The sequence below is a fragment of the Flintibacter faecis genome (assembly GCF_014287875.1).
Lineage (GTDB): Bacteria > Bacillota > Clostridia > Oscillospirales > Oscillospiraceae > Lawsonibacter > Lawsonibacter faecis_A.
On sequence record NZ_JACOPN010000006.1, the window covers coordinates 169403 to 221992 of the forward strand.

Genomic DNA, 52590 nt, shown 5'->3' on the forward strand with positions numbered 1-52590 from the left:
TACAGCAGCGGTACGGACAGCCGCAGCGTCTGCGCCAGACAGATGATCCCTCCCAGCAGCGCCAGCCCCAGCGATAAAACAGCAGCCATCATGTTCCATGCCTCCTTCTTCGATTTGCGGTATGTTACCATCGGCAGACAGACTTTACAAGAGCCTGTCTGCCGATTTTTTCGCCTTGGGTGTCAATAAGACACCCAAGGTTGGACGGCGAGGGTGTCTATTGCACACCCTTGACCTTAAATCTTTTGCAGGAACTTTTGATTCCGGGGTATTCACCACGCTATTTTTTCGGGAGGAGTAGTGAGGGGGTATCTGAAAAAACAGAAAACCGCTTTCGGCAACATTGTCGAAAGCGGTTTAAAAGTTCAAAGCCGTTGGTAAATACCCGCCCGTTCGCCCCGTGCCGCACCGTGCGGCGTTCTTCCGCACCGGGCAGCGTCCCTGCCCATCCCCTCTGGCAGAGGCCCCCACAGGCGGCGTGTGGGCAAAACCAGTAAACAATAGTAAAAGGAGAGCCTATGGAGCAAAAAGCCAATATCACCATCGATAAGGAGCATATCACCGTGGAGCGGACGCAGACAGCCTGCGGGCGGGAGATTCGAGTCATCTCCGTGTTTCCACGGCACGGCAGTGAAACTGTGGAGGATAAGCTGAAAGCCCTGGCGGAACTGGATTTCCGGCAGGGAAAGCTGTGCGCGTAAAGTGCTGGACAATTCAGACCGTTCGGGGTATTGTGGTGTCGCAATGCTCGGAACGGTTTGACAAAGAAAAGGAGGGCTGTATGAATCAGTCAAACCAAATCAGGAAAACCGCCCTGTACTGCCGTCTCAGCCAGGATGATGGGATAGAGGGCGATTCCAACAGCATCCAGAATCAAAAAGCTATTTTGCAGAAGTTCGCGGAAGATCACCATTTCCCCAGCCCCTGCTTCTATGTGGATGACGGTTTTTCGGGAGGAACCTTCCAAAGACCGGCGTTCCAGCAGATGATCTCAGACATGGAAAACGGCGAGATCGGGATCATTGTGACCAAGGATCTCAGTCGCCTCGGTAGAAATCAACTTCACACGGGACTCTACATCGAGGAACGCTTCCCCATGTTCGGCGTCCGCTACATTGCCATCAATGACAATGTGGACACCGACAGCAGCGAGAGCAATGACCTCATGCCGTTCAAGAATTTGTTTAACGAGTGGTTTATTCGGGACACCATCCGGAAGATCCGTGCGGTGCTGAAGGCCAAAGCGGAACGGGGAGAATGGCTGGGGACCAGAGCGCCCTACGGTTATATCAGGAACCCGGACACAAAGAAACTGGAGGTGGATGAGGAAGCGGCGACCATCGTCCGCAGGATCTTCGCCATGTGCGCCAGCGGCAACGGCCCCAGCCAGATCGCCAGAATCCTGAAAAAAGAACAGGTGCTGACACCCACCATGTACGCCTATACCAAGTACGGCATGACTCATACGGGATTGGATACCCAGCGCCCGTATCACTGGTCTGGGGATACAGTAGCGGATATGTTGGAAAACGAGATCTATCTAGGCAATACCGTCAACATGAAGCACAGCAGCAGATCCTACAAGGACAAACGGAGGGTCGAGCATCCAAGAGAGGAATGCATGGTCTTTGAGAATACCCATCCCGCCCTCATTACGCGGGAGGTCTGGGACATGGTACAGAGAGTCCGTAAGAACAAGCGCCGTCTGACAAAGATGGAAGAACAGAGCAAGTATTCTGGCCTTGTGTTCTGCGCCGACTGCGGCTCCAACATGGTGCTGCACCGGGCGCATACCATGTCCGCCAGCTACAATCACTTTACCTGTCGCACCTACAAGAAGGATGGCGAAGCCTGTACGGGCCACTACATCCGGGAGTGTGTTCTGGACGAGATCGTACTGGAGGACCTGCGCCGGGTGACGAGCGCGGCGCGGGAACATCCGGAAAAGTTCGCCGCCTACATTGGCAGCAAGCAGTCCACCGAGCTTCAGCGGGAGATCCGCAGGCAGGAGAAAGAACTGGCAGCCATGCGGAAGCGGAAAGCAGAACTGGATGCGATCTTCAAAAAGCTGTATGAGGACAGTGTGCTGGGCCGCATCACAACAGAGCAGTTCCAGATGCTCTCCGGCAGCTACACGGAAGAACAGAACCGTATCACCGCCGGTATTCCACAGAAAGAGAGTGAGATTCAGCGTCTGCGTGAAACCGTGAACGGGACGGACAGCTTCCTCGACAAAGCGAAGCGGTATACGGATATCACGGAGCTGACGCCGGAACTGCTGCGGCTGTTTATCGAGAAGATCGTGGTTCACGAAAAAGAAGTAAAGTGGTCTAAGCACGCACCCCAGACCGTGGAGATCTGCTACAACGGCATTGGCTATGTCGGCAGTGGACAGCAGGATGTGGAAGAAGCACTGGAAGCACCGGAACCCCAAGACGCAGATGAACCCCGGTAGGCGTCGTAAATACGATGACCTGCCGGGGTATCCCAGGAATCACTTGTTACCCCTGTGAGGGGGGAACAAATGGTTTCCGGGGTTTTTCTTTTTCTTTGGCCAACTTTTGACCACAGATTTTCTTCTGCTCTCCCTCTATTTTGCCCCTTATTTTTAATCATTCCACTTATCAAGTTTTAAAACAAGGGGTAAACTATAAAAAACAGTTCAACATATGAGGTTCATGTGATGCGTGCTGACACAAAAAAGGCGATCTGCGACTTATTCTTGACCTTCGATATTTCATCCTCAAATGCATTACCGTACCTGGAGCTACACTTGGTTTGTCGTGTCAGGATGAAGAAGTATCGTTCTTACAAGGGTGAAGTTGGCAAAATTGCGCCAAATCTCTTAAACCGGGACTTCCGCGCCGAAAAGCCAAACCAGAAGTGGGTCACCGATGTGACAGAGTTCAGTTTGTTTGGCCAGAAACTGTATCTGTCTCCAATTCTCGATCTGCACAGCAGCGATCTGGTCAGCTATACCATATCGGATCGCCCTGTGCTCAGCATGGTGACGACCATGCTGAACGAGGCATTTGCAAAAATTCCAGACGGAACAAACCTCATTCTCCATTCTGATCAAGGCTGGCAGTACCAACATAAACAGTATCAACGGATGCTCCGAGAGAAAGGCATCCGGCAGAGCATGAGCCGAAAAGGAAACTGTCTAGACAATGCTGTGATAGAAAATTTCTTTGGGCTGCTCAAGAGCGAACTGCTGTACTTGCAGGAATTTCAGTCCATGGAACACTTCAAGCAGGAACTCGTTGCATATCTGGATTACTACAACAACCGCAGGATCAAGGCAAAACTGAAGGGCTTGCCGCCTGCAATTCACAGACAACAAGCCCTTTCGGCTGCTTGAACAATTTTTACTTCAAAATATTGTCTAACTTTTCGGGGTCACTTCATCCATGCCAGTGCTGACTTTTTCATCATAACCGATTCGCCTGTCATGGCTCACCGCTGTTCTTCCCAGTTGGAGGGTTCTTCAGGGGCGTAGATTTGCCGCTGATTGATGAACTCCCCTTCCATCCTGCCATAGCAATTGCGACATTTCGCAGCGGGGTATTTCGCCCCACTGCATCGGTTTTTACAATCAGGCGGACAGTAGTCCTCCCAATTCGCCGCCAGTAATATCCACTTTGGCACAAAAGTCTTCATTGTGCCGTTGTCCATTTCTTTTCTGCGGTACAATTTAGTCCGAACGCCGTCAAATGCCTCATCTTCACGGAAGTGCAGTACCAGCAGTTTCTTATCCCACCCATGCTCTGAATGGTATAGGCACTTCAGAAACAGCTTTTTTCCTTCGGCATATATCCCATCCACTCTGCACTGTATCACCCTCGTTCCGGTGACCTTCCCTCTACGCCATATATTGGCGGACTTGTTCGAAATCAAAGTGTCTTGAAGCCGTCCCGAACCCAAATGGGTCAGGCCGCCCATGTAGATGTACCCCTCTTGCCACATCTGCTCCAGTGTACTCACGGGCTTTTCGTCTTCGTTCTGTTCTCCCGGCACCGGTTCCTTCCCGGGGACACCTCCTTTTTTCGTTCCTCCTGCGGGTCCATGTCCTCCCGTTCTCTTCTGCTGTTCTCTCAAAATATGAGAAAAAAACGCATCTTTATCAAACTTTTCCATGCTGTGAGGCCGCTTATCTTGGCTCGATAGCTTACGACAATACGGATCTCCATGTTCCGTATCAGGGTAACACACAAAAAAAGATACTCCATTCCGGGTCATCAATTGCAGCCCCACTCCGCACATCGCGCAGAAATATCGCTTTCCGGGTTCTGCATTTTCAGCATAGATAACATCTCCCGCCGCACCATTTCTTTGTTTGTGTGCTTTGCGTATCACAGCGTTCACCTCCGTCAATTTTAGTTATATTATACCATTTTTCAGCATAATGGTCAATTTTCATGCTTACCGCGCACCCATTCCCGTACTACAATCTTCTTTAGCTCAATCAGCATTTCCAGCAGTACAGCCTCCTGCTCCACGGTACACCCTTCGAGAATTTTCCGTTCTTTCGATCGGTTAACCTGTTCTCGCTTCAGTCCAAGCAGCTCGTCCAAACCAATATTCAATGCGTCCGCAACACGGAGCAACGTCGAAAGACTTGGCTCCTTCTCACCTCGCTCTACTCGGCTGACGTAAGGAACGGAAAGGTCGGCTCGTTCCGCCAAGGTCTGCTGGGTCATGCCCTGTGCGATCCGTGCTGACCAGATGTTTACACCTAACCTGCTGTCCTTATATCTATCTTTCGACACGACACCCTCACTCCTCGCTGTTTTTCTTCAGCATAACAGGTCGCTTTCAAATTTCCATGGCCTCCCGGCAGGGAATCTTGCTCGCAGGCTATGACGCAAAACGCCGGAGAAGAACCGTGTCAGGTTCTCTCCGGCATTTTCTTACTGTCGATTTACACGTTTTTTGTCAAGCTTCGCTGCGCCGTTTGGAGCAAGTCCGCAATCACACTAAGTTCTCCCGGCGTAAACCCATTCAGCAGGGATCGAGCTGTCAGCAGTGCAGCATCCTCGGCCGGTTCTGGCGTTCCAACCAGTTCGCCCAGAGACACCTCCAGCACACGACACAGTGCATACACCGTCGTCAGCTTGCTGTTGGCATAGCCATGTTTCAGTTTACTCACCTGTGTGGCCTCTATTCCAATTGCCTCCGCCAGCTTCTCCTGGCTCATATTCCGCATCCGCCGCAGTTTTGCGATTCGCAAACCGACCTGCTTCAAATCTACTTTCGGCGGCATCTCAATTTCACGCATGTTCTGTCTCCTGTTCTCCAAATTTCATCAAGTCATGGTACAATCGTGCAGCATACTTCACCGCTTCCCAAAATTCCGGGGACTCCTCGGAACAACCGTTCAGCTCCAGCAGCCGTTTGCTGATACGGCACATATCTTCCCGCAGTGCCCGAAATACTCTGGGATTTCCGACAACTACTACATCCTGTTCCAGACTCCGTCGGCACAGATAGTCCTGCTTTGTCAGTCCAGACAGCCGCACCCGCTCATTGATCGCTGCATTCTCCTCCGGCGATACCCGGAATGCAATCGTCACCCTTCGAAGCCGTCCGTGGCAGTCTAAATTCTTCTGTGACATCATATTTCCCCCTGTTCCGCCAGCTCCAACTGTCTCGCCATCTCCTGCTGTACCGTGGGAAAGAGATGGGCATAACGATACGTGATGTCAATGCTCTCATGGCCCATCCGTTCTGCAATAGCCGCAGCGCTGAACCCCAAATGGATCAGTAACGACACATGAGAATGCCTCAAATCGTGAACCCGGATGCGCGGCAAGCTCTGTCTGTCTCCGAATTTGTGAAGATGATTTGCCAAAAAGTGCTTCGTCACAGGAAACAGCCGATCCGTCCGTTGCAGATCATAACACATCTTTTGATAGTCCCGCAGTTCGTCGCAGAGGAATTTCGGCATGGTGATTACCCGCGTACTTTTGGGTGTCTTCGGCAAAGTAACGATGTCCCGCCCATGAATATGCTGGAATGTCTTAGAAATCGAGAGCTTCCGCTTCTCCAAATCCACATCCTCCGGCGTTAGGGCCAGCAATTCGCCCTCCCGGATGCCACACCAATAGAGAACCTGGAAACAGTAATAGGCAAGAGGAATTTCCATCGCCGCCTGCGAAAACTTCTGATACATCTCCTGCGTCCAGAACCGCATTGGCTCTGCCGGCTTTTCTTTTCCCATATTCCCTGCTCTCTGCGCCGGGTTGCTCTGGAGATCATAAAATCGGACCGCATGGTTGAAAATGGCGCTGAGTTGATTGTGAACCGTCTTCAGATAAACCTGGGAGTAAGGCTTTCCCGTTACCGGGTCCCGATAGCGCAGCAGTTCATTCTGCCACTGAACCACATCTGTGGAACTAATATCGCAGACCGCCATATGACCGAAGTAGGGCAGAATCTTGTTGTTAATAATGTTTTTCTTTGTGCTGCAGGTGCTCTCTTTCAGTCTCGGAGTCCGGTCCTCACGATAGACGTCCACAAAAGCACGGAAGGACATGGACAAGTCCTTGCTTCTTCTCTGGTGAAAGTCCCGCTCCCACTGCGTCGCCTCCCGCTTGGTGGAAAAGCCGCGCTTGGTTGCCCAATGGACCTCCCCCTTCCAATCCCGGTAACGGAGTTTAGAGTACCACGTGCCGCGCTGGGGGCCTTATAAACAGACATATCGCTCCCCCCTCACGCAGACTGGCCGCTGTAGATTTTCTCTTCGAAGTAAACTCTGTTCACCCGGCCGGCCACAGTAAGATACCCCTTGGCCCGCAGCTCTGCGTTCAGTCCTCGGATGATTTTGTATGCCATCGTTTCCGACACCTCCATCATCGCCGCTACATCGCTGACCTTCAGAAATTTTTTGTTTTCCATGCTGCACACTCCTTATGCGCCCGTTCACAGTAGGCCGAGCAATGTTTTGGAAAACAAAGCACCGTGCAGGGCAGAAGCCTACACGGTGACCGTCAGTCATGGATCGTACTCTCAACTCCCACAGGATTTTTCTTGCCTACTGGCCGAAAAAAGTGTATACTAAATCTGCGGTGCGGAGATTTCCGTTGTGTAGGTGGTAAGGCACCTGCGTAGGTGTAAAAGAGTGCCAGTTCTTTTACACTGCCGCTGTTTCATTTTCTGATGCTATTATATAATATAGGGGCCCCTATTTCAATTGAAATTTCTCACAAATATAAGGACCCCTATATATCTATTTTGCTATTTACTTTGATTTCATTGTACACACATCCCCCATTTAGCTAGGAGGTCAAGCTTTATGCCACCATCAGAGGCCCAGAAAAAGGCAACCGCAAAATGGCAGAAGGAAAAGGTCGAAGAAATCAAATTCCGTGTTCCCAAAGGGAAAAAGGAGATTATCCAGGCCTTTGCACAGAAGCACGGGGAATCCGTCAATGGACTTCTGTATCGCCTTGTAGAGGAAGCTATGCAGGCAGAAGATTTTCGCTTGGATTGAATGACACAACGCCCAATAGAAACAGCCGTGTTGGCTGGGTCTGTTGGGCGTTGCTCATAGGGCATGGATAATGGGTGCCGTCAAGATTTGGACCTGTTGACAAAGTGGTGCGCAAATCCTTTCTGTGGAACAATAGTTATAGGAAGGATGCAGCATGATGGGACACCAAAGCAGACAAATGGCAATGATTTTCGTGGGTATAGAGTCACTGATTCCAGAAACCCACCTGCTGCGGAAGATCGAGCGGATGGTATCCTTTGATTTCATCTATGATCTTCTGGCGCCATATTATCCGGCAACAGGCCGTCCATCTGTGGACCCTGTCAGTATGTTCAAAATGCTCTTGATCGGATACCTGTATGGCATCAAATCAGAGCGGCGGTTGGTGGAGGAAGTTCAGCTCAACATCGCCTACCGATGGTTTTGCGGATTTGAACTGGATGACACGATCCCAAATCACTCCACATTCAGCAAGACCAGAACACGAAAATGGCAACAGAGCAGCCTTTTATGAAATAGTCAAGCAATGCATAGACAGCGGGCTGATCGACGGAGAAGCTATGGCTGCGGATGGAAGCTACATTCCGGCCAACGTATCAAGAGAAAGCTGGATCAATGTAGAAACAGAAGTTGAACAGAGTACCAGGTCGAGGGCGATGCCTGTATGCGCTGTCCAAAACGGCCGAGCTGTTTTGACAAGGCTGGAATTCGGCGCAGAGTGTTGGCCAGCAGCTGTTATCCGGCATTTTTCAGAGGGCATCAGCGCGTGGGAACTCCTGAATTCCTGTCCATGATGCGGCTTCGTAAAATCTGGGCCGAGGGCAGTTTCTCCGTCTTGAAACGGGAACACTGTATTTCAAAGATTCGAAAAAGGGGCATTCTTGCAGCTACGGAAGAATGCCTCCTTGCCGCCATGGCCCTAAATCTTAAGCGGATGGCAAAATGTCATCTTTCTGCCATCTTTCGCTATCTCCCAATTTATTATTCTGCTGGGGCCACGATGGGTTTCAGCTGAATTTTTATGTTTGTCAACAGGTCCAAATCTTGACGGCACCGGCTGGACTACCACAGTGGTCATATGGAGCCCTTAGATGTTTTCACAAACGTTGAGCGCCTGCTCCAACGCCTGGTCCATGTTATAGTACTTGAAATCCGCCAGACGTCCGCAGCAGATCAGGTTGGGAACGGCCTCGGCGGCGCGGCGGTACTGTTCATACTGCTGCTTGCTCTGCTCGGTCAGTACGGGGTAATAGGGCTCCTGCTGGGTGCCCTCCTGATAGGTCAGCGGGTACTCCAGGGCGTAGCTGGTCCCGGTGCCGGTCTGGACGGGCAGCTTTTTATACTCGGTGATTCGGGTATAGCCCGCTTCCTGAGGATACGCGACGACGGGCGCATCTTGCAAGCTCTCCTTGTCCTCATACTTCCACTCGAACCGCAGGGAACGATAGGGCAGGCGGCCATAGATGCCGCCAAACAACTCGTCCAGCGCGCCGGTATACACCACGGGAATCTCCAGTGGAACACCGTCCAGGAAGATACGGTCATTTCGAATTTGAATGTGGTCCAGGGCCTCAACACCCAGTTCAACGTGAATGTTGGGGTGATCCAGCAGGTTCTGGAAAAAGTGCGTGAACGACTGCTCCGGCATCACCTGGTAGGGGTCGTCGAAGTACCCCTCCTCATAGGAGAACCGCAGCGGCACCCGCTTCAGCACGCTGGGGTCGATCTCACTGGGAGACACTCCCCACTGCTTCGCGGTGTAGGGCGCGTAGTCGTTCTGGAACAGGAATTCCGCATAGCCCCGGATGTCCTCGTCGGGGTGCGCCAGGACCTCCACCACCGTGGCGGTATCCCGGCCAGAAAAGGCTTTTTTGAGCTTTTCTTTCAGCAGCTCCGCCTTTTCCGCCGGATAGAAGGTGTCGATGGTGGTGAAATTGAAGGGCGTCGGCGTGTACTTCCCGCCCCAGGCCGCGCCGCAGGTCAGCTTATAGTCCTGCCACCGGCCGAATCGGCACATATAGTCATACAGTTCCTTTTTCTTCGTGTGGAACGTGTGCGGGCCGTACTTCTGAACCAGAAAGCCGTGCTCGTCCACATAGTCATACATATTGCCGCCGATGTGGTCCCGGCGCTCCCAAATGGTGACCTGCTTTCCATGTTCCGCAAGGTGGCGGGCTACGACGGCCCCGGAAAGGCCGCAGCCAATTACAAGGTAGTCCATATTAAAATCCGCCATAGCTGTCCATGAACTGTGCAAACGTCTGCAAGTTCTGATCCTTATCCGCCAAAATCACCTTTTCCGGTCCGCCGACCTGCTCCAGCGGCCAGGCAACGCCAATATCCGGGTCGTTCCACAGGATGCCGTCGTCATACTCGCCGTAGAATTTCTCGCCGCACTTGTAGGAGACAATGGAATCCTCCAGCACCAGGTAGCCGTGCGCGCAGCCGGCAGGTACGAGGATCTCATTGTGCTTATCCCCAATCAGGTCAAATGCCAGCCACTTCTGAAAGGTCGGGCTGTCCTTGCGGAGATCGACGACCACGTCCCACACATGGCCCCAAATACAGCGCACCAGCTTCGGCTGCTGCTTGACGCGCTGGAAGTGCAGGGCGCGAATGACGCCCTTGTGGCTGGTCGTGTAAAACACCTCGGCCAGGTCGTGATGAATTCCGTTGGCCTCAAACACCTCTTTAGAATAATCCTTCGTAAAGCAGCCACGGATGTCGTCCGCATTAAAGGGTGTCACCTCGATCAGCCCTGCGATCTCCGTCTCGTGAAATTCAAATTTCTGAATCATCCTTCTTCCTCCTTCGCCAGTACTTTGTGCCACCAGTCACAGGTCCGCTTGCAGCCTTCCGCAAAGCTGACCTCTGCCCGGAATCCAGTATCCCGTTCTGTCTCCGTGCAATCAAAGCGGGAGAGCGGCAGGTCCACCCCGGTAAAGGGCACATCGCCAAAGGCGAAGGTCAGCTCCGGTGCGATGGCCTGCTGCATTTCCTCCAAAAACTGCCGCAGGGGCCGGGCGGAGGAGCTGCCGATCAGATACTCGTGGAAGGGCTTGCCCTTCTCGCCGATGAGCCGGAAGGCTCTGGCTACATCGTCGATGTATACAAAGTCATAGTTCTGCGTCCCTGCGGTAAACTGGGGGACTTCTCCTCGGATACACTTTTGGATCGTGGTGTTCACCAGGCGGGGACTGCGTTCCCCGATGCCATACGCGTTGGTGATTTCCGGCCAGACCAGTTCGATCCCGATGTTGGCCGCCACGGACATACACATGGTATGGGCCGCCAGCTTTCCGCTGCCATAAATATAGCCCATTCCGGGCCGGTTCCCCTGGGTATAGGCCGCCGCCATCGTTTCGTGCTCGACGATGCTGCCGGCGCACACAAAACGGCGGCAGCCTAGCTCCTTGGCGGCCCGGAGCGCATCCACGGTCCACTGCACATTGTTCAGCTGGAGCGCCGTGTCCGCTCTCGCCGGACCGGCAGAACCGGCCCAGGCAAAGTGATAAAACAGGTCGTATTCTCCGGTCGGTATCTTCTCCGGGAGTGTCTTCATCTCCGCCAAATCGCAGGAGACTTTATGCACGTTGGGGTCCTCCGGCACATTGGAGAAGTGGTCCTGATGGCCCACGGCCCACACCTCATAGCCATGGTGCAGCAGCTCCCGCAGGGTCGCGCCGCCGACGAAGCCGTTGGCGCCGGTCACGATTGCCTTTTTCATCTGACACCCTCCTCAAACTCCCGAATCTGCTTCCGCATCACCGCCGGCACATCCCCGCCGTCCATCCAGACCTTGGACCACTCCACCGTCTTCTGGATGGCCTCCTGCATATGCCAGCGGGGGGTCCAGCCGAAGGTCGTTTTGATTTTGGAGCAGTCCAGCTTCAGGAAGTTCGCCTCATGGGGGGCGTTGACCTCGGAGCGGTTCTCCCAGGTCATGCCGTCGCCCCAGGCCTGGCAGAACAGGGTGGTCAGCTCTCCGGTGGTCACGCAGTCGCAGTCGTCGGGACCCACGTTGTACCAACCGGCGAAGGACGGGTCCTCATACTGCTTCTGGGCGATCATCAGGTAGGCCATCACCGGCTCCAGCACGTGCTGATAGGGCCGGGTGGAGTAGGGATTGCGGACAATGATAGGCTGCTTGTCCGCCGCCGCACGGACGCAGTCCGGGATGATGCGATCCCGGGCGAAGTCGCCGCCGCCGATGACATTGCCCGCCCGGGCCGTGGAGATGGCGGTCCGCCCGTCCTGGAAAAAGCTGCTCTTGTAGCTGTGGGTCACCAGCTCCGAGCAGGACTTGGAGTTGGAGTAGGGGTCGTAGCCGTCCAGAGGCTCGTTCTCCCGATAACCCCAGGCCCACTCCTTATTCTCATACACTTTATCCGTGGTCACGTTCAGAAAGGACTTGACGCAGGGGTGGGTCCGCACGCACTCCAGAATGTTGACCGTGCCCATCACATTGGTCTCGTAGGTATAGACCGGCTGCTCATAGCTGGTCCGCACGATGGGCTGGGCGGCCAGGTGCAGCACCAGCTCCGGCTGGGTCTGGTCGAACACCTCCATCAGGTGGGCCAGGTCCCGCACGTCGCCGATGATGCTGGTCATGTTGTCCTCCACACCCGCCAGCGCAAACAGGTTGGGCTGGGTGGGGGCCTCCAGCGAGTAGCCCGTCAGAATCGCCCCGGCGTCCACCAGGACCCGGCACATCCACGCGCCCTTGAACCCGGTATGGCCGGTGACCAGCACCCGCTTGTCTTTATAGAAGCTCAAGTCCATCAGTCGGCCCACACTTTCCAGGGGGCCTGTCCGGTGGCCCACATTTTTTCCAGGGTCTCCTTCTCCCGCACGGTGTCCATGCACTGCCAGAAGCCGTTGTGCTTATAGGCCATCAGCTGGCCCAGCTTGGCCACCGTCTCCAGGGGGGCCTTCTCCAGGACCGTGTCGTCACCCTCAATGTAGTCGATGAACTCCGGCTGGCAGACCATAAAGCCGATGTTGATCATGTTGCCGTCGCCCTTGGTCTTCTCCCGGAACTCGCTGATCTGGCCGTCGGGGCCGATGTCCAGCACGCCGAAGCGCTGCCCGGCGTTATAGGCGGACATGGTCACCAGCTTGCCGTGGGACTGGTGGAACTTCACCAGCTCGGTGATGTTCACGTCGGACACACCGTCGCCATAGGTCAGCATAAACGGCTCGTTGCCCACAAACTCTCGGACCCGCTTCACCCGGCCCCCGGTCATGGTGTTCAGGCCGGTATCCACCACCGTGACCTTCCACCGCTCCGAGGCGTTGTGGTGGACGATCATTTCGTTGGTGCCCTTGGTAAAATCGTATGTAATGTCGGAGGTGTGCAGGAAGTAGTCTGCGAAATACTCCTTAATGACGTGCTGCTTATAGCCCGCGCAGATGATAAATTCGTTGAAGCCGTGGGCGGAGTACAGCTTCATAATGTGCCACAGAATGGGCATCCCGCCCAGCTCCACCATGGGCTTGGGCTTGAATTGGGATTCTTCCGAGATCCGGGTGCCGAAGCCACCGGCTAAAATAATGACTTTCATGTATGCTCTCCTTTATTCTTCCGTATCTTCGTCTGTTTTTACTTTGACGGGCCGATATTGCGGTTTGAAAATGTAATAAATCTGCTTGCAGAATTGCCAGCGAATAGAGCCTTTCGGGAGAATTTTCTTCGCAAACTCGCGGCGGCGTGTGCCTTTGGGGAGCAGCTTGTCGGCAAGCTTGCGGGCACCGGATCGGGTGTCGAAAATTCCTGCTCGACATTGTAAATCGTAAACTGCAGGATGGAGTTGCCCCAACTTTGTATCTACCATTCGTGAAATTATTGTTCCAAAAAAAGGAGTGTGTATTGCAACCTTCCACCACTCATACCCATAATCCATTTCTGGAAAAACCCATGGTTTTGGTTGTGCCGCCCAATGCAGCAAAAAAGGTCGTTCATGAGCATCATGATAGTCTCTTTTAGCAGCTATAGGCGCAAAGCTATCAATCGTATCTTTGATATTTGGAGCAACCATTGCATACATATTCCATGCTATATCTATAAACTTAATTTTTCCATCAAATACCAAATTCAGGACATCCTGTTCCTGCACGATAAACTTATGACTTTGAGCTATTTTTAGTAGTTCTTCTTTACAAATTGTTTTTCGACACTTTTCAAGATTAAAAAGAACCACACCAGTGTTTACATACTCATACGGATTTGAAAGTGTCAAAATTTTCTTGCAATACTTTTGAATTTCTTTGTCGCCGTTATACCAGCCTTGCCAAACGACATCTAATGCAGCAGCCATACAGTAGTCTTTAACATCGATTGCATACAATTTTGCAATATCAGTTTTTGCAACAATATCACAATCCATTACGATTGCCTTATCGTAGTGTTTCAGAATATATGGAGCAAGCAAACGGTAATAGGCAACTATTGATTGATTTGCCGAGTTTACAAAAAGGTCGACATTTTTTAAGAGTGGTTGCGCGTTATAGAAGCGAATTGATACATTTGTATATCCTTCTGCCATCTTCTTCATTAGCCGTTTGTTATCGTCTGTAATATCATGTTCAAATATAATAATGTCATAATTATTTATAGACGCAGAATTATTGATTACCGATTTTATGAAAACACTTGCATAGGGCACAAAATAATTACTGGAGCTTATTACAACAGGAACGTTATTTTCCTTGAACGCAGGCAACAAGTCTGTAATTGGTTCGCTTTTAGTATCGGAAAAATATACTAAATCTTTTTCACAGCATTTGTATCTCGAAGACCGGAGAAGATGCAGGTAGAAAATACCGAACAAATTCTCTGCCATAAACCCAGGCATTCGCATTTTCCATGTTCCATAATGCGTTGTATCTAGATGCTTTTCCAATTCGAAAAGAACATCAAAAAGCATTGAGCAAAATTCATCAAAGACCGTTTTTTTCATGACAAAACAGTTGTAATATTTTGCGAAATGCCCCTCAAAATATTGATCTACATCGCTTGAATAATCCGGATATTTTTCTTTTATTATTTTTATAAAAGAATCTACACCGTTCATATCAAAGTCTCGGATTCGAGATTTACACAGTTCATACATAGACGAATGTTTACCGTCCCAAGCGTAATAGACATTTTCACTCGGTGTGGTTATTAAATCATGTTGCAAAATCTCTTCCTTCATGACTTCGATGTTTTGTAACGAAAACTTTTTTAAATTGCTCTTTGATAGTTTATCAGTTACCAAAAAACCACTCTTATCATTTTTCGGACGAAAAGACTTTTTCGCAAAAGAAATATACCTTCTGTAATGACACAGTCCATAGTAATCTGCCTTCACATTTTTCCAGGCCCAGTATAAGACTGTCAATTCACAGAAACTATTCCGTTTCTCCGAAATATTATCCCCCGTATCATCCCCCAGCATATCCACGTTTTCCCGCTCGTCATACACCGCGCCGCAGCGAACCGGGATATACAGCGGATTATCAATGGTCTCACTGTCCAAATCAATTCGGTGGGACACAAAAATCTTGATATCCGGCTTTTCCGGGGTCCCATGATATTTCAGGCATTCCACATCAGGGACCGGTTTGTACGCTTTTTTCTCCACGTCTCTTTCTCCTCTGTCTATTTTGTATTGGTATTTTTTCGCTAAACTACGGACTTTATTGTGCGGACCATACTTTTCAGCCGCTCCCGCCGCAGACTCCCTTTGGGGAACAGCGGGTCCAGCAGCATCCGAAGCACACGGTCTCCACGGCGTTTCATCTTTCGGAGCCACAGGTCACATGTTCCCCGGACGGGCCGCGTATCCAGGAATTTGACCAGCTGCAGCTCTTTGATTTTCCAGTCCTCAAAGTGGATGATGTGGTAGAGGAATATCCCGAATAAAATCTCTCCCACATACCCCGGGACCCGCTGTAATCTTCCGCTGGGGTGCTGCTCCAATTCAAACAGGATGGGGAACTGAAACTGACACATCCGGTCAAACAATTCCCGCTTGAACACATAGCAGTTATAGCCCCGGTGCTCGGTGCTGTTCAGGTACTCCCGTGCCGCGCGGCTGTACTGCGGGGCCTTTTGGTCGATCAGTGCAAGCATCCGGTCTATGGTGTCCGATTCGATCAAGACCCCGGCGTTTGCCCGCCAGACATCCCCCACGTTGGACTGGGGCCCTTTTGGTGTCGTGATCAAATGTACTGGGGCGGGCTGGGGGATGACCGCGTCATATTCCGAAATGATCTGGCTCATGTGGTCTGGTGATAAGAGACCATATTTTTCCATAGTCTCCTGATTCAAAAAGTCCTCCTCCACCAGCCCCTGGGTGTCCACGGGGTAGGTGAGGTCAGAGAAGGACAGGTAGCGCCGATAGTGGCACAGCCCATAGTAGTCGGCGGTTTGGTTTTTCCACGCCCAATAGGCCACCGTGAACTCGCTCAGGTGAGACCGCTGTTCCGAAATATTCTCTCCCGTGTCGTCTCCTGCGATATTCATAGGATTCTCTTTATCAAACACTGCGCCGCAGCGAACGGGAATGTACAGCGGATTATTGACCAGTTCACTGGTTATATCGATCCTATGTGACACAAAAATCTTGATTTCCGGTTTCTCAGTCAAAATGAGCACACCCCCCTTCAAGCCGACGTTTTATGTTCTGAAGCAGCCCGGCAGGCAGCAGCCCCACCGCCAATGGCTTCAATACGAAGGGCCACGCCAACGGCAATCGTCCCAGGTCCCGGAATCTTTCGTACCGCGTAACGCTCTCGTTCCACCTATGCCGCATCCTTCGCCGCTCCTTTGCCGTGGATGGCAGAGAATATGTCAGTAAATTTTCTTGCAGATTCATGCCGCGAAATCCGTTCGCGTAAAGCCGCAGAAGTAAGTCGTAATCTTCGCATAAGACCTGGCTCTTGCGTTCGGAATATCCGCCGACAGTGTCTAATGCTTCTTTGCGGAACATCAGTGCGGGATGGATAAAAGGCTGCGTGATATAAAAATCCTTCACATCAGGGAATTTCGGAAGCCGCCGTTCCCCGCAGTCCTTCCCGTCCCGACATAGGGCAACATTACTGCCCACAAACGCGATATTCCGGTCATCCTCCAACGCCTGAATCTGCGTTTCAAATCGCTGCGGTTCAGACCAGTCATCATCATCCATCCGTGCAATATACGCGCCTCTTGCTCGACGGAAGCAGGCGTTCAATTTTGAGGCAAGGTCTGTGGCCGGAACGCCCCGGACCAATTGAATGCGGCCATCTTGCCTTGCGAATCGTGCAAGCGTTGTAAGGGCCTCTTGGCTCGATCCATCATCGCAGATCAAAAATTCCCAATTTTTATAGGTCTGCTGCAAAATCGACCGGACGCTTCGTTCCAAGGGTGTTGTATCTGCTTTCCGATAGAGAACACCCATGATCACGGAAATCTGCGGTTCCTTAACTCTGTTCATAAGCATCACAGAGTTCTTTTGTGGCCCCCACCATCTGCACCTCCCCATGCTCCAGCCACACCACCCGGTCACACATCTCCCGAATCTGCTGCAAGCTGTGGGACACAAACAGCACCGTCGTTCCGCCGCTCATCAATTCCAGCATCCGCTTGCGGCTTTTTTCCTGAAAGTCCGCATCGCCCACAGACAGAATCTCGTCCACGATCAGAATCTCGGGATTCACCACCGTGGCGATGGAGAAGGCCAGCCGGGCCAGCATACCGGAGGAGTAGTTGCGGATGGGCACCTCGATAAACTGCCCCAGCTCGGAGAAGGCCACGATCTCGTCATATTTGGACTGCAAAAATTCCTCGCTGTACCCCAAGATCGCGCCGTTGAGGAAAATGTTCTCATGTCCCGTCAGGTCCATATCAAAGCCGGAGCCCAGCTCCAGCATGGGGACAATGTTGCCGTGGCTGGTCACGCTGCCCTCGGTGGGCTTTAAAATGCCGGAGATCACCTTCAAAATGGTGCTCTTGCCGGCTCCGTTGTGGCCGATGATGCCCATGACCTCGCCCTTGTACACGTCGAAGCTGGCGCGCTTCAGCGCCCAGAACTCGTTGATTTTCAGCTTGCCGCTGAGCTTGCGGGTAACGAATTCCTTCAGGGACATGATCTTGTCGTCCGTCAGGCGGAAGCGCATGGACACGTCCCGGACCTCGATCATTTTCTTTCGCTGGCGCTCGGCATCCCGGGCCTGTCGCTCCCGCAGTTCTTTTTTCGTTTCTTTCCTCATGCTCGCCACCTGTTACAGATAGAGGACAAACTTGTCCTGAGATTTTTTGAAGACAACCGCGCCGATCACCAGCGTCACCAGCGCAATGACCGCACACTGGGCGTACATCACCGGCTCCGGGGAGATACCGTCGATGATGCAGCTGCGGACGAAGGTCACATAGAGGTACAGCGGGTTCATTTTCACCACCGCCTGTACGCCCTCCGGCAGGGCGCTCACGGGGTAGAAAATCGGGGTCAGGTACATCCAGATGGTGGTCAGCACGCCCCACAAGAACTGAATATCCCGGAAGAACACCATGGCCGCAGCCAGCAGCATCCCCAGCCCCAGGCAGAACAGCGCCAGCAGGAACAGGGGGATGGGCAGCAGCAGATACGCCTTGGTGGGGACCAGCCCGGAGAACAGCGCCACCGCAAACAGCGGGATCAAGGAAATCAGCAGATTTACCATGGAGGACATGATGCGCGTCAGCGGGTAGATATACTTGGGCACATAGACCTTAGTGATCAGCCCCGCATTGCCCACGATGGAGGTCAGCGCCATGCCGCAGGACTCGGAAAAATAGCTGAACACCACGTTGCCGCACAGCAGATACACCGGGAAATTCGGGATATCGAACTTGAACATATTGGAGAACACCACATACTGCACCAGCATATTCAGCAGCGGGTTCAGGAAACTCCAAAACACGCCCAGCACCGAGCGCTTATACTTGGCCTTAAAATCCCGGTCCACCAGCTGCTTGATGAGGAAGCGGTACTTCTGCACCGCCACCAGGGCGTTGGCCAGAACGCTGTGTTCGCCCCGCTTCCACTTCCGGTAAACCAGCAGCAGATACAGAGCGATGACCGCACCCAAAGCGGCAGTGAACTCCCAGTAGTGCAGGCCAGTCCAGATGTAGTCCTCGCCGGTGACAGAGAAGCAGAGAACCCCCTCGGCGGGCTGGCCGTTCATGGTCAGGGAGAAGGGGGTCTGGCCCTCTTTCAGGTCCTCGTTCAAGGCCGCTGCGCCGCTGACGGACATCAGGGGCGAGGCCGCCGTGCCGGGGGCGGAGTCGGCGTACACCCGCAGGAGCAGGGGCGTGTTGCACAGCCCCTCGATGGGTTCGTCCGCCGTCATGGTGGTCAGGCCGCCCTCCTGGATCTGGGACACGTCGAAGGTCTTGGACAGCACCAGGGACCCGTCATTCTGGTTGTACAGCTCCATGGTCGCCGTGCCGCTGTTGGGGCGGTAGTAGGTCCCCCACTGGACGCTGATTTCCTGCAAGCGCTGGACCTCCATGGAGAAGGTCTGTTCGAGCACCGCCCCCTGCACAAGCTCCACGGTGCCGGACTCAGCGACGGGCAAAGCAATATCCCCCCGGGACTCCCGGAAGTGCAACTGGTGGCCCATGAGAAAATAAAGGAGAATGACCAGCGCCACATACACTGCGATGCAGAGGGCGCAGATGCGTTTCAGGTTAAAACTTGGCTGTTGTTTGTTTGATTTCATAAAATGCGTTCCTGATTCCATAGATTTTTCTTGGAAGCCCGTCGGGCTTCCAGAGTGAGAGTTATTCCCACCCCACACTCAACTGCTCCGTCTCCAGCTGCCGCTCATACGCCTGCCGCACCAGCAAATCAAAGTTCGCCTCAATGCCCGAGATGGTGGTTTTGTAGAGCTGCCGCAGAGCGCGGATATTGCCCTTTTCGGCGGGCACCTTGGCCTCCAGCGCCAGCTTTTGGATGAACAGGCTGACCTGGGTTCGGGCGATGGCGGAGCCGTCCTTCTTGGTAAAAATCATGCCGGAGGGGTGGCCGTTTTCTTGGGCGTAGCGAAGTAAATCCGCGCTCAACCCCGTTCGTTTTGGACGTAATTGTTGTTTTGTACTTCAAAAAAGCTGCACCACGAAAAAGGTGCAAAAATTCACCGTTAGAATACCACTTCCGGCGGAAAAAGGCAAGCATTCTGTAAAATTTTACAGCCGAAAACAGAGCCGATTCCTAGGAATTTGAACCGGCTCAATCATTTTTTATCACTTTTCGCCCTGCAAATGACTTGCAGGGCGTTTTTTATGCTGTTTTCAGACAAGAATCGCCTGTTGCATTACAAAATAGAAATTATGTAAATCATTGGACCAATCCCAGCTTATCCAGTTGCCGGAGGTACTCTTTCCCCGTGGACATGAGGTAAATTCGGGTGGTCTCAATGCTGCTGTGCCCCAGCACGTCGGCCAGCCGGACCACGTCGTGACAGGAGCCGTAGAAGGACCGGGCGAACAGGCTGCGGAGGTTGTGAGGGAACACTTTGCTCCGCTCTACGCCCGCCGCTTCGCAGAGGGCCTTCATGCGGGTCCAGATAGATTGCCGGGAAACGGGGAGACCGTCTTGGGTGAGAAATAGCTTGCCCGAGGCGATTTTTTGCTGTTTGGCGTACTTTTGCAGCTTCCGGCAGAGCCGATGGGGGAGCAGGATGGTGCGGATTTTGCCCTCCCCCGCAACTATGAGGAGTGGGTGCTGTATTTCCGGCATTACAAGACCTACTGCGAGATGCTGGCCAAGCGGGGAAACGTGCAGAGGAAGGTGGAATTGCGTAGAATTGCCCTGCCGTATTTGGCGGAGGTGTGCGGCCATGCGGAGGAGCTGAGCAAGGAGGAGCAGCGGGCCATCGTCATTGCCCAGACGCTCTCCTGCATGGGTCCCAAAGAAATCGGGAATGCGCTGTTGCTGCTGAACACCTGCCAGGGCCAGCTGTTTGGCTTCGTGCCGGAGCAGCTGGGGGTTCGGAACGCAAAGGAGTTGCGGACGGTTTTCGGTATCCTCTGTGAGGTCGTCCGCCTCGCACCGGCAGAGTTTTACTTCCCCTTGACAGTGCGGATGGAGCGTGAAATTTACAAGGCAGTGTCCGCATGGACGGGCAATACACACCACGAAAGCACGACAGTTTTGCAGCGGATCTGGGAAGAAAAGCGCTGGATGAAGGAAAACGGAAAACAGGCTTCGCCGGAAATTACAGGATTATTGAAGCTGCATCACTACTACATGAAGACGCTGAACGGAGACGGCCAGCCGGAGTGGGACGAGTTGTAAGTCAATACTGCCAAATCCGCCGGTCACTGCTACAATGATGCAAATATCAGCATTGGAGGAAGAATCATGAAAAAGAAAATGCAGCTGACCCAGCGGGAATTCGACCAGTTCGAGGACTACCTGCGCCACGACGAGCGGGAGGAGAGCACTATCGAGGCCTACCTCCGTTCCCTGACCCGCTTTGCGGAGTGGGCGGATGGCCGGGCCGTGACCAAGGAGCTGGCCATGGAGTGGAAAACGGCGCTGTCCGAGGCCGGCTACCGCCCCATCTCTGTGAACGCCATGCTGGCGGCGGTGAACAAGTTTTTCACTTGCATGGGGCGGGAGGACTGCAAAGTCAAATATCTCAAGCTCCAGCGGCAGATGTTTCGCAAATCCGAAAAGGACCTGTCGAAAGAGGAGTACCAGCGTCTGGTCCAGGCGGCCCACGAGAAGGGCGATTTGCGGATGGAGCTGATTTTAGAAACCATCTGCGCCACCGGCATCCGGGTGGGCGAGCTGAAGTACATCACCGTGGAGGCGGTACGGGCTGGCGTGGCGGAAATCGCCTTGAAGGGGAAAATTCGCACGATTTTGCTGCCTCATCGACTGTGCCGCAAGCTGCAAAAGTACGCCAAAAAGCAAAAAATCGCCTCGGGCAAGCTGTTTCTCACCCAAGACGGTTTACCTGTTTCAAGACAATCTATCTGGACCCGCATGAAGGCCCTCTGCGAAGCGGCGGGCGTGGAGCGGAGCAAGGTGTTCCCCCACAACCTCCGCAGTCTGTTCGCCCGGTCCTTCTACGGCTCCTGCCACGACGTGGTGCGCCTGGCCGATGTGCTGGGGCACAGCAGCATTGAGACCACCCGAATTTACCTCATGTCTACGGGAAAAGAGTACCTCCGGCAGCTGGACAAGCTGGGTCTGGTCCGATGATTTGCATAATTGTTGTTTAGCAGTCTTACAGAGTCACACCCCGAAAAAGGTACAAAAATCCACCGTTAGGATACCACTTCCCACGCAAAAAGGCAAGCATTCTGTAAAATTTTACAGCCAAAAACAGAGCCGATTCCTAGGAATTTGAACCGGCTCAATCATTTTTTATCACTTTTCGCCCTGCAAATGTCTTGCAGGGCGTTTTTTTATGCTGTTTTCAGACAAGAACCGCCCATTGCATTACAAAACAACAATTACGTCCAGAACGAACGGGGTTGAGCAATGGGACGGCTACACGTTGAGACAATTCAAATCGACCCGGCGCTGCTCCGCCGGACGGCGGACGGCACGGTGCTGACACCGGAGATTCTGGCCGACTACGCCGCCAGGCTCCGTGCCCAGGGGCGGCGAGAGGACAGCGTCCGCAGCTGCGAACGAGTTTTAAGGCAGTTCTATGACTTTCTCTCGGCGGACAAACTGGTAGGAAAAAACACACTCTCCGACTGGCGGGACCAGCTATTGGCGGAGAATTACGCCGTCCGCAGCGTGAACAGCAAGGTCTCCACCGTCAACGCCCTGCTGGAGAGCATGGGCTGCCGGGAATTTCAGGTGACCAAGCAGCTCCCCGCCGAGGACTTCGACACCCCGGAGCTGACCCGGCAGGAGTACGTCCGAATGCTCCAGACCGCCAAGATTTTAGAGGATGAGCGGGCCTATGTCCTGACCAAGCTCTTCGCCACCACAGGAATCGCCGTGCTGGACTTACCGGCGGTGACGGTGGAAGCCGTCCAGACCGGCCACGCCGTTCTGAAATCTGGCAAGAAACTGGAAATCGTTCGTTTTCCGGCCAGTCTGCAAGCGGATTTGCTGCGCTACGCCCGAGAGAACGGCCACCCCTCCGGCATGATTTTTACCAAGAAGGACGGCTCCGCCGTCGCCAGGACTCAGGTCAGCCTGTTCATCCAAAAGCTGGCGCTGGAGGCCAAGATACCGGCCGAAAAGGGCAATATCCGAGCTCTGCGGCAGCTCTACAAGACGACCATTTCCGGCATCGAGGCCAACTTCGACCTTCTGGTGCGGCAGGCCTATGAGCGGCAGCTGGAGACGGAGCAGTTGAGTGTGGGGTGGGAGTGAGACAATGAAAATCAGTGTCATTGTCCCTGTTTATAACGTAGCACCATATCTGGCTATATGCTTGAACTCGCTGCTGCCCGCACTGGCCCCCGGGGATGAGTTGCTGTTGGTGCAGGGAGCATCTACGGATAAGAGTAAAGAAATTTCGCTTCACTATAAAGCAGAACATACCCAGGTGATGGTGCTGGAACAGAATGGAACAGGCCTGTCCAATGCTAGAAATTGTGGATTGCAGGCAGCCACAGGAGACTATGTTTTATTTATTGACAGTGACGATTTTGTTGAAACAGGTACACTATCTCAACTACTGTCCTCTATCCGCAAAAATGGAACTTCAGTGGACGTGTGGATGACGGACTATTACAAGCATTTTGAAGCAAATGAAACGGATCAGCTTGTGGAGCAGATTGGTTCGCAACATGTGAGTCAGGTGCAAGAGCTTGCAAAAATTCTCCCAAGTCATCAGTGCTTCTGGAATGTTTGGAAGAATGTATATCGTCGGAGTTTTTTGCTGGAGAACATGCTGCTTTTTACAGAAAATACCTACGCGGAAGATATTGATTTCATGACGAGGCTGTATTTAGCAGGACCAAAAATCCGAACCGCACCTTTGCCATTTTATTATTACCGAATTGGACGCAGTGGTTCATTGATGAATGAGGTCCCATTAAAACGTGTACAGGATACAGTTTCCGTGCTGGAAAATAGTATCCAACGCTTAAGGTACTCTGGTTTTGCGTGGATAGGACCTGTTGTTGCCGGATTCCAGTTCGAGTACCTCTTGAATTTGGCATTATTGTGTGAAGTAAGTACACCACATCAAAGGGAAGCACAAAAAGCATATCGAGATTACCGAAAAATTCTGAGACCCACGACGGATTTTGCTGTAATGGCATGTACTGCTGCCATGTATTTGATTGGTGTGAAAGGAATGTCAAGGCTACTGTGGTTTGCAAAGTATATGAAACGAAAAAAAGAGCACAGGACAATTTGAACGGGAGACCGCAATGCCAAGAGTAACTGTACTGTTGCCGACATATCAGTCTGAAAAATATCTTCACGAAACCATGAAGAGCATATTTTCTCAGAGCTTTCAGGATTTTGAAGTGTTGATCGTAGACGATCATTCAACGGACGATACGCTGAAAATAATCCAGAGCTTTCCTGACTCACGGGTCAGATTATTGAGTGGCCCGCAAAAAGGTCTGGCTGAAGCATTGAATTGCGGGATGTGTCAGGCTGCAGGAGAGTACATTGCCCGAATCGATGCAGACGATTTGATGGTCCCATCGCGGTTAGAAAAACAGGTGGCATATATGGACAGTCACCCGGAGGTGGCAGTCTGCGGAGGATGGCAGCAATACTTTGGCCTTAGCACATATCTTCACGCACCACCGGAGACTTCCGAACAATGCCGGGCAAATTTGCTATTTCGCTGTGATCTATGTCACTCCACACTTATGCTGCGGAGAGATGTGTTTTTAGGAAACAGCCTATTTTATGACGATTCCTTTGCTGCGGAGGATTTTGAACTGTGGACCAGGGTGCTGGACCATGGAGAAATCAGCAACCTTCCCGAGGTGTTGGGATACTACCGAGAGGATGGCAGGAGCATCACAACAGCAAAGAAGGAGCAGCTGATTGTACAGCAGAGTGAAATTGTAGCTGCAACCCTAAAACGAAACCTAAATATTGAATTGACACCGGCGCAGACCATGTATTTTCGTGGATGGATCAATCCTTTCTTTGATACACAATACGGGCTTCCAATTGAAGAACGGGAAAGTGCCTGGCGGGACCTCCGCAGGATATTAGCCCAAATTTATGAACGGAATCGGGAAGCCGGATATTACGACGAAAAAGCGTTGTTGAAAGCCTTGGCCTCCGAATGGGCCGTATTGCGCTATAATGCTCCGTTTGAGTTGCCCAGAGAGGAAATCCCTACCTTGGAGTCCGTGTTTGTAGGGCAAAAGCGAAGTCAAGTTTTGTTGCGAAAAGCACTGAGCTTTTGCAGAAATTACAGGGGGATAAGAAGAAAATACTGGAAGCTGAAATCTCTGCTAGACAGACGACAGAAGAACAGACACAGAGGAGAAAGATAACATGATCATTACGAAGACACCGTTTCGCATTAGCTTTGCTGGTGGCGGAAGTGACTTAGCAGATTTTTATGAACAGTACGGCGGGTGTGTGTTAAGCACCTCCATCAACCGCTATTGTTACATCTCTATCCATCCTTATTTTAACGAGCGATATACCATGCTGAAGTACTCTGAGAACGAGTTGGTGGAGAGCTTGTCCGAAATCAAACACCGCATTTTTAACTGTGTGCTGAATGAAGCGAATCTTCATGGCGTTGAGATCACCTCTACCGCTGATATTCCCGGAGGAACTGGGCTCGGGTCTTCCAGCACGTTTACGGTCGGCTTGTTGAATACAGTGAATTGCTATCGCGGAAAGTATATGTCTAAGAGTGCCTTGGCGGAGAAGGCCTGTGAAGTGGAGATTCAGAAGCTGGGCAGTCCCATTGGCAAGCAGGACCAGTACGCGGCGGCCTTCGGTGGGCTGAACTTTATTCAGTTCCACAAAGACGGCACGACATCGGTTGCGCCCATTGTAATGCAGCCGGAAACGTACCGAAAGCTGCAGAAAAATCTGGTGATGTTCTATACCGGCGATGTCCGCTCGGCCAATTCGATTTTGGCAGAGCAGAAAAAGAATATGAGTTCAGAGGAGAAGGCGAAGAACCTTCAACAGATGTGTGGCTTGGCAGAAGATATGAAGCAGGCGTTGGAGCATGATGACCTTTCTTCGTTCGGAGATTTGCTGAATGAGGGCTGGAAGCTGAAACGAACGCTGGCATCTGGAATTTCGAACCCTGTCATCGACGAGGCGTATGAGACAGCTATGTCTAACGGAGCCCTTGGCGGCAAACTGCTGGGTGCAGGCGGCGGCGGTTTCCTGCTGTTCTACTGTGAGCCGGAGAAACAGGAGCAGCTGCGGGTGGCTCTGAAGATGCGCCCCTTCCCCTTCAAGTTTGAAAAGGACGGAACTTCTGTTGTTTATATTGGCGATAAATATTGGGATTAAGAAAGGAAGACGATTATGAAGGTTTTAGTGGCAGGCGGAGCCGGTTTTATTGGCAGCCATCTGATCGATGCCCTGCTGGCAGAAGGCAACGATGTGGTCTGCGTGGATAACTTCTTTATTGGCACCAAAGAAAATATTGCCCATTTGAAGGATAACGCACATTTTAAGTTCTATGAGCAGGACCTGACGGACCTGGACAAGGTACTGGAGATTTTCAAAAAGGAACATGTAGAGTATGTGTTCCATCTGGCAGCGAATTCTGATATTCAGGCCAGTGCCCAGAGCCCCATGATCGAGTACAAAAACACTTATTCCACCACGTTCATTCTGCTGGAGTGCATGCGCCAGTGCGGTGTGAAGAAGCTGTTCTTTGCTTCCACTTCTGCTGTGTATGGGGAGCAGATGGGGGCCGAAGTCAGTGAGGAGGCCGTCGCTTTGAAGCCCATTTCCTACTACGGCGGTGCCAAACTGGGGTCTGAGGGGATTATTTCCTCCTTTGCCTATATGAACGACATGAGTGTACTGGTATTTCGCTTCCCCAATGTAATCGGTCCTCGGTTGACCCATGGCGTGATTTATGACTTTGTCAAGCGACTGAAAGATGACCCCTCTCATCTGAAAATTCTGGGCGATGGCCGACAGAGCAAGCCTTATATCTATGTGTTGGATTTGGTTGATGCGATTATGCACTTCAAGGATGCTCCCAAGGGTGTAACGCTATATAACGTCGGCGTTGAGACGCAGACCTCAGTGACGCGGATTGCGGAGATCGTCTGCGAAAAAATGGGCCTGTCCGGGATTCCCTTTGAGTATACCGGCGGCCGTGGCGGCTGGAAGGGCGATGTGCCTGTGTTTGCTTACAATCTGGAGAAAATCCATGCCACCGGTTGGACGGCGCACATGACCAGCGATGAAGCGGTTGCCAAGACCGTAGAAATGGTGCTGTGATGCAGGCGGTCATTATGGCAGGCGGGAAAGGGACCCGTCTGCGTGCAATTACAAATGATGAGATTCCAAAGCCCATGGCACCCGTGGCCGGAAAGCCCATTTTGGAGTGGCAGATAGAATGTCTGCGCCGTCAGGGGATTACGGATATTGTGATGATTACCGGACATTTAGGTCATAAAATCCGTGAATATTTCGAGAACGGGGCCCGTTTTGGCGTAGCGATTCAGTATATCGAAGAAACAACCCCACTGGGAACGGCGGGCGCACTTTCCATGGTGCCGCAGCTTCTGACCGGGAACAGCTTTTTCCTGGTCTTTGGCGATGTCTTGTTTGATATTGACCTGATCCGCATGGAACGCTTCCACAGGGAGCGAAAGGCGCTTGCTACGCTGTTTGTCCATCCGAATGTCCATCCGTTTGACTCAGACCTTGTGGTTTGCGACGAGAATGGGAAAGTGCTGAAATTTGACTCCAAGCACAATGTGCGGAATTACTGGTATCACAACTGCGTCAATGCGGGTTTTTATCTCATGAACCGGTCCATTTGTGAGAAAGTTCCTGACAATACAAAGGTAGACCTGGAAAAAGAGTTGCTCAGCAGCTTAATTTCAGAAGGGCAACCAATTTATGGTTATCATTCTCCAGAATATATCAAAGACGTCGGAACTGTGGAGCGCATTCAAAAAGCGGAAGGTGAACTGACCAGCGGATTTATCCGTGGCCGCTGTCTGAACCAGAAGCAAAAAGCGATTTTTCTGGATCGAGACGGTACGATCAACAAGAAAAACGGGTTGGTCTATCAGGAGGACCAGTTTGAGCTGGAAGACTGTGCAGTAGAAGCAATTCGGAAGATCAATGCCTCCGGTTACCTGGCAATCGTGGTGACCAATCAGCCTGTGGTGGCGAGAGGCCTTTGTGAGGTAGCGGATGTGGAACGAATCCATCAGAAAATGGAAACGCTGCTAGGGCAGAAAGGTGTCTATTTGGATGAGATTCGCTTCTGCCCCCATCACCCGGACAGGGGGTATCCCGAGGAAAATCCGGCCTATAAAATTCCGTGTCATTGCCGAAAGCCGGATATTGGAATGCTGGAGGACTGTGCCGCAGCGTACAACATCGCGCTGGAAGAATCCTGGATGATTGGCGATACAACGGTAGATATTCAGACTGGCAAGAATGCCGGGACAAAGACGGCATTAGTGCTGACCGGCGATGCCGGGAACGATAAAAAGTACAATGTGACTCCAGATTTGGTCTGCCAGGACTTGCTGGAGGCCGTGAACAAAATTTTGACATAATTGGGGGACGACATGAATTATATTGCCGACATTAAAAGCTACATTGCACTGGAACAAGAAATTCTGTCTAAGTTGGACATAGACACGATCAACGAAGCATTGAATCTGCTGGATGAGACCCGTTTGAAGAAAGGCAGAATCTATATCTGCGGCAACGGCGGCAGTGCAGCAACGGCATCCCATTTCCAGAACGACTTTAACAAGGGCGTTTCTGAATACATCGATATTCCGTTCCGCTTTGACTGCCTGAACGATAATATGGCCACGATTATGGCCATTGCGAATGACATTGGTTATGAAGAGGTGTTCCGCTTCCAACTGCGGGGGAACCTGGAGCCAAACGACATTTTAGTAGCGATTTCCGGCAGCGGCAATTCGAAAAACGTCATTAACGCGGTGGAGTATGCGAAAGAGCAAGGGAACAAGATCATTGGATTAACGGGCTACTCCGGTGGAAAACTGAAAAAGCTTGCCGATATTTCCCTCCATGTGCCGGTGAATAGTATGCAGGTGACGGAAGATATACACATGGTGTTCGATCATCTGATGATGAGTATGTTTTATAAGTATTTGTGCGGGAAAGAGCATTTGAAGTAAAAATACATATACCATTTGGGGGTGAGACTGTGAAAAAGACAGCGCTAATGTTAGCAGATACAAGGCCAGCGCTAATTGGACAAATGCTGCTTCAAATTGAAAAGACAAATAGAGATGTATTTGATGAAGTGATAGTTTTTGATACGGGTTTAAATGACAATGACAAGGCACTAATGCAAAAGTTAATGCCCTGTCGCTTTATAAAATATGAATCTCCCATTTCTAACGAGTTACTAAAGCGTGATAGATTTAAAAGATTTTCGCTAATTATGTTTGCTCGATATGAAATGTTTCGACTGCTAAATGATTACAGCCTGATCATGTGGATGGATACGGACATGGTGATACAAGGCAGCCTAAAAGAACTTTTAGACGAAACAGCTGGGTATGGATTTTCTATATTATGTGAAGACCCGCATAATAAATCAGCAAAAAAAGTTGATTACATGAGGACCAATTTCTTTCATGCAATATCCAAATATAATATGAACACGTACTTGTACTGCACGGGTATGATAATTGTTCGCGACTGCTTGGAACAATCATGCGATTTTACAGAGTGGTGCTATCAAAAAACATTGGAGTGGGCAGATAATTTAAATCTCCCCGACCAAGGTGTATTGAATGCATTAACACAGGAATTCAAGTTAAACGTCAAACCATTCGGGAACAATGGAAAATATGGTTGCTATCCATTTATTGGCCGAAATTGTGAGGACGCGATTACTGTACATAGTTGGGGAACAAATAAATTCTGGAATAATTGGTACCTGAATTGTAAATTCCCGTTTTGGGAGGAATGCTATCGTGAATGGATAGATATGGGGGGGAGCACATTAGACAGGACAATTAGCCCAGAGATTTCCGTAATAATTCCAACATATAAGCCGGACACTGGGTACTTTAAGCAATGTATTGATAGTCTTATAAATCAAGAACAAAACGGATACGAATCATACTCGAATTATGAAGTAATTATTGTCGCGGAACCATTCGACGTTGAAAAAATCAAAGAGTTTGTTGAAAGCTATCATGATCCGCGTATATCGGTTTATTTTAACGAGGAAAGACTTGGAATTGCCGCAAGTTTGAATCGAGGCCTGCGGTTAGCAAGGGGAACATACATTGCAAGAATTGATGATGACGATATTGCAGCTCCTACACGATTTGAGAAACAGGTCAATTATTTAAACACTCATCCAAACATCGGTGTACAAGGGGTACAAACGAGATAAAATAGAAATGAGGGGCGATAGAGCGGAAATATCAGATTTTCCACTCTATCTGAACACGGTCGCTGGTGGCCTTGATTGTAGAGATCAAACCATCGGCGGCTTTTCTTTTGTCGTCAAAATCTATGCTGTCCCAGTTGTCGAGATAATAGGATAACTTCTTTATCTGCTGGGGAGATATGGTTTCAACGCTCAATTCAGCGATTGCCTTTGAAATGGTCTGGCGTCGGGTGTCCAGTTCTTCAATTTTTTTGTTAGCGTAGGCAAGCAAGGTCGCATTGGCTCCGGTTAGCGTATCCAGCAGCTTTTCAATTTCTGCCTCCACCTGTGCCAGCTCCACTTGATAGGCGGTCAGTTTCGGATTGACTTTTTCCTCTCTGCCGTGGAGTATCTGAAAGTCTTTGAACTTTTCCTGCATGGCCGAGAAAATGAATTGCTCAAATTCTTCTTTGCGGATTTTCCCACAGCCCGGACAGCCTTTGTTTTCCGTCCGTTTGGTACAGCGGAAATATCCGGTGCTATTTGGTACATGGGTGGCTTTCAGAGCATACCCACAATGCCCGCATTTGATTTTTCCAGCCAGCCAAGTGTTCTTCGGTTTCCGTCCCTGCTGGAAGGTGGTATTTGCCATAAGTTTTTTCCGGCATTTCAGCCATGTGTCAGAGGAAATGAGTGCTTCATGGGGAGCGATAACAAGTATCTGGTCTTTTAAGCACCTGTCCTTGTCCTCCTTCACATCCCGCCCCTGATAGAGATAGCAGCCGTTTGTTCCGGCAAAGTCGGAAGCGTCATTGACAATCGCTGCGCCCTGGCTCTTGAAAAATTCGTACAGCTCCAAATCGGCCTGTGCGTAAACGGGGTTTCTTAAAAGCTGGGAAAGAAATGTACGGAACATGGATTTGCCATAAATTTTTATGTCATGTTCCTCGAAGTATCGGGTAATATCTCCGAAGGAGGTTTCCGGTTCAGCGTACATTTCAAACATCAGCCGAACATGGTCGGCGGCTACGGGGTCGGCAACCATTTTCTTTGTGCGGATACCCTCTACCACAGTAGGCTCTAACTGATAACCGTATGGTGCCTGTCCGCTCATGTGAAAGCCTTTCAGGCACCGTGAATAGTAGGCGTCTGTGACACGCTTCTGAATTGTCTCACGTTCAAGCTGGGCGAATACAATGCAGATATTCAGCATGGCCCGGCCCATCGGGGTCGAAGTATCAAACTTTTCTGTGGATGATACAAACTCCACATCATACTCTTGAAACAGCTCCATCATCGTTGCAAAGTCCAGAATAGAGCGGCTTATACGGTCCAGTTTATACACGATGACCCGCCTGACCTTTCCCTTGCGGATCTCGCCCAGCAGCTTTTGAAACTCCGGCCTGTCCGTATTTTTACCGGAATAGCCTTTGTCCTTGAATACCCGGCAGCTCCCACCTTTCAATTCATACTTGCAAAAGTCGATCTGACTTTCAATGCTGATACTGTCCTTGCGGTCTACTGACTGTCTTGCGTAAATACAATCTTCTCTGATAAATTCCATATTGGGCTCCTTTCCTTGTTGGAATGGAGCTACCAACCTTACAACTATATTATACCATCAGCAGCCCCGGACAACAATGTTGCGAATGATTAGGGAAATCTGTCCCCATATTTGCTGAACACCTCAAAAAGACAGCGCTCAATTTCTTTTTTGCGCTGTTCTTTCTCCTTCGGGGGAAGTACCGGCGTGAGGCTTTCCAGCACAATGATCTTCCCTTGAAATGCGACAGACTTTGTTTCTCGTTCATAAGTGACAGCTTGCGTCATTGAAAACCTCCTTTGCGAAAGTGCGTGTATATGCCTGCCTTTCCCGCTTGTCCTGTGGGGAAATGTCAAAAGGCGACACCCAGCAGGTGCCGCCCTTTGAGCTTTCTCCACTTCGGGTCGATATGGCCCGAGCTCAGTAAGGACTGGAATGGTACTTTTCTTTGGCGTCCTCCACGCTGTTGAGGTCAAATACTTCATAAAGCTGCCCCACAACACGCCGTATATCCTTCTTTGAAAATCCGCAGTCCTCCATTGCCATAATGACATAACCGCGGCAGGCGTCATTGCTCCATTCGTCCGTTTTCAAGCCGGGGATCATTCCAAACGCATTTCCCATAAAGTGCTCCTCTTTTGAAAAGATGGGGAGCCACGCCGGATCGGTTGGCCTATCATCAGACAGCATTGCCGGGGGCTCCCCATAGGTTTTCACTTCATTTCAGACACATCGGACGGACATAGGCTTCATGCCCCATAGTATTTCAACTCTCCCCATTCTGATGGCAAGGCGTTCTCATTGCCTGCGACGGCTCACGGCTTGCAAGGCCGCTTCAACGCTCGGACTGTGACTAAACGCAAGTATCCGGGTTCTGCGCCTGTTCCGGTGGAGCCAGCCTTGCCCCACCTATGGCATGGACCTGTTCGCTCGCTCAGTTTTACAAAGACTGTATTCTCTGAAATCCGAGGTCATGGCGGGTCTGTCACACAGCGCGTTTCCCTTCGTATCCGGGTGTCTTTTTATTCAATTTTCAATCTGCATGAGGCTTATCTGAACCTCGGACCATTGTGACCCGAAGTGTTTTGCCTCTCATAAGCCATTTCATTTTCCGGCCTAAATCGGTACGCCTTACAAAGAATTTTTCAAAATTTTTTCTAAGTGCCGCAGACCTCGCTCGATTGCGACACGAACCACTTTTTCATGGACGCCCTCTGCCCGGGCAATATCCTGTTTGGTCATGCCGAGAATGAAATGAGCGTAAATCCGTTTTGCCTGTTTGTTCGGCAGACTGGCAATCGCCGCATGAAGCTCCTGCATGGTCACTTTCCGCTCATACAGTTCATGGGGAGATAAGGCGACAAAGACAGCCTCATGCTCCAGCCCGTCATCCCGATCAAGGGAATAGTAGGCTTTGTGGCGGTATGTACGCAGCCGATAAGCAGCCTCTTTACGATCAAACTCTTTGAACATTTCTGCAACTTCTTCCGATACTTCCATGAAGCAATCCGATGTATAGAATGGGTAATAGTCCCGCAAATTGATAATAGCCATATTGACCTCCGTTTCGGTTGTTGGTTGACGAGTGACCGAAACGAAGGCGGCGGGGAGCGGCACCGGGGAATGACTTCGGGCCAACATGACCCGAAGCAGCCCCATAAGAACACAAAAGCGCCCGGGCGGCATGAAGCCACACGGACGCATGAAATGACATGATAGTTAAGGTTCCAACAAATTTCGCATACATAGCCGGAATAACCCGGAGGGGGAGCTACGCTTTTTTTAGCTGGTGCAGATCATGGGTACTGTGAAAAAAGGCAAAAATAGACACGGCGGCAATCCTCCTATATGCCGCCGTGGATTTACACGGTGTTAGGTCGTCGTTGGTTTAGGATAGACGAAAAGAAACGGCGGCTCTGAAAATCAAAGCCGCCGCTTCATAGGCGCGTGAAAATGTGTCTGCTTTACGACGGCTTTTTTTCTTTTGCCGTCGTCCGGCAATTCACAAGTTATTTCACAAACTGTTCTAATTCTCCCTTATCCACAGAAACCAGCTTTTCAATGTTGCCGGCCTTGTCACGAACAACATTCAAGCTAATGCCATCACTCACACCTTTGTCGCAAAAAGTGTAATGCTCCTTGTCGTAAAGGATATAGATAGGCTTCTCGCCGTACATCCAATGATTAGAAGTCTTGTCATAAGAAACGCCAAATTCGGTGTATGCGTCCAGACTGTCATCACGATAATTCGGATCGCCTTGTTCAAAGCTACCACTTCCGGCCGTAATTCCCGCCTTTTCCAATTCGGCTTTCAATGCCTCCTGCTCTTTGGTGCGAGCATTAAAGTCAGCGTCCGAGGATTGCTTTAGACCTGTCAGAGTTCCATCTTCATCTCTAATGGGTTCAACGTCTATCACGCCGTCATCATAGGAAAAGCCATTCGTTTCATTAGAATTGATCTGATCCTTGAAGTAACGCACGACTTGCCCGTTATAGAAGAAACGATCCTTTTCCGTGTCGTATGTCATACCATACGGTTCATAGATAGAACACTTTTCAGCAATCTCAGCCCGGCGTTCTTGCTCCGCTTTGGCCTGTTCCTCAGAGGAAAGGACTTCATCATTCTCGTAGGCTTGCACCGAGGAAGCCTCGTCAGAGGAAATGGAAGTGCCGCTATCTTTCGCCTCCTCAAAAGGCGTTGAGCTGGTAGTTGACTGGTTGGGTTCCGTCTGGCTTGCCGCACAGCCACTTAAAACGGCCGATGCACAAAGCACCATTGTGAGTAAAAGAGTTGTGATTTTTTGTTTTTTCATATTCTGAAACACTCCTTTCTGTTTCTGAATATATAGTAGCAGAACTGTTTGGGATACCATTGTGGCGAATATGTTTTTTATGTGTAGTTAAAAATACGGGGCGATCAAATTTGACCGTCCCGCATTTTTCAAAACCGGATTGAAAACAATACCCCTCTGTCTGTGTTTTTCAAGCTGTATATTATATTGTGCTGTTCTAAAATAGTTTTGACGATATAAAGTCCTAAGCCGCTACCCCCTGTTTTTCGATTGCGTGATTGCTCCATCCTATAGAAAGCATCAAATATTTTTGGAATTTCTGCTTCTGGAATATGCACACCAGTATTTTCTATCTGGAAAACTACCGATCCATTTTTAGAAAATGCGTCCATATAGATTGAACTGCCTCTCGGAGAATACAAGATGGCATTAGAAACAATATTGTTAATTGCTTTTTGTATCAGCATTTTGTCTACGACGATTTGCAGGGCGGGAGAAATATTCTCGTTCCAGTCAATTTCCTTTTGTACAATCAGATCCTCAAATAAAGCATATTCCCGTTTCAGAAGATCAGAAAAATCCATTTTTTCTTTTCGCAGACCTACTTTAGATGATTTCATACGCGAAACCGTCAGTATTTCTTGTACCATGCTCTCCATTGTATTGATGATTTCAAGGGAGCGCGATAGATATTTATTGCGATCCTGATAATCGCCCACATTCAAAATCATCCCCTCTGTCTGCCCCTTGATAATTGTAATAGGCGTTTTTAATTCGTGAGAAACAGCAGAGAAAAAATCAAGTTGTGCCTGTTCTAATTCTTTTTCGTGCTCTATGTCTGCCTGCAATTTTATATTTGCTGCCTGTAGATTTTCCAAAGCGGCAGATAGCTTTTTAGACATTTCATTCAAGCTATGCGCCAGGACACCAAGCTCGTCTGTCCGACTTTCTTCACACCTCCAGCTAAAGTTTAGTTCAGACATATTTTTTGATACTGCGCTCAGTCGTAATACGGGCCTTGTAACATAGCGGGAGTAAATCATTGAAGCAAGCGTAGCAATAATAAGAATAACAAAAAATAGAATGATAAAAACATTTGCCAGAGTATTCCTAAGCAGGTCAACCTCATGCGCGCTACCGGCAACTGTCAATGTATAAACAGTGTCCGATCCTGTGAAAGAGAACAGGTAGCTATGTGTTGCCCGATACGCCGCCGGATCAGTATTTTCAGTTGCTATTCCTCCATCAAGAAAACGAGGAAATTCTTTTACCCCCTGTGAGGGCAGTTCGATTGCGTTACCGTCATCGTCGGATAGTTGAAGCAATACCCCGTTATTGTTCAAAAGAAACTCATCAAAAAGCGTTCCGCTTTCCAACGGGGACATGGTTTGCAACTCCGCAATAAAAGAGGAAACCGTATTTTCCAAGCTTGCGTCAAGTGTTGTGCTATATGTTTTGGGAACGAGCCACGAAATGACGGTATATGTCAGAACACAGCAAATACTGGTCAGCAAAAAAGTGATTGCAAATATTTTTGCAAATAGACTTCCTTTAATTTTCTTTATCAATTTTATATCCCACCCCTCTGATTGTCTGGATGAAGTCAATCCCCAACTTTTTGCGAAGATTTTTGATGTGAGTATCTACAACCCTTTCATCGCCATAAAAGTCATATTTCCATAGCTTATCCAGCAGATTTTGCCGCGTAAGTACACGACCTTGATTTAGCAGAAGCTCCCTTAACACCTCAAATTCTCGCTGGGTAAGGTCAAAAGAAACACCGTCTACCACAGCGGTATAACTGTCCATATCCAAAACAAGATTTTTATAGGTAATCGTTTGGTGTTCCTGCTCCGGTATCATGGAACTTCTGCGGAGAACAGCTCCGATTTTGCGAACCAATATTGGCATGGAGAATGGCTTTGTAATATAATCGTCAACCTGTAAATCTAAGCCTCGGATTTGTTCCTCCTCTCCGTTTAGGGCAGTTAGCATAATGATAGGAACCTGTGATTGCTTACGGATTAGCTCGCAGACTGTAAATCCATCAATTTTAGGCAACATTATATCCAATAATATCAAGTCAAAATGAGCGGATGAAAACAGTGCAATAGCCTCCATGCCATCACTTGCAATCGTAATTTCATATCCGACTTCTTGCAAAAAATTTCTTAAAAGATCTTGAATATCTAAATCGTCCTCAACAATTAAAATGTGCTGCATAAAACCACCTCCACTGGTATAGTAGCATAAAATTTTGTGATTCGTGTGTAGTTCCTATCTAAATTATAATTGAAGCCATCAAATCTTTCAAATTTCAGAGTATGAAACAAAATACTACCTAACCTCAAATTTCATTACATTCTCATAATCTAACGCGAAATGTAGAATGATATAGGGTGATATGAGAATGAACCAAGATGAAAGAAGGTTTGACTTTCACGGCCTCGGGGCGGCTCTCAAAAGAGCTAGAGAAGAAAAGGGCTGGACACAAGCCTATGTTGCGGAATTAGTAGACCGTGACTCCCGTACCATTATGAATATTGAGAACAAGGGGCAGTATCCCAGCTTCGACCTTTTTGTTAAACTCATTACTATGTTTGACGTCTCAGTTGACCAGTTTATTCATGCGGATGGAGGGGCAAGGTCAAGCTCTTGCAGAAAGCACATTGATGTACTTCTAAACTCCATGAATGAAAAAGAGCTTGTCGTGATAGAAGCCACAGCCGAGGGCATTAAGAAAGCCAGAGAAACGGAGGTTCCAGAATAAGGGCCTCTGTTTTTTTGCGCCATTTTAGGGGCTGCCGCTAAGTGGCAAGCAATGCCTCTGTGGCCACAAGTGGCACAAAGGCGGCTTGTTGGGGCTCGCCCCAAACCCGTATCTTCGGGCCAACATGGCCCGAAGTGTCAGCGTCGCTTTGCTCCTTATTTTCATAACCTTAACGCTCCTTTTCCTGCTTTCTTCCCGGCTCGGTGTAGCCCATCAGAGTGTCAATGTTCGCCTTGATCGTGACGATCTCCTGCATATCCCGTCGTGCCTTCTGGTATTCTCCATAGAGCTGTTTTTTCTTTGCTGTGAGCTTGCGGCCTTCCTCCTTCAGCACATCCATTTTAGGGAGCTTCGCCCCACCCAGCAGAGAGCGCATTTCCGCTTGTGCAGCCCGGTACAGTTCAAGGTCGGCCTCATGCTCCGCAAGGAATTTCCGGCTGTACTTCGTCGCCTTATACTGCTCAAAGACTGGGCGGGTTTTGGCATACTGAACCGTTGTGGCCTTTAGCCCGGCATTGGTTTTCATGGCCTGTTCCGTCTGCTTGACCTGTTCGGAAATAACATGGAAACGGTCTGCCGCCTCGGTGGCTTTCTTCGCCAACTGCTCATAATCGGTCAGGTTATTGTCCTGTATATAGGCAAGAGCGGCGGCCATCTGCTTAATGTTAAATACCTTCGCCCAGCGTTCATATCCCGGTCCCTTACCGGCAGCCAGTTTTGCTTGAATATCCACCGCCAGACTGATTTTCCGCTCCGAGCGCCCGGGGCGTTTTTCTTTGCCCTCAATGGCGGACAGAACATCTTGCAAGTCGTAGCCGTCCCCCAGCGTGGAGGCACGCAGACGGGTGAAGCGTTCCTGTCCCTGCCCGGTCAGCCGGAAGCTGATACCGCCGCCCCGAACCGTCTTGACCTCATACCCGGCCCGCTTCATCAAATTGAGAAATTCGTCCAGATCAGCGGGGCGTTCCGCCAGCGCAGTATCAATAGCAAGGCGCAGTCGGTCCTGATAGGAAAGCGGTCCTTTCCGGTCTTTCTGCCACTCCCCATAGTTCCGATACTTGCTCTTGCTCCGGGGCTTCGGGTTCTCCACGATGGACAGCCCGTTTTCAAGGCACAGCCTGTCAGAGAGCCGCCGAAGGGCGAAGCTGGAGCCCCAAAAATTTCGGAATTTCCGGGTGCAGTCAAGGGTGGTGGAGTTGTAATAAATGTGACAATGGATGTGCTGCTTATCGGTGTGCGTGGTAACGATAAAAGCGTGCCGCCCCTTTGTCCAGCGCATAGCCAGCTCATAGCCGATACGGTTCGCCTCCTTCGGGGTGATCTCGCCCGGATAGAAGGATTGTCGTATCTGATAGCACAGCACATTATTTTCTTTCTTCTGTTCCCGGCCCGTCATAGCGGCATAGCTGGCCTTTGCCAAAAGGAACTCGTCCGCCACGGTGGCCGGATCACATTCATAAGCGGAGATATACTTTCCGCTTTCTGTTTTCTCCGGGTCCTTGCCATAGTCCAGACAATCCCGGATAGCCTCAGCAATCGTTTCGCCTTCGCCCGCATGGCGCTGTAACAAAGTTGTGGTAGCCAAAAATCATTCCTCCTTTCCATGAGAAAGGGGCGGCCCATTCAGACCGCCCCGACTTCGGGCCAGTATGGCCCGAGGCTGCTTAACTTGCCAGAAACCGGTACAGAGCGGATTTGCCTCCGTCCAGCGCCCAAAGAAGGGAGCCCGCCGCCGCTTGCAGTCCATACGGCGAAAGAAGGAAGGCAAGAAACAGAAATACAATCCCGCCGATGGGGGTCGGCGTGAAAAAGAGGACGATACCGAGCACTGCCAGGATCACGGAGGCAATCGTCAGCAGGAAGGCGCAAATATCAAGCAGAAATACCAGCAGAGCCGTCAGAAGGGACAGCGCCAGAGCGAAGGGCGCAACCAATATTTTCAGCAGTATCTTCATCATCAAAACCTCCTTTATCTTTTCTATCTTCATTTTACCATGCCTGTCCGGGGACATAAATGTTGCGAAAGATTAGTAAATCCTGTCCCGTAGGCTCAGACAAAAAAATTGAAAGTTCTGGTATTCTTGTTGCCCAACACCCAAAAATCAAATATAATTTAATCATTCAATATTCAGAATATGGAGGTAAATATGGAAAAACGAGCTATTCTATTTGGGATGTTTCATTACGCAAACAGTCGTTCGATTTCGGCAGATGAATTGCCAAGTACAGCATTTGATGTAATGATTTTAGAGAAAAAATTGAAACAGCTTCAATTCAAAACTTCCTCTTATATAGATTTAGGGTTAAAAGATGTAGAACAAAAGATTCTCGAATTTGCAATCACTGCCCCATGTGATTCGCTAAATGTAATATATTTTTCTGGGCATGGAGGACACAGCAAGGGAGAAAACTATTTATACCCAGTTGACTTTGGCATCAATTTGGATATGGGATTGTCGGTTGATAAGAGCGCATTAAATCTAAACAGGATATATCCTTGCTTCACAAGAAAGGTAAAACTACTAATAATTGTAGATGCATGTCGGGATAATCTTACGCCAAAATATGCAGGTGACTTTTCAGAAATGGTGGCACCTCAAAATACATATATTGCCTATGCTACACAATTTGGAGACTACTCTGGTTGTACAGCACAAATTAGCTATTTCACAGAAGCACTATGCGAAAATATCCTAACCCCTAATATTTCAATTGACCAGTTATTTACAAATGTTCGTGCATCACTTTACTTAAAACATGGGAAACAAATATCAAACAGTGTGAATGGTCTTATGAGTTATGTAACACTAAATGAACAAGTAGAAACCGATGATGTTGGACAATTAGTTTTACAATTTGTAGATAAATATGGAGATATGTATATTGACAAATATGGTTTTTTTGCGGGAGATGATTTAGTATTTATAGATGCAGCCCAATATTGTGATATTAGTGTATTAGATGCGATTTATAAGTATTTGAAACTTGATGCTGAACGGTGCCATGTCATCAGAGGTCTTTCGGAAAGTCATGAAAAGTTAATTGCCTTTTGGGGGATGTTAAGTCATGGGTTAAAGCAGGATGAATTCTACACATGGCAATATCGTGGCCGTCCTATAAGGTTGGGAGAAATCCCTCCGTTGCCATTAGATATGCAAAAACCAATGCCCGATACCGGAAAAGAAATTGTAGTTGATATAAAACTTGAGATTAGAGATGACGGAATATATATTTTAACGAACCTGCCAGATAAATATCAATTCTATGGCAAGATAAACGATAAAATTTCTGTTAGAAATATAATTGTAAAAGATGGAAGTGCCAAAATATCACTTTCTGATAATACAATAGATGTTCAATCGGTTGATTTGTATTCTGTTTTGGCCACAGTTTCAGGCGTTGATATTTCTATTGTAGGAGATAGATGTCGCAATCTTATAGGACAGTATGTAAAGTTCAATCCGATTAACGGAAATTCTATTGAATTCCATTATAAAAAATAACAGAGGGGGGGCCATGCAAAGGCCCCCCTAAATACTATTTTCTTATCAGCTCAGAGAGCTCCCGCAGCACCTTTGACACCTCGCCCCACAGTTTTTCATAGTCCCGCTTCAATCCGTCGATTTCCTCCGGGTACACGCCATAGGTATGTGCGTGTATGGCAACCTGATTGAGATTGTTAGAACAGCGCCGTTGCAGAGAGATCAACTCTTTTACAGGTGCAAGGTCGATGTGCAGGATATATCCATTCAGAGCCATTTTCCGCACATAAGCCCCGGCGTTGGAAATGCCCGCCTCAGCCATCCGTTCATGGATGGCTGCCAGCTCGTCCGGCGTTACCATAACGTGCAGATGGACATTCCGCTTGCGGTTCTCCATCAGCGTTCCAACTCCCGGCCTTTCCGGCGCTCTTTGGGCTCCTTTACCTTATCAAGCGGTTTTGCGTCCAACTCCGGGGGCGTGGGTGGGATAGGCGTGTTGTTGGGTACGCCGTCGATCATGTTGCAGTTCTGCTCCGTGGAGAGCTCGGCGGTTTTCAGATAGTTGTCTTTTTCGTGCATGGCGATCCTCCTTTATCGTTCCTCATGGTTTTTATGGCTCCGCTTCTGGCCGGGCTCCTTCGGGGGTTCCTGCCCTCTGGTTCCTTCTTTGAGCCGGGCGGTAATGGATGGGCGCACCCGGTCAGGATTGCCCGGTGCTGGTTTCAGTTCATAATCCTCTATCTGCTTTTCGGTCAGCGGCTTTGCGTAGGTCAGTTCGCCCCATGCCATCAGCCTGCCGTCTGCCACAGGACGCCGCCTGTCGTCATCGTAGTTGACGATGGAAAGAGGCTGGTTATCCGGCGGCTTCGGGTAAGTTCCTATGTCCACGGGCCGCTGGGTGGAATAATAGCGGTAAACGCCCTCCGGTCCCAGCTCGGTATGCTTGACCGCCGCATGGTAAAACTGCTGATAGTCGTCCACCCGGCGATCAAAGTCCCGCTGCGCCCACGCCTGACTGGTTCCATAGCGGCCCCAGTAGTAATCCCGATGGCCGTTTTCCCCCTCGGTAAACTGCCAGGTCACAAAGGGGCTCGGCGCTCCCGGATTATGCCCCAGCGCAAAGCCGTGTCCGGTTTCAAAGGTGGCAGCTTTCAAAATCACATATCCTTGTACTGTCTCCAAGAGATCCCTCCTTTCTATGCCTCGGGTCAACATGACCCGAAGTGCTGGATGTTACGAAATAAGAGGGCAGACCGGGGAGGAATGTAATAAGATATTCCCACCCCAGAAACACCCTCAAAAAAGCCCGGAATGTCAAGCCTTTGGAGGCGGCAAATCGTAACAGCCGCCCGGCCTTTTCTCCCGCATTTTCCTCATGCGTTCCCGGCTTTTCCGACGGTTTCCTTCGGCCTTGCAGACGTCGGAGCAGTAGGCTTGACGCCCCTCGGGCCAAAATGCCTTTCCGCAGACCGCACAGGCCCGCAGTTCCGGGGAGATTCCTTCCGTTGTCAGCGCCGCTTGAAGCTCCGGGTCAAGGGGCAGGACAGCCTCACGGAAGTAACGGCAGTACGCCCCTGTCCAGCACTTGTGCAGCATATAACAGGCACAGTCCAGAGGAAGGCACAGGCCGCTTTCCCTGTCATAGTTGGCACACATCCCCGTGACCAGAGTGCGGATTTTCTTCTTCTCGTCACGGGTCAGCTCCCGGGCGTCCATTTAAGACTTCGGGCCACGATGGCCCGAAGGGCGGGGCTCCACGATCAGCGCCCGAAACTTCTTCCGGCACTGTTTTTTCTTTCCTTTGCACTCCTTGTAGTAACGGCATCCCTTACAAGGGTTGTCATTGTCCCAGCCGGGGTGCGGTACTTCCTTCATCATTCGTTCAAAAGGGCTGCTTGTAAAATTCATTCTCATTCCTCCGTATCTTCCTCCCACGGCGGGGTATCTTCGTCCTCGGGTTCCTCTGCGATCTCCTCCAGCTCCCCGTCCTCATATTCGCAGTAATCATCTTCCAAATCCGGGGCCTCATGCTTCGGCTTGTAAATCTTGAAATAGTAACCAATTCCACCGCCGGCCAGCACCACCGCACCAATCAGGAGCAGAGAGAGAAGGGGGCTGTCCTTTTTCTCCGGCTCGGGTTCCGGTACTTCCTCCACCGGTTCAGTGGGCTTTGGCTCTGGCTCCGGGGTCACTTCTTTGGGCGGTTCCTTACCCTGTTCGGCAAGAGGCAGAAGGTCGTCTGTGGTAACGGTATTGAGGAAATAGACGTTCTCGCTGGTTTTCTGTTTGTCGATCACCAGATAAAACACGCTCTCGTCTGCGGTGGTGATGGTGTAGAACTCCTTTCCATCCTCGTCGGTGGCGTTGTCCACCACGGTTCCCGTCCCGTCCGGGGTAAAGGGGTTCTGGGTTTCCGGCTCTGCTTCGGTTTCTGCCGGGGAGGGAGCTGTCTCCGGCTGCGGCTCGCTGCTCTGTGCATAAGCCGGGACTGTAAAGATCAGGCAACACAAAAGGCTGGCAGCCATCGCCGCCAGCCTGCGGTATTTAATTTTCTTCATGGGCTGTGTCCTCCTTTTCGGGTGCCTCCGGCTTCGGGGCAGTATGGCCCGAAGCGGTAAGGCTGTTTTTGGGGTCATTCAGAAAAGCCATAAGCTGGGCGGGCGTCAATTTGAGGGAGCGCACCGCCTGCACGATCTGGCTGTTTTCTTCCTCCTGTTTCTGCTTTTCCAGCTCCCGGATTTTGGCCTGCCACTCGGCAGCCTTCTCCCGGGCTTTTTCCAGTTCCTTATCGAGCTTGTCGATCTTGTTCATGCAAGGACTCCTTTCCTCTGGCTCACAAACGCCCGAAGGCATAGAAATGTGTCTGCCAGTAGCTTGAATTGATGTTTGCGTATTGGATGGGCGAACCACAATGAAGCATCATCCCGTCGCCCACATAAATCCCCACATGGGACACAGGGCCGGGGCTGTCATAGGTTCCCGTGAAAAAGATAATATCGCCGGGCTTTGCCTCGGAGGGGGAAATGATAGCACACTGGTTGTAAATGCCCTGCGCCGTGGTACGGGGCAGGTTGTGGACGCCGCTGGCCGTGTACACCCAGCAGACAAAGCCCGAACAGTCAAAGGAGGTGGACGGGCTGGAGCCGCCCCACACATAGGGCCAGCCGATGTACTTTGCGGCTTCTTCCATGAGCGCCGCAAAAGCCGGGTCATCCAGTGCCTCGCCGGGTATCTCATAGCTGGGGCCGGTATCTTCGCCGCCGTTGTAAATCCCCTCCCACAGATAGGGCTTGTTGCCTTTGAGCTGCTGCATAACGGTGTATATCTGCCTCTGCTGTTCGTCAAGCCTCGGCAGGATCACGGCGGGCAGCGTCTTGTTTGTGAGGGTCACATTTAAGATGTAATACTCATAGGGGACTTCCTCGGTGGTGGTTTCCCCGGTCTCCGGGTCGGTGCTGGTTTCGGTGCGGTAGCGTATCTCGACTTCCTCCGTCAAGGTCAGCTCATACTGTGCCTTGAAGATCTCCCGCAGTTCGTCCTGCACCTGTTCCCGGAAATACACATGGTACTTTGCAGAGAGATAGGACGCCAGCTCATAGGGGTTATGGCCGATCTCGTCCACGGAATAGCGGTACTCGTCATAGCCGGGATGGGTGCTTTCGATGTTCGTTACCGTCTGCGCCAGCTCGTTTTCCAGCGCTGTGTAGTCCTCGTCCGCCCCCAGCAGGTCCGTATCCTCCGAGGCGTAGGAGGTGCCGGATAACGCATTGGCAAGGCCGCTGCCAAGCGTGGGGAAAATGGAACTTACCGCCGACACAAGAAAACAGAGCAGCAACAGCAGGAGCAGGATCAGCACCGCCACGGGATGACGGGTCACAAACTGCGCCGCCCGACGGGTCGCAGTTCCCGAAGCGGCAGCGGTTTTCTTTGCGGTCTTTGCGCCCTGTTTTGCAGCCGCCTTTGCTTCTTTGGAATACCGGCGTTTCAGTTTCCATTTCTGCTGCACACGGGAAAGCGGATTGCTGGCAAGCTCCGGGTGCTCGGAGGCCATCTTCTGAAAATCCATATTGGCCCGGGCTTTTATGTCCTTCCGTTCCCATTTTGCCACCTTCCGGGCCGGGTGCTCCCGCCAGCGGCGTTTGGCATACCGGGTCAGTTTCCGGGCTCCGGCCTCGGTCACAAGTTCCGACTTATGGGCTCCTTCCACACCCACATTTTCATGCTCAACTTCGTGGATCTTGTTGTGGACATAGAACCATGCTTCTGTACGGGCTCCCCGGACAGCTTTCTTCGCAAGCCCCGGCGGCTTCTGCGCCGCCCGTTTCGCCTCGACCTTATCCAGCTTCTCCCGGGCCTTTCCCAGCTTTTCCCCGGCGCGCTCCGCTTTGGCCTGCGCCTTCTGGTACTTGTCCTTTTTACTCCCGGCCTTCTCGGCGGAGCCCTTCGGCTCCTGTGCCCTGCCGGTATCCTGCGGCCTGCTCGCTTCATCCTCCTGCCTCATGCGGTCAGAGGGACGGCTTTTGCGGCTGTCCTCTTGAAACTTGCCGCTTTTGGACTTCGGGCCATCATGGCCCGAAGGACTGTCCTGCCCGGCATCCTCGTCCTCAAACCGCAGACGTCGGGACGGTGCGGGGGAAGGTCCTTCCCGTTCTGCCGGTCCGGGGCGATTGTCCCCGGTATCCTCCGTCGGCCCCGGCCTTTGAAAATTCCGTTTGTCCGGTTTCTTTCCGATAATGTATCCCTCCTTTCCAAACCTCGGGCCATCATGGCCCGAAGTGTGTTACGCCCGGTTCATTTCCTGTTTTTTGTCCTCCGGGCGGGTGGTCATAATGGCGTACAGCTCGGTATTCTGCGGGAAGCGGTCAACAAACGGGATGGTGGTATTCCCGAAGAACAGCAGCCCTTCGCCGGAATTGGTATGGGTCACATAGGAAAGCTGGTGGGGGCTGATCCCAAGCTGTTTGGCTAAAATCTGCCGGTCCCCCTGTGCCTGCGAGAGCAGCACAAGGAAGTCCGAGTTTTCAAAGATGTTCTCGATCTCCGGGCTTGCCAGAAAATCCTTTACATTCTGCGTTAAAGCACTCGGAACGCACCCTTTTTTTCGCAGCATTTTCCAGATCGCCACACAATAGCTTGCCGTCAGACGGTCACGGAGCAGCACATGAAATTCGTCAAAGTAACACCATGTGGCGATACCGCGGAGGAAATTCATGGACACCTGCGAGTTTACCAAGTCCTGCATAATGAGCATGGCAATCGTCCGAAGCCCGGCCCCCAGCTTTTTTAAGTCAAGGCATACCAGACGGCGGTTTAAGTCCACATTGGTTTCATGGTTGAACACGTTAAGGGAGCCCGACACATAAATTTCAAGGGCCGTCGCCAGCCGCACCGCCTCGCCCTCCGGCTGGGAACAGAGCAGGTCATACAGGGTTTGGAGGGTCGGCATTTTGCTTGTTTCCGGGTCCTGCAAGTGTTCCCGGTACATCTGGCGCACACAGCGGTCAATGACGGTACGCTCCACCGGCTGCAAGCCGTCCTTGCCGCCGACGATCAGCTCCATCAGCGACAGGATAAAGTCGGCTTTCAGTGCCATCGGGTTTTCCTCGTCAAAGCTCAAATCAATGTCCATCGGATTGATGTGGTGGGGGCTGTCCGGTGCAATCTCGATGACCTGTCCGCCCAGCCGCCTGATAAGGGGCGAGTATTCGCCCATCGGGTCCACCACGATAATGCGGTCTTTTGTGGCAAGGAACACGTTCACAAGCTCCCGCTTTGCGGCGAAGGATTTACCGGAGCCCGGCACACCGAGGAACAGGCCGTTGGGGTTTTTGAGCTTTTTCCGGTTTGCCATGATGACGTTATGGGAAAGGGCGTTGAGCCCGTAATAGACGGCTTCGCCATCCATGCGGAGCTCCTGCGTCATAAAGGGAACGAAAATGGCCGTGGAGCTGGTGGTCATGCCGCGCTTGATCTCAATGCCGTTATGGCCCAGCGGAAGGCTGGAAAGAAAACCGTCCTCCTGCTGGAAGTCCAGCCGCTTCAAGGTGCAGTTGTATTTCTGGACGATACCGGACACCGTGAACAGGTCGTTGTCCAGCTCCCGGCGGGTCGGGGCCATGTTTACCACAAGGAAGGTCAGAAGGAACATTCTTTCATTCCGGCTCTGTAAATCTTCCAAGAGGGTCTTTGCGTCGTTGCTGTACGTTACAAGGTCAGGCGGGAGTATGTCCATGTCGTACCCTGACCGGGCTGCCTTTTTTTGTTCCTCCACTTTCATCTTGTCAATGTCGGAGACTTTGGCCTTGATGGATTTTACGGCGGCGGCCTGATCGACGGTCTGGATATGGAGGGTAATGGTCATTTCCGCATCCATTTCCAAAAGCTCCGCCAGCAGCTTGTCCGAGAGCTCCGAGGCCAAAATCTGCAAGTAAGAGGCAGCGCCCCAGGTCGTCCCCACCCGGAACAGTCGGCTGAAACGGAAATCGAAGCTGTCCGGGGCGATAAAGTCTTTGGTGGAAAGCCCGGTTTTGGGGATCATATCCCATGAAAACCGGAAGGGGGAGCCGCTGCCGGGGTGGAGTTGCCCGTGAAGAAGCTCCAGCCGTTCCAGCCCCGAAAGGGAACGGCACTTGACGCCCAGCTTTTTGAAGTTCCCGCAAATGTCCGCCTCTACACGTTCCAGCCTTGCCCTGGCGGTGGGAAGGTCGTCCACGTTCACGCCGAAGGTCAGGAGCTTTGTGCGGACAATGCCGTTGTTGCTTTTGGCGATCTGGTTTTCCAGCATTTCCACATACTCACACCGGACGCTGTTGTAATCATCGTCCTGCATGGGGATGTTCACGCTGTACCGGCTGCCCGGGCGGCTCCGGTGGTTGAGGAAGGAAAGCTGGAACGGAAGGCTGCTGTCAAAGTAGTTGAGGCAGGCGCTCCACCCGTCAAAGATGGCTGCCTGATCTTCGGACTGTGCGAGCTGGTAGTTGATGTCCTCGTATTCAATGGTTTTGGTGTAATAGCGGTCCGCTACCCGGCACACCCCGTCCCGGTACATTTCCCGGTAAGGGAGGGTCTGCTGGGCGGTGGTGGGAATGTTCTTTCCTTTCGTGAACAGGCCGGTAAGGCCCTGCTTTTCAGGCTTTCTGCCTGCGGGCTTTCCGGCCCTTCTGCTGTTTCGCAATCGGCTGCGCCTCCTTTCTGGCGCTAAGCAGCGCATAGAAGTTTTCGGTTTTGTAAGGCCGCACACGGGGATAGAGGAACCGGGTGCGGATGATGTTTTTCAGCACTTTTTCCAGCGGCAGACCGTCTCGTTCATACATAGCCAGAAAGAAGAACGGGAGCATGAGGCCGATCATCAGGAACATGGCGGCACTGTTCCCGATACTGCCACGGGAAAACAGGTAAGCCGGGAGGCCCACCGCCGCTGCGCTGGAAAAACAAACAAGCTGGCGCTTCGTTAGGTTGAAGGCCAGCTTTGTCTTGATTTTGGAAAGGTCTTTTGGTACTGGCACATAGGCCATTTTGGTACACCTCCTTTATTGCTTCGGGCCAGCATGGCCCGAGGTTATCTTGCGGCCTCTTTGGCCGGGGCTGTGCTGCGGGCAGCTTCGGCGGCCTCTCGTCCGCTCTGCCTTGCCCGCCAGTATTCGGGGTGATACTGCCGGATGGACTGATTGAGTTTTTCTTCAAACTGTCCTTTGTCCTTAATGCGGTCAGGGATTTTCCACAGCTTTTTGTCCAGCAGCTCCCGGAGCACTACGCTTTCCTGTGCGTCCTCCTCATAGCAAATATAGCCCTTGTCCTTGAAGCCGCATTTTTTGGCCGCTGGGGAGAGAACGGCGGCTACCTCGTTTGCCACCATCGTTCCGCCGTGGCTGGCGGTAGATACCAAAAACACCCCCGGACAGAGGGTTTCACAATTCTGCACCTCGCCCCACGGGGAGCTTTTCGGCGCATGGAACATTCCGCCCGTCCGGCTCCGGTCTGCCTGCATGAGCGCCGCATTTTCCAATATGGCGCGAAGTTCCGGGGAAAAATAGGCATATTCCCGCAGGACCCGGGCGGCGTCCCCACCACAGGCGTTCATCAACAGGGTATAGGCATCGCTGTCCGCTTTGGTACAGCGGCCCAGCAGTTTTCCGTCGTAATAGCAGGCCGCGTCATAGCCCGTCCGTTTGCGTGGCATGGTTTCCGCCTCCTTTCTGCTTCGGGCCAGCATGGCCCGAGGTCAACGCTCTGCGCTGCGGCTGGGCTTTTCCTTCGGAGGCCGTTCTGCCTTTGCCTGTTCGGCAGCCGCTTTTCCGGCTTTAAGCTGGTCGCTGATGGACGCACGCCCCACAGAGCCGCGCTCCGCCATCTGTTCCAGCTTTGCCTCATAGGCTTGCAGAACAGCGGTGTTGAGCTGTTCCCGGAACTCCTTTGTGACAGGGTAGGCCATATCCCGGTAGCCGCCTTTGCCGTCTGGCTGGCTGGGCATCCCAAGAAAGAGCCCCTTGCTGCCCTGTACGATTTTCAGATTTTCCACCACAAAGCAGTCATTGAATTTCACGCTGGCAAAGCCCATGAGGTTTTTCACAGGTTCGATGACCCGCACGCTTACATCCAGCTTTATAGGGGCGGCTGGTGTTCCGCCCGCAGTTTTTTCCTGCATGGATTTCTCCTTTCCGCTTCGGGTCAGCATGGCCCGAAGTCTCTTAATGGCAGCCGAAGATGGATTTTGCAAGACTGCCTGTTTTGAATAAGGTAAAACACAGCAGCACCGTATATCCCACACAGCCCCAGATCGCCCCGATGGGGTCGCCGTCGGTGGCGATACTCTGGATCAGCACCGCATAGATGGCGACACAGACTAAAATCAATAGGCCTTGAAAGCCTACTGCAAAGAGGGAGCGGAAATAGTTCTGCCCCATGTGTCCGGTTTCCCTGTTGGGGACTGTGGCAAACGGGATAGGCGCTAAACTTGTGAGTAAATAAATTTCAATCATACGGCCATATACGATGACGAAGATCACGATGTTTAAGGCAATCATGGTAAGCTGGATCAGGAAGGATTGTAGCCAGAGTCCGAACAGAGGACCTAACTCCATCGCCTCAAGCTCTGTCCGCAAACTGTCCAGCACATCCGGCGTGATCTCTGTCCCGTTCTGGATAATGCCCGCTGACTGCTGTATCACATGCTGGCTCACATCAAAGACCGCCAGCACGATATTGAAGGTGTTCGTCAGGATCATCACAGCCACAAAGGTTTTGAACACCCACTTAAAAAACATCCATGTGTCAACTTCATGGAGGTTGTTGCGTTCTATGAGCATCTGTATCAGCTCATAAGTCATTACAAAAGTGAGGATGACCCCGGCGATTGGCAGGATGGCAGTTTCAGAGATCTGTCGTATCATGGAAAAGACCCCGGCGTTCCAGTCCGCCGGGGTCGTGCCTACCTGTGTGGCGATCTCGCCAACGCTCTGATTGACGTTATCGAAAAGGCCATCCAGATTTCCCATGATACCATCGACGAGCAGACCTTTCAGCCATTCAACGATTGCGTCGATGATAAAGTCCATACATCAGCTCCTTTTCTGGAAAAGGGACAACGGGTGACACTTAGCTGAACAGGCCGGACAGCAGAGGGATAAGCTGAAGACCGATCAGAACGACACCGCCGCCAGCCATGAGCTGCTTAATGCCCTGTGATTTTGCCGCAGGGTTGTCCGACCCGTAACCTTCCAGAAGGTTGATGACGCCCCATACCGCCAGACCGGCACCAAGAGCCATAACCAGAATTTTGAGAATGTCGATTGCCTGATTGAAAAATTCCATATACGTTCCTCCATTTTGTTTGTTTGATGGTTTTGGGTACAAAAAAAGCCGCCCACATCGGCGGCGCTTCGGGTCATCATGGCCCGAAGTTACACGAACTCGTCGCTGTCCAGATCATCGAAGTTCAATAGGTCAGCTTCTTCGTCTGTGTCGGAGCCATCCACTTCGTACACCGTGTATTCGTCCTCCGGCTTTAGTCTCAATGGCCGGTGGCGGAACAGGCTTTCCAAGCGGAAGGCGTTTTTCTTTTTATCAAATTCGGCTGTGTACTTGTAATTCGGGTGCTTTTTCAAGTCATACTTCGGGGACAGGAAGGGCGGGAGCCCCCGAAGCTGCAAGATACATTTATCCCCGGGCATGGTGGTGATCTCGCTGGTGGTCATCAGCTCCCGGCCAAGCCGCTGCATATTCTGGCTGTAACTTTCAGACTGTCCACGGCTTCGGCCCTCGGTCTGCATAGAGATGGTGGCCTTGCCCAGCCAGTTTTCCGAAATATCCTTTAGGGTGGAAGCCTCCCGGCCTCCGAGGAATACGATACTGTCCATGTTGCCCATGATGGTTTCGGAATGGTCTTTGTACAATGCCTTGCACTGGCTCATAGCCTGATAAAAGAGCGTCAGGCTAATCTCCCGGGAGCGGATGACGGCCACAATTTTTTCCAGCCCCGGCACCTGCCCGGTGTTGGCAGCCTCGTCCCACAGCACCCGCACATGGTAGGGCAGACGCCCGCCATAGGTGTTGTCAGCACGTTCACACAGAAGGTTGAACATCTGCGAGAAAGCAAGGGCAACCAAAAAGTTGTAGGTGGTGTCCGTGTCGCTGATAAGGAAGAACAGCGCCGATTTTTCGTCCCCCAGCTTATCAAGCTCCAGCTCGTCATAAGACATGATCTCCCGAAGCTGGGGAATATCAAAGGGAGCCAGTCTTGCACCGCAGGAAATCAAGATGCTTTTGGCTGTCTTGCCAGAGACGAAAAGTCAAGGACTTTTTCATCAAATTCACAAAGAAGTCACATTTTGCGGACTTCCTCACGGAGCAGACGCTTGATTTTGTCCTCCATCGTCTCTTTTGCGGTCTGGCTGAAATGGACACGGACGATATAGGTTGTCTTGCCGATCTGCTTTCTGACAGTCGGGCAAGTGGCGGTGTTAGTTGCGGTATTGTTCATTCAAAATCCTCCTGTAAATGAAAAATGCCCGGTGACTGTTCATCATCGGGCGGTGTCAGTATGAGGGAACAAGGCAAGGCGGCAACATTAAGGTATCTATAAAAACCTTGCCCTCTTTGCCACGCTTGCCGTGTTCCTGTTGTCAGTTTCGGAGATAGCAGACCCATGCTGTGCCGTCTTTCTCGGTCACAAGTCTGTCCCCGATACGGCTCTTTGCCGTTCTCATGGTGCGTGAAGAAATCCCACGCTCATTGACTGCCTTTTCCAACTCTGCGCTTGGCATACGCTTTCCGTCCGCAAGCAGTTCCAGAATGAGCATTTGCGCCTGTGCGGTCTTGCTCTCGGTCTTGGCGGTGTCTGTCCCGGCAAGAAGCTCGTCAGCGGTAATGTCATAAGCCCCTATCCACTCAAAACCTTTCTCGTCTCCCAGAGAAAATGCAAGGGACTGTCCGGGCGGCGCAAGGGAGCTTTTCTCATGGATAAGCACCCTCGTTGTGGGGCTGTCCTTCAGCTTGCCGATAAAAAGCAGGCTGCGGACTGCCGCCGTAATGTCGATAGACCCCAATCCCCGGTAGGTGCTTTGCGTTCCTGCGGCTTTATTAAGGTGTCCAATCAGCACGATAGCGCACCCGGTAGCCTGTGCAATGTCTCCCAGACTGCGAAATATCGGGCGCACCTCGTTTGCTCTGTTCATGTCCACATCTGCACCCAGAAAAGCCTGTACTGGGTCAATGATAACCAGCCTTGCGCTGTTTTCCCGGATTGCCCTTGCTATGCGTTCATCGGCAAGGGTCAGCGGCGTGTCTCTATCGTCAATGACAAGCACTCGTTCAAGGTCTGCGTCTGCTTCTATCAGTCGGGGCTTGACGGTATCACCCAGACCGTCCTCGGCGGTCTGATAGATGATATTGAAAGGTTCAAGTGTCTCCATACCGGGCAAAGGCTTTCGATTGGTGCAAGCCGCCGCAAGGCGCATGGCAAAGTAGGTCTTGCCCTCGCCGGGATTGCCCTGGATAATTGTCAGCTTTCCAAATGG

General features: G+C 51.2%; 58 protein-coding genes and 4 pseudogenes (1 of these 62 running past the window's edge). 18 read left to right on the top strand and 44 right to left on the bottom strand.

The genetic code is table 11. The features are described from left to right. On the bottom strand, positions 1 to 92 hold the 5' portion of the coding sequence (locus H8S55_RS09850) for a hypothetical protein (RefSeq protein WP_186878827.1). It extends 145 nt beyond the left edge of the window; the window shows 92 of its 237 coding nt (coding positions 1–92); the start codon lies at positions 90 to 92; its stop codon lies beyond the left edge, outside the window. A 426-nt stretch (positions 93 to 518) separates the two neighbouring features. On the opposite strand from H8S55_RS09850, the gene H8S55_RS09855 reads away from it, so the two are divergent. The 3 genes and pseudogenes from H8S55_RS09855 to H8S55_RS09865 form a co-directional block, all read left to right on the top strand. Further along, on the top strand, positions 519 to 701 hold the full coding sequence (locus tag H8S55_RS09855; protein WP_118625161.1) for a hypothetical protein: 183 nt from the start codon (positions 519 to 521) through the stop codon (positions 699 to 701). A gap of 80 nt (positions 702 to 781) precedes the next feature. Then, the gene (locus H8S55_RS09860; RefSeq protein ID WP_186878828.1) at positions 782 to 2455 is read left to right on the top strand and encodes a recombinase family protein; all 1674 of its coding nucleotides are present in this window, start codon (positions 782 to 784) and stop codon (positions 2453 to 2455) included. 309 nt (positions 2456 to 2764) lie between these two features. Continuing rightward, positions 2765 to 3361 (top strand): annotated as a pseudogene (locus tag H8S55_RS09865) (IS3 family transposase); the annotation flags it as partial. 95 nt (positions 3362 to 3456) lie between these two features. On the opposite strand, the gene H8S55_RS09870 reads toward H8S55_RS09865, so the two are convergent. The 6 genes and pseudogenes from H8S55_RS09870 to H8S55_RS09895 form a co-directional block, all read right to left on the bottom strand. Further along, the gene (locus H8S55_RS09870) at positions 3457 to 4356 is read right to left on the bottom strand and encodes a hypothetical protein (protein WP_186878830.1); all 900 of its coding nucleotides are present in this window, start codon (positions 4354 to 4356) and stop codon (positions 3457 to 3459) included. A gap of 53 nt (positions 4357 to 4409) precedes the next feature. Beyond that, complete coding sequence (locus H8S55_RS09875) at positions 4410 to 4769, bottom strand: helix-turn-helix domain-containing protein (RefSeq protein ID WP_207721824.1); 360 nt, start codon at positions 4767 to 4769, stop codon at positions 4410 to 4412. A 152-nt stretch (positions 4770 to 4921) separates the two neighbouring features. Then, entirely contained in the window at positions 4922 to 5278 is a 357-nt protein-coding gene (locus H8S55_RS09880; RefSeq protein ID WP_186878831.1) for a helix-turn-helix domain-containing protein, read from the bottom strand. Continuing rightward, positions 5271 to 5615, bottom strand: a complete 345-nt coding sequence (locus H8S55_RS09885; RefSeq protein WP_243200566.1) for a plasmid mobilization protein — start codon at positions 5613 to 5615, stop codon at positions 5271 to 5273. Before H8S55_RS09885 ends, H8S55_RS09880 begins: the two co-directional genes overlap by 8 nt. Further along, positions 5615 to 6699: pseudogene (locus H8S55_RS09890) on the bottom strand (site-specific integrase). Before H8S55_RS09890 ends, H8S55_RS09885 begins: the two are co-directional and overlap by 1 nt. Positions 6700 to 6711: 12 nt before the next feature. Next, the gene (locus H8S55_RS09895; protein ID WP_186878833.1) at positions 6712 to 6897 is read right to left on the bottom strand and encodes a LysR family transcriptional regulator; all 186 of its coding nucleotides are present in this window, start codon (positions 6895 to 6897) and stop codon (positions 6712 to 6714) included. Between the two features lie 397 nt (positions 6898 to 7294). Here H8S55_RS09895 and H8S55_RS09900 point away from each other — a divergent pair, with 397 nt between their 5' ends. The 3 genes and pseudogenes from H8S55_RS09900 to H8S55_RS09910 form a co-directional block, all read left to right on the top strand. Next, the gene (locus H8S55_RS09900; protein WP_186878834.1) at positions 7295 to 7492 is read left to right on the top strand and encodes an Arc family DNA-binding protein; all 198 of its coding nucleotides are present in this window, start codon (positions 7295 to 7297) and stop codon (positions 7490 to 7492) included. Between the two features lie 154 nt (positions 7493 to 7646). Continuing rightward, positions 7647 to 8006: a transposase gene (locus H8S55_RS09905; protein WP_186878835.1), complete on the top strand. Its 360-nt coding sequence runs from the start codon at positions 7647 to 7649 to the stop codon at positions 8004 to 8006. A 147-nt stretch (positions 8007 to 8153) separates the two neighbouring features. Continuing rightward, positions 8154 to 8507: pseudogene (locus tag H8S55_RS09910) on the top strand (transposase); the annotation flags it as partial. Positions 8508 to 8579: 72 nt separating this feature from the next. Here the strand turns inward: H8S55_RS09910 and glf are convergent. From glf to H8S55_RS09970, 12 genes are all read right to left on the bottom strand, one after another. Further along, positions 8580 to 9713 carry a UDP-galactopyranose mutase gene (gene glf, locus H8S55_RS09915; protein WP_243200553.1) on the bottom strand — a complete coding sequence of 378 codons (1134 nt, stop codon included), beginning with the start codon at positions 9711 to 9713 and terminating at the stop codon, positions 8580 to 8582. A 1-nt stretch (position 9714) separates the two neighbouring features. Further along, positions 9715 to 10290, bottom strand: coding sequence for a dTDP-4-dehydrorhamnose 3,5-epimerase (gene rfbC, locus H8S55_RS09920; RefSeq protein WP_186878838.1), 576 nt, complete (start codon positions 10288 to 10290; stop codon positions 9715 to 9717). Further along, entirely contained in the window at positions 10287 to 11219 is a 933-nt protein-coding gene (locus tag H8S55_RS09925) for an NAD-dependent epimerase/dehydratase family protein (protein ID WP_186878839.1), read from the bottom strand. Before H8S55_RS09925 ends, rfbC begins: the two co-directional genes overlap by 4 nt. Next, positions 11216 to 12274, bottom strand: a complete 1059-nt coding sequence (gene rfbG / locus H8S55_RS09930; RefSeq protein ID WP_186878873.1) for a CDP-glucose 4,6-dehydratase — start codon at positions 12272 to 12274, stop codon at positions 11216 to 11218. Before rfbG ends, H8S55_RS09925 begins: the two co-directional genes overlap by 4 nt. Then, on the bottom strand, positions 12274 to 13056 hold the full coding sequence (gene rfbF / locus H8S55_RS09935; RefSeq protein ID WP_186878840.1) for a glucose-1-phosphate cytidylyltransferase: 783 nt from the start codon (positions 13054 to 13056) through the stop codon (positions 12274 to 12276). The genes rfbG and rfbF overlap by 1 nt, the downstream gene beginning before the upstream one ends. A 12-nt stretch (positions 13057 to 13068) precedes the next feature. Continuing rightward, positions 13069 to 15117, bottom strand: a complete 2049-nt coding sequence (locus tag H8S55_RS09940; protein ID WP_186878841.1) for a DUF4422 domain-containing protein — start codon at positions 15115 to 15117, stop codon at positions 13069 to 13071. A gap of 41 nt (positions 15118 to 15158) precedes the next feature. Continuing rightward, positions 15159 to 16133: a DUF4422 domain-containing protein gene (locus H8S55_RS09945; RefSeq protein WP_366467788.1), complete on the bottom strand. Its 975-nt coding sequence runs from the start codon at positions 16131 to 16133 to the stop codon at positions 15159 to 15161. Next, entirely contained in the window at positions 16117 to 16953 is an 837-nt protein-coding gene (locus H8S55_RS09950) for a glycosyltransferase family 2 protein (RefSeq protein WP_186878843.1), read from the bottom strand. Before H8S55_RS09950 ends, H8S55_RS09945 begins: the two co-directional genes overlap by 17 nt. Then, positions 16940 to 17659, bottom strand: a complete 720-nt coding sequence (locus tag H8S55_RS09955; RefSeq protein ID WP_186878874.1) for an ABC transporter ATP-binding protein — start codon at positions 17657 to 17659, stop codon at positions 16940 to 16942. The genes H8S55_RS09950 and H8S55_RS09955 overlap by 14 nt, the downstream gene beginning before the upstream one ends. An 81-nt stretch (positions 17660 to 17740) precedes the next feature. Further along, a complete protein-coding gene (locus H8S55_RS09960; RefSeq protein ID WP_186878844.1) occupies positions 17741 to 19219 on the bottom strand; it encodes an ABC transporter permease in 1479 nt (492 codons plus the stop codon). A 61-nt stretch (positions 19220 to 19280) separates the two neighbouring features. Next, positions 19281 to 19562, bottom strand: coding sequence for a hypothetical protein (locus H8S55_RS09965; protein ID WP_186878845.1), 282 nt, complete (start codon positions 19560 to 19562; stop codon positions 19281 to 19283). Positions 19563 to 19836: 274 nt separating this feature from the next. Continuing rightward, positions 19837 to 20238: a tyrosine-type recombinase/integrase gene (locus tag H8S55_RS09970; RefSeq protein WP_243200555.1), complete on the bottom strand. Its 402-nt coding sequence runs from the start codon at positions 20236 to 20238 to the stop codon at positions 19837 to 19839. Between H8S55_RS09970 and H8S55_RS09975 the strand changes: the two genes are divergently transcribed. From H8S55_RS09975 to H8S55_RS10020, 10 genes are all read left to right on the top strand, one after another. Further along, positions 20128 to 20796, top strand: coding sequence for a hypothetical protein (locus H8S55_RS09975; protein WP_243200569.1), 669 nt, complete (start codon positions 20128 to 20130; stop codon positions 20794 to 20796). The two genes, H8S55_RS09970 and H8S55_RS09975, sit on opposite strands and share 111 nt — an antisense overlap. 66 nt (positions 20797 to 20862) lie before the next feature. Beyond that, positions 20863 to 21711, top strand: coding sequence for a tyrosine-type recombinase/integrase (locus tag H8S55_RS09980; protein WP_243200556.1), 849 nt, complete (start codon positions 20863 to 20865; stop codon positions 21709 to 21711). Between the two features lie 282 nt (positions 21712 to 21993). After that, positions 21994 to 22845, top strand: a complete 852-nt coding sequence (locus tag H8S55_RS09985; RefSeq protein WP_186878848.1) for a site-specific integrase — start codon at positions 21994 to 21996, stop codon at positions 22843 to 22845. A 4-nt stretch (positions 22846 to 22849) separates the two neighbouring features. Further along, on the top strand, positions 22850 to 23839 hold the full coding sequence (locus H8S55_RS09990) for a glycosyltransferase family 2 protein (protein WP_186878849.1): 990 nt from the start codon (positions 22850 to 22852) through the stop codon (positions 23837 to 23839). 13 nt (positions 23840 to 23852) lie between these two features. Further along, positions 23853 to 24947 (top strand): glycosyltransferase family 2 protein, encoded by a 1095-nt coding sequence (locus H8S55_RS09995; protein ID WP_186878850.1) that lies wholly within the window; start codon positions 23853 to 23855, stop codon positions 24945 to 24947. 1 nt (position 24948) lies between these two features. Beyond that, a complete protein-coding gene (locus H8S55_RS10000; protein WP_186878851.1) occupies positions 24949 to 25935 on the top strand; it encodes a GHMP family kinase ATP-binding protein in 987 nt (328 codons plus the stop codon). Positions 25936 to 25950: 15 nt separating this feature from the next. Next, positions 25951 to 26883 (top strand): NAD-dependent epimerase/dehydratase family protein, encoded by a 933-nt coding sequence (locus H8S55_RS10005; protein WP_186878852.1) that lies wholly within the window; start codon positions 25951 to 25953, stop codon positions 26881 to 26883. A gap of 14 nt (positions 26884 to 26897) precedes the next feature. Next, positions 26898 to 28181, top strand: a complete 1284-nt coding sequence (locus H8S55_RS10010; protein WP_243200557.1) for an HAD-IIIA family hydrolase — start codon at positions 26898 to 26900, stop codon at positions 28179 to 28181. Between the two features lie 12 nt (positions 28182 to 28193). Next, on the top strand, positions 28194 to 28778 hold the full coding sequence (locus tag H8S55_RS10015) for a D-sedoheptulose-7-phosphate isomerase (RefSeq protein ID WP_186878854.1): 585 nt from the start codon (positions 28194 to 28196) through the stop codon (positions 28776 to 28778). Positions 28779 to 28807: 29 nt separating this feature from the next. Further along, entirely contained in the window at positions 28808 to 30013 is a 1206-nt protein-coding gene (locus H8S55_RS10020) for a glycosyltransferase (RefSeq protein ID WP_186878855.1), read from the top strand. A gap of 31 nt (positions 30014 to 30044) precedes the next feature. Here the strand turns inward: H8S55_RS10020 and H8S55_RS10025 are convergent, their stop codons facing one another. From H8S55_RS10025 to H8S55_RS10055, 7 genes are all read right to left on the bottom strand, one after another. Beyond that, positions 30045 to 31553 (bottom strand): recombinase family protein, encoded by a 1509-nt coding sequence (locus tag H8S55_RS10025; RefSeq protein WP_005927564.1) that lies wholly within the window; start codon positions 31551 to 31553, stop codon positions 30045 to 30047. A gap of 89 nt (positions 31554 to 31642) precedes the next feature. Then, entirely contained in the window at positions 31643 to 31819 is a 177-nt protein-coding gene (locus H8S55_RS10030) for a hypothetical protein (RefSeq protein WP_167541534.1), read from the bottom strand. 133 nt (positions 31820 to 31952) lie between these two features. Continuing rightward, complete coding sequence (locus H8S55_RS10035) at positions 31953 to 32222, bottom strand: hypothetical protein (RefSeq protein WP_117836089.1); 270 nt, start codon at positions 32220 to 32222, stop codon at positions 31953 to 31955. Between the two features lie 441 nt (positions 32223 to 32663). Then, a complete protein-coding gene (locus H8S55_RS10040) occupies positions 32664 to 33086 on the bottom strand; it encodes an RNA polymerase sigma factor (RefSeq protein WP_044927992.1) in 423 nt (140 codons plus the stop codon). Between the two features lie 455 nt (positions 33087 to 33541). Continuing rightward, entirely contained in the window at positions 33542 to 34345 is an 804-nt protein-coding gene (locus H8S55_RS10045; protein ID WP_117836091.1) for a hypothetical protein, read from the bottom strand. 128 nt (positions 34346 to 34473) lie between these two features. After that, complete coding sequence (locus H8S55_RS10050; protein WP_117836093.1) at positions 34474 to 35892, bottom strand: sensor histidine kinase; 1419 nt, start codon at positions 35890 to 35892, stop codon at positions 34474 to 34476. Continuing rightward, positions 35876 to 36547, bottom strand: coding sequence for a response regulator transcription factor (locus tag H8S55_RS10055; protein WP_004612692.1), 672 nt, complete (start codon positions 36545 to 36547; stop codon positions 35876 to 35878). Before H8S55_RS10055 ends, H8S55_RS10050 begins: the two co-directional genes overlap by 17 nt. Before the next feature lie 181 nt (positions 36548 to 36728). On the opposite strand from H8S55_RS10055, the gene H8S55_RS10060 reads away from it, so the two are divergent. Continuing rightward, positions 36729 to 37094, top strand: a complete 366-nt coding sequence (locus H8S55_RS10060) for a helix-turn-helix transcriptional regulator (RefSeq protein ID WP_004064252.1) — start codon at positions 36729 to 36731, stop codon at positions 37092 to 37094. Between the two features lie 169 nt (positions 37095 to 37263). On the opposite strand, the gene H8S55_RS10065 is transcribed toward H8S55_RS10060, so the two are convergent. Further along, complete coding sequence (locus H8S55_RS10065; protein WP_186878856.1) at positions 37264 to 38679, bottom strand: relaxase/mobilization nuclease domain-containing protein; 1416 nt, start codon at positions 38677 to 38679, stop codon at positions 37264 to 37266. 79 nt (positions 38680 to 38758) lie between these two features. Next, positions 38759 to 39052: a CD1845 family protein gene (locus H8S55_RS10070; RefSeq protein WP_243000074.1), complete on the bottom strand. Its 294-nt coding sequence runs from the start codon at positions 39050 to 39052 to the stop codon at positions 38759 to 38761. Positions 39053 to 39241: 189 nt separating this feature from the next. Here H8S55_RS10070 and H8S55_RS10075 point away from each other — a divergent pair, with 189 nt between their 5' ends. Further along, entirely contained in the window at positions 39242 to 40597 is a 1356-nt protein-coding gene (locus tag H8S55_RS10075) for a caspase family protein (protein ID WP_182420331.1), read from the top strand. Between the two features lie 34 nt (positions 40598 to 40631). Here the strand turns inward: H8S55_RS10075 and H8S55_RS10080 are convergent, their stop codons facing one another. From H8S55_RS10080 to H8S55_RS10155, 16 genes and pseudogenes are all read right to left on the bottom strand, one after another. After that, on the bottom strand, positions 40632 to 40973 hold the full coding sequence (locus H8S55_RS10080) for a plasmid mobilization protein (RefSeq protein ID WP_117836099.1): 342 nt from the start codon (positions 40971 to 40973) through the stop codon (positions 40632 to 40634). Further along, positions 40973 to 41155 (bottom strand): DUF4316 domain-containing protein, encoded by a 183-nt coding sequence (locus H8S55_RS10085; protein WP_003500078.1) that lies wholly within the window; start codon positions 41153 to 41155, stop codon positions 40973 to 40975. The genes H8S55_RS10080 and H8S55_RS10085 overlap by 1 nt, the downstream gene beginning before the upstream one ends. A 12-nt stretch (positions 41156 to 41167) precedes the next feature. Beyond that, the gene (locus H8S55_RS10090; protein ID WP_210410584.1) at positions 41168 to 41758 is read right to left on the bottom strand and encodes a defense against restriction DarA-related protein; all 591 of its coding nucleotides are present in this window, start codon (positions 41756 to 41758) and stop codon (positions 41168 to 41170) included. 132 nt (positions 41759 to 41890) lie between these two features. Beyond that, positions 41891 to 42292 carry a cysteine-rich VLP domain-containing protein gene (locus H8S55_RS10095; protein WP_118128104.1) on the bottom strand — a complete coding sequence of 134 codons (402 nt, stop codon included), beginning with the start codon at positions 42290 to 42292 and terminating at the stop codon, positions 41891 to 41893. Between the two features lie 194 nt (positions 42293 to 42486). After that, entirely contained in the window at positions 42487 to 43134 is a 648-nt protein-coding gene (locus tag H8S55_RS10100) for a DUF4366 domain-containing protein (RefSeq protein WP_032521002.1), read from the bottom strand. Beyond that, positions 43121 to 43387, bottom strand: a complete 267-nt coding sequence (locus H8S55_RS10105; protein ID WP_139939774.1) for a DUF4315 family protein — start codon at positions 43385 to 43387, stop codon at positions 43121 to 43123. Before H8S55_RS10105 ends, H8S55_RS10100 begins: the two co-directional genes overlap by 14 nt. Positions 43388 to 43409: 22 nt before the next feature. Next, entirely contained in the window at positions 43410 to 45077 is a 1668-nt protein-coding gene (locus H8S55_RS10110; protein ID WP_139939772.1) for a C40 family peptidase, read from the bottom strand. Between the two features lie 279 nt (positions 45078 to 45356). Then, entirely contained in the window at positions 45357 to 47786 is a 2430-nt protein-coding gene (locus tag H8S55_RS10115) for a VirB4-like conjugal transfer ATPase, CD1110 family (RefSeq protein ID WP_050574704.1), read from the bottom strand. Then, entirely contained in the window at positions 47704 to 48090 is a 387-nt protein-coding gene (locus H8S55_RS10120) for a PrgI family protein (protein ID WP_003500106.1), read from the bottom strand. The genes H8S55_RS10115 and H8S55_RS10120 overlap by 83 nt, the downstream gene beginning before the upstream one ends. A gap of 44 nt (positions 48091 to 48134) precedes the next feature. Then, positions 48135 to 48755 carry a DUF7007 domain-containing protein gene (locus H8S55_RS10125; RefSeq protein ID WP_318272947.1) on the bottom strand — a complete coding sequence of 207 codons (621 nt, stop codon included), beginning with the start codon at positions 48753 to 48755 and terminating at the stop codon, positions 48135 to 48137. A gap of 42 nt (positions 48756 to 48797) precedes the next feature. Continuing rightward, entirely contained in the window at positions 48798 to 49220 is a 423-nt protein-coding gene (locus tag H8S55_RS10130; RefSeq protein ID WP_117613993.1) for a SpoVG family protein, read from the bottom strand. Positions 49221 to 49263: 43 nt separating this feature from the next. Next, positions 49264 to 50130: a VirB6/TrbL-like conjugal transfer protein, CD1112 family gene (locus H8S55_RS10135; protein WP_005927637.1), complete on the bottom strand. Its 867-nt coding sequence runs from the start codon at positions 50128 to 50130 to the stop codon at positions 49264 to 49266. A 40-nt stretch (positions 50131 to 50170) separates the two neighbouring features. Then, on the bottom strand, positions 50171 to 50386 hold the full coding sequence (locus H8S55_RS10140) for a Maff2 family mobile element protein (protein WP_016306504.1): 216 nt from the start codon (positions 50384 to 50386) through the stop codon (positions 50171 to 50173). Between the two features lie 89 nt (positions 50387 to 50475). Next, positions 50476 to 51354: pseudogene (locus H8S55_RS10145) on the bottom strand (VirD4-like conjugal transfer protein, CD1115 family); the annotation flags it as partial. A 41-nt stretch (positions 51355 to 51395) separates the two neighbouring features. Continuing rightward, positions 51396 to 51554 (bottom strand): transposon-encoded TnpW family protein, encoded by a 159-nt coding sequence (locus tag H8S55_RS10150; RefSeq protein WP_006428300.1) that lies wholly within the window; start codon positions 51552 to 51554, stop codon positions 51396 to 51398. Positions 51555 to 51696: 142 nt separating this feature from the next. Beyond that, positions 51697 to 52590: AAA family ATPase (locus H8S55_RS10155; RefSeq protein WP_186878857.1), on the bottom strand; the 894-nt coding region annotated here is incomplete at its 5' end.

Bases quoted from the DNA above. Each gene is read 5' to 3' on its own strand.
- H8S55_RS09855 (WP_118625161.1), top strand. From the start codon at position 519: ATGGAGCAAAAAGCCAATATCACCATCGATAAGGAGCATATCACCGTG.
- H8S55_RS09860 (WP_186878828.1), top strand. From the start codon at position 782: ATGAATCAGTCAAACCAAATCAGGAAAACCGCCCTGTACTGCCGTCTC.
- H8S55_RS09880 (WP_186878831.1), bottom strand. From the start codon at position 5,278: ATGCGTGAAATTGAGATGCCGCCGAAAGTAGATTTGAAGCAGGTCGGT.
- H8S55_RS09885 (WP_243200566.1), bottom strand. From the start codon at position 5,615: ATGTCACAGAAGAATTTAGACTGCCACGGACGGCTTCGAAGGGTGACG.
- H8S55_RS09895 (WP_186878833.1), bottom strand. From the start codon at position 6,897: ATGGAAAACAAAAAATTTCTGAAGGTCAGCGATGTAGCGGCGATGATG.
- H8S55_RS09900 (WP_186878834.1), top strand. From the start codon at position 7,295: ATGCCACCATCAGAGGCCCAGAAAAAGGCAACCGCAAAATGGCAGAAG.
- H8S55_RS09905 (WP_186878835.1), top strand. From the start codon at position 7,647: ATGATGGGACACCAAAGCAGACAAATGGCAATGATTTTCGTGGGTATA.
- glf (WP_243200553.1), bottom strand. From the start codon at position 9,713: ATGGACTACCTTGTAATTGGCTGCGGCCTTTCCGGGGCCGTCGTAGCC.
- rfbC (WP_186878838.1), bottom strand. From the start codon at position 10,290: ATGATTCAGAAATTTGAATTTCACGAGACGGAGATCGCAGGGCTGATC.
- H8S55_RS09925 (WP_186878839.1), bottom strand. From the start codon at position 11,219: ATGAAAAAGGCAATCGTGACCGGCGCCAACGGCTTCGTCGGCGGCGCG.
- rfbG (WP_186878873.1), bottom strand. From the start codon at position 12,274: ATGGACTTGAGCTTCTATAAAGACAAGCGGGTGCTGGTCACCGGCCAT.
- rfbF (WP_186878840.1), bottom strand. From the start codon at position 13,056: ATGAAAGTCATTATTTTAGCCGGTGGCTTCGGCACCCGGATCTCGGAA.
- H8S55_RS09950 (WP_186878843.1), bottom strand. From the start codon at position 16,953: ATGAACAGAGTTAAGGAACCGCAGATTTCCGTGATCATGGGTGTTCTC.
- H8S55_RS09955 (WP_186878874.1), bottom strand. From the start codon at position 17,659: ATGATCGAGGTCCGGGACGTGTCCATGCGCTTCCGCCTGACGGACGAC.
- H8S55_RS09960 (WP_186878844.1), bottom strand. From the start codon at position 19,219: ATGAAATCAAACAAACAACAGCCAAGTTTTAACCTGAAACGCATCTGC.
- H8S55_RS09970 (WP_243200555.1), bottom strand. From the start codon at position 20,238: ATGCCGGAAATACAGCACCCACTCCTCATAGTTGCGGGGGAGGGCAAA.
- H8S55_RS09980 (WP_243200556.1), top strand. From the start codon at position 20,863: ATGAAAAAGAAAATGCAGCTGACCCAGCGGGAATTCGACCAGTTCGAG.
- H8S55_RS09985 (WP_186878848.1), top strand. From the start codon at position 21,994: ATGGGACGGCTACACGTTGAGACAATTCAAATCGACCCGGCGCTGCTC.
- H8S55_RS09990 (WP_186878849.1), top strand. From the start codon at position 22,850: ATGAAAATCAGTGTCATTGTCCCTGTTTATAACGTAGCACCATATCTG.
- H8S55_RS09995 (WP_186878850.1), top strand. From the start codon at position 23,853: ATGCCAAGAGTAACTGTACTGTTGCCGACATATCAGTCTGAAAAATAT.
- H8S55_RS10000 (WP_186878851.1), top strand. From the start codon at position 24,949: ATGATCATTACGAAGACACCGTTTCGCATTAGCTTTGCTGGTGGCGGA.
- H8S55_RS10005 (WP_186878852.1), top strand. From the start codon at position 25,951: ATGAAGGTTTTAGTGGCAGGCGGAGCCGGTTTTATTGGCAGCCATCTG.
- H8S55_RS10010 (WP_243200557.1), top strand. From the start codon at position 26,898: ATGGCAGGCGGGAAAGGGACCCGTCTGCGTGCAATTACAAATGATGAG.
- H8S55_RS10015 (WP_186878854.1), top strand. From the start codon at position 28,194: ATGAATTATATTGCCGACATTAAAAGCTACATTGCACTGGAACAAGAA.
- H8S55_RS10025 (WP_005927564.1), bottom strand. From the start codon at position 31,553: ATGGAATTTATCAGAGAAGATTGTATTTACGCAAGACAGTCAGTAGAC.
- H8S55_RS10030 (WP_167541534.1), bottom strand. From the start codon at position 31,819: ATGACGCAAGCTGTCACTTATGAACGAGAAACAAAGTCTGTCGCATTT.
- H8S55_RS10035 (WP_117836089.1), bottom strand. From the start codon at position 32,222: ATGCTGTCTGATGATAGGCCAACCGATCCGGCGTGGCTCCCCATCTTT.
- H8S55_RS10040 (WP_044927992.1), bottom strand. From the start codon at position 33,086: ATGGCTATTATCAATTTGCGGGACTATTACCCATTCTATACATCGGAT.
- H8S55_RS10045 (WP_117836091.1), bottom strand. From the start codon at position 34,345: ATGAAAAAACAAAAAATCACAACTCTTTTACTCACAATGGTGCTTTGT.
- H8S55_RS10055 (WP_004612692.1), bottom strand. From the start codon at position 36,547: ATGCAGCACATTTTAATTGTTGAGGACGATTTAGATATTCAAGATCTT.
- H8S55_RS10060 (WP_004064252.1), top strand. From the start codon at position 36,729: ATGAGAATGAACCAAGATGAAAGAAGGTTTGACTTTCACGGCCTCGGG.
- H8S55_RS10070 (WP_243000074.1), bottom strand. From the start codon at position 39,052: ATGATGAAGATACTGCTGAAAATATTGGTTGCGCCCTTCGCTCTGGCG.
- H8S55_RS10075 (WP_182420331.1), top strand. From the start codon at position 39,242: ATGGAAAAACGAGCTATTCTATTTGGGATGTTTCATTACGCAAACAGT.
- H8S55_RS10080 (WP_117836099.1), bottom strand. From the start codon at position 40,973: ATGGAGAACCGCAAGCGGAATGTCCATCTGCACGTTATGGTAACGCCG.
- H8S55_RS10085 (WP_003500078.1), bottom strand. From the start codon at position 41,155: ATGCACGAAAAAGACAACTATCTGAAAACCGCCGAGCTCTCCACGGAG.
- H8S55_RS10095 (WP_118128104.1), bottom strand. From the start codon at position 42,292: ATGGACGCCCGGGAGCTGACCCGTGACGAGAAGAAGAAAATCCGCACT.
- H8S55_RS10100 (WP_032521002.1), bottom strand. From the start codon at position 43,134: ATGAAGAAAATTAAATACCGCAGGCTGGCGGCGATGGCTGCCAGCCTT.
- H8S55_RS10105 (WP_139939774.1), bottom strand. From the start codon at position 43,387: ATGAACAAGATCGACAAGCTCGATAAGGAACTGGAAAAAGCCCGGGAG.
- H8S55_RS10110 (WP_139939772.1), bottom strand. From the start codon at position 45,077: ATGAGGCAGGAGGATGAAGCGAGCAGGCCGCAGGATACCGGCAGGGCA.
- H8S55_RS10115 (WP_050574704.1), bottom strand. From the start codon at position 47,786: ATGCGCTGCTTAGCGCCAGAAAGGAGGCGCAGCCGATTGCGAAACAGC.
- H8S55_RS10120 (WP_003500106.1), bottom strand. From the start codon at position 48,090: ATGGCCTATGTGCCAGTACCAAAAGACCTTTCCAAAATCAAGACAAAG.
- H8S55_RS10125 (WP_318272947.1), bottom strand. From the start codon at position 48,755: ATGCCACGCAAACGGACGGGCTATGACGCGGCCTGCTATTACGACGGA.
- H8S55_RS10130 (WP_117613993.1), bottom strand. From the start codon at position 49,220: ATGCAGGAAAAAACTGCGGGCGGAACACCAGCCGCCCCTATAAAGCTG.
- H8S55_RS10135 (WP_005927637.1), bottom strand. From the start codon at position 50,130: ATGGACTTTATCATCGACGCAATCGTTGAATGGCTGAAAGGTCTGCTC.
- H8S55_RS10140 (WP_016306504.1), bottom strand. From the start codon at position 50,386: ATGGAATTTTTCAATCAGGCAATCGACATTCTCAAAATTCTGGTTATG.
- H8S55_RS10150 (WP_006428300.1), bottom strand. From the start codon at position 51,554: ATGAACAATACCGCAACTAACACCGCCACTTGCCCGACTGTCAGAAAG.